This window comes from Brevibacterium samyangense (assembly GCF_039529845.1).
GTDB lineage: Bacteria > Actinomycetota > Actinomycetes > Actinomycetales > Brevibacteriaceae > Brevibacterium > Brevibacterium samyangense.
This window is the reverse complement of the sequence record NZ_BAAANO010000005.1, coordinates 111,625-153,749: the sequence shown is the minus strand read 5'-3', so window position 1 is coordinate 153,749 and position 42,125 is coordinate 111,625. Positions and strand designations below refer to the sequence as shown.

Sequence of the window (42,125 nt, the reverse complement as noted above, 5' to 3'; positions counted from 1 at the left end):
CGCCACGAGATCCTCGTGGCGGGCGCCGTCGAGCGTCCGCACGTCCTCGTACGTGGGGTGACTGAGGAAGGTCGAGAGCAGGTGCACCGCGAGGCGCGGCCGCATGACGAGTTCCCGCGCGTACGGTCCGAAGACGGTCGCGTAGTCGTCGAGGAACGCCCGGACCCCTGCCTGGACCTCCCCGCGCACGGGATCACCCGGATCACTGTTCTCGAGGACCGAAACGGACGTGCCGCCACGGATCTCGAAGCCGGTGCAGGACTCGAGCCCTGCCGGGGTCACGAGGTACTCGAGCAGGCCGCCCGAGGTGAAGAACACCGGGTCCGAGGTGAACTCGTCCACCTGAAGATCGTTGATCCACGCGTGTTCGGTGTTGTGCTCCATCGTCGTGAAGTACATGCCGGCGACGGGACGGCCCGCGGCGAGAGAGATACCGCGCTGGGCGCTCCCGGAATACCCGATGTCGACGATCGCGGGGTGTTCTGCCCCGGAGAGCGCCTGCGTGTAGTACGCGGTGACGGCCTCGTTGTGCCCGCGGGTGCGGGCGATGATGTCGTCGGCTGCTGCGGAGATCGCGTTCTTCACGGCCTCCACGTGACGACCGAGCGGTTCGCCGACAGTCCCGGGCCCGGCGGCGGCGATCGACGGGCCGAGCGCGGTCGCGACCTCGTCCCCGAAGCGCGTGCGCAACAGTCCGTCGACGGTCGTCCGCCGGTTCACCCCGTGGACGAACTCGGTGTACGCGACGTGCCCCGGCTCCTGGTTGAACACCGAGAACATGGCCCGGCGGGAACTCATCGTGTACCGCAGATCGATCCCGTCGAACGGCGCACCGAGCACCTCCTGGAGGCGGCGGGCCACATCGAGCGGGAGGTACCCGTCGCGGGAGAGGAAGTGCACCGCGTCGTGACCGCGCGCGTGCGCCGTCCGCAGGATCCACTGTGCCCACCCGGAGATCGCCGGGCCCACTGCCGCGTAGCCGAGCAACCGCGGGTCGCCGCCGACGACGGACTCGGAGTCGAACACGCGGTACGGATTGTCGAAGAGGTGCGCGGTGACGAGGCCCCGGACGAGCGCCGAGGCGCGTTCCTCGCGGATCCCGGCCCACGCCTCGGACCAGGCGCGGTGCCGACCGGCCGCAGCGGTGGCCGAGGGCAGCCACGCGGCCCTCAGGCCGTGCTCCTGGGCACCGGCGACGTCGTGGTCCTCCCGGTCGCCTATGTGGAGGACGCGTGCGGCCGGGACGCCGAGGTCGGCGACGAGGACGTCGAAGAGGTCACCGGCGGCCTTCGTCGCCTGCTCCTCGTGGGAGCTGAAGAGCGCGTCCGGACCGAAGGGCAGCTTGCCGAGGGCCACGGAGCCGAGTTCGTCGGTGTCGAAATACGTGTCCGTGGTGACGACCCAGCGTTTGCCGTACACCCGGGCCACGTGGGCGAGGGCGATCCCGGCCCGGCGGGGTGCGACGAGCCGGGACTCGAGGGCCACCTCGGCGGCGTGCATGCGGTTCGCGGTCTCCTCCGTGAGCCGGAGGGTCCGCGCGAGATAGTCGTAGACGTCGTGGAGCGAGTATTCGGCCGGGCGGCCGCCCCGGGAGGCGAAGTCGGCGTCAAGCCGTCCCCACACGGTGCGGCGGACGTCGGAGAAGCGCACGTACGGCGGCAGGTCGTCACGGAAGGCCGAGTCGAGCAGAGCGTAGATGTCGGCACCCGAGGAGGCAGGACGCTTGACGAGAGTGTCGAAGAGATCGAAGGAGACGACCGCGGTGTCGTCGGCGGCAACCGCCTTCACGAGATCGACGTACTCCGGCCCGAAATCGACATCGGCGAGCATCCGGTGGCCCTCGTCGTCGACGAGCGGAGGATGCGCCTCCATGCGGGAGGAGAACACGTCACGGGCGCGGTGCACCTCGAGTGCCGGAGGCAGTTCGTCGACGGTCGGGACGCGTGCGGCGAGCGCGACCTCATTGCTCACGAGGCCCCGCCTTTCGACGGGGATTACCCGTGCGACGTCGAACTGCGCGAGTGAGGGGATCCGGAACGACGGGACGTCGAAGTACTGGGGTGCGGTGAAGAGGCTCGTCGAACTGATCGCGACGACCGCGGCAGGGGTGCTCTCGAGGAACCCGACCTCGAGGAGCATCGCGGGATCGCGGTGCTCGGCGAAGCGGGAGAGCTCGTCCGCCGTGAGGAGCGCTCGGATGCGCTCGAGCAGACCCGTGTTCTCCCGCGGGTGTTTCTTGTAGACGACCCGGTACCCCTTGCCGAGGATCGTCCGGATCGCTGTGACGTACTCCGCTGCCGCCTCGTCGATCGTCTGGGCCCCGCCCTTGCGGAAGAGGTACTGCTCGACGACGAGCACGGCGTCGGGGCCGAGCTGCGAGGCGCCTGTGCTCCGAGAGCCCCGCGCGCCACCGGTGCCCCGGTCTGCGAGCTTCTCGAGCAGGGACCGGAACCGTTCGCGATCGATGAGCCCGAACACCTCGGGGTGGTCCGCCGCGTCGATCGGGAGCATCCGGTCGCAGTAGTTGTGGAGGTACACGCCCTGCAGACGGCCGCGTGCCTCGTACGTCGCGAGGAGGCCCGGGTAGTAGGAGGCCATGCCCTCCTCGTAGAGGACGATCGAGGCCTCGGGGAAGGACCGGAACACCCGGTTGTGCAGCCACGTGTTGTGGGTGAAGAACATCCGGATCTCCGCCGGATCCGGGCTCACGGAGCGCATGAACCGGCGGTCGGCGAGCTTCTTCGTGTACTCGGAGGTGTCGGTGAGGAACTCGACCTTCCGGATGCCCGGCAGCAGCGACCGCATGGTGGCCTCGAGGACCTTGTTGTCCTCCTTCGAGTAACAGAACAGGCCGAGAACATCGACCTCGTCCTGCGGTCCGACAGCCCGTGCCGAAAGCGCGGTGAGGAATCCGAAGAGACCGTTGACGACGAACAGACGTTTCACTTCGGGATCCTCCTGCGGACGAACCGGGCGGCTCTCATTGCGGTGGTCTTCGCCATCACCTTCGCCGCGCCCTGACGGTTGCCCGAGGCGAGCAGCGCTTTCGCGAGTACCTGCCGGTTCCGCAGCGAGTCGGGCGTCTGCTTGAGCGCGGCGCGTGCGACCTTGATCGCCGAGTTGTGCTTGCCGAGTGCGAGGAGCCGCTCGGCCTCCCGGTAGCCGCCCTTGCCGGTCCCGAAGGGATCGCGTCCCTTCCCCCGGGCGACCCGGCCGCCGACCGCATCACGCAGTTCGATGATGTACTCGATCTTCTCGTGGTCGCTCAGTTGGGCGAACCACAGATCGTCAAGTGACGACCATTCCGGCTCACCCACGAGGTGCCATGGTTTGGGCCCGACGTAATGGATGATCCGGGCGTGCTGCAGCGTGACGACGTCCGGGTACCGGCCGAGCGCACGACGCAGCGTGTTGTACTCCGGCGGCAGCCACGTGATGTCGGTGAGCACCTCGTTGAGGAACCCCTGGTCTCCCCCGTCGTACGAGGGTGTGCTCGGGATGAGCGCGAGCAGGCGCTGGTAGAGGTCAGCGTCCGGGGAGCAGACGAACACTCCCGAATTGAAGACGTCGTTCTCCAGACGCAGGCCGAAGTCCGGAGCGGCGGCGAATCCCTCGTAGCCGAAGAGCTCGTCCGGGGACCGCAGGACGATCGTGTCCGCGTCGATGAACACCGCCCGGTCGAGGAATCCGAGGCCGAACACCTCGAGCTTCGTGTACGTGTTCGTGAACCGCAGCTGGTGCGACTTCTGGTCGTGCGGATTGCGGATCGAGTTCACCGGGTGCAGGCGCACATTGCCGTGCTCGAAACTCACGTCGGTGATGTCGAAACCGGGCGGGACCATGAGGACGAGAGGCACGTCCGACACCGCCGCGAGGGAGTTCGCGAGTGCCCGGACCCCCCAGAGGTACTCGTGCGAATCGCACATCGTCACATAGGCGCACCGGAGTTCCTCGCCGCCCGGGCCCACGGGCAGGAGCGCGCTGAGGTGATCGTCGCCGAGGGGGTACTTCGCGAGGGGGACGAGGCGATTCGCCGAAGGCACCTCGGGCGCGGGCGTGAGCACGAGACGCATCCGGTTGCCGACGGTGACGTCGTGGAACGCGGTGTCGGGGAACTGGGTGAGTGCCGCAGCGAGGACCCCGAGGTCGTTGTTGATCCGTGACCACGACTCGTAGCGGCGGTCGAGTGCGAGGGTCGAGTCCCCGACGTTCGTCGCCGGGCGGGCTGTGATGTAGGACCGCCGACTCGTGATGGAGCTGAGTTCCTGATCGAGCACGAGCACGGTGCCGTAGCCCATGGCGGCGACGACCGCGACCATCCGGCTGATCGGGTTGGGGCGGCGGTCGCGCATGAACCACACCGCGAGTTCGGGATTCGAGGCGATGAGGTGGGCGTAGTCGAAAACGTTCCGGTGCGCGGCCCGCCGGAGGGCATCGATCCCGAGGCGGGTACGGGAACCGTCGACGAGGATCCGCCCGAGGCGGTACTCGCCACGGAGCTTCACGCGTGTGAAGTCCTCGACGGAGGCGGAGTCGTCGACGAACCACCCGGCGACATCCCGACCGAAGTGCAGGGCGAGTTCCGCGGTGAACGCACCGAATCGATAGACGTCGATATCGGAGGGGATCCGCGTGTAGTCGATATCAGCCTGGTTGATACGCGGATCGACGACGAGGGCCGTGCGGTTGGAGAGTCCCGGGTCGAATTCCAACCGGTCGATGTGCGTCAACACCTGCGCCACGTCACCACGTACCTTCGTTTCGTTCTTCCTATTCCGCACCGGAATACCCTACTCATGCACCACGAGCCTACTTGTTACCGATTCGTAGCCCCGGAGTCCTCCCCATCCAGCAGGATGTCCTGTGTGATCCTCCATTCCATCTCCCGCCGGTTGTTCCTCGGGCTCGGCCTAGGTACCGTCGCAGCACTTTCCGGTTGTGGCCCCGACGAGCGCTCGGTGCGGATCGGGGACGACGACGGCACCGCACGGGACGCAGGCACGGAGGAGACCTGGGTGTCGGGCACACCGCGGGCGACGCCACCACGAAGCGTCTACGAATCCTGGCCTGTCCTCTGCCGCGCGGACGACGGAGCGGCGGTTCTCGCCTACTCGTGCGGTGACCTGCACGGCCGGTCGGCCTCGCGCCTCGTCGTGTTCACCCGGTCCACCGACGGCGGTGTGTCGTGGACGGAGGAGACCGTGCTCGAGGAGCCGGGGTACGACCTCTCGATCTATTCCCTCTCGACGCTGTCCGACGGCAACCTTTTCGCGATCGTCCGGCGTGTCCGCGCGGCGGACAACTCCGACTGGACCCACCTCGTGTACGTCTCCTCCGACGCCGGGCGCACGTGGAACCGTCGAGGCGCCCCGATCCGGGTACCGAACACGCCGGTTCTGCTGGAGCCGGTGTGCGAGACCGTCTCGGGGACTCTTCTCACCTGCTGGCACGCGGAGCCCGGTGAGGGTGGCGGTTCCCTCGCCTGGGGGCTGCTGCGCAGTGAGGACCGCGGTGAAACCTGGAGCCAGGAGGAGTTCGGGACGGCCCCGAGCATCGATGACCTGCCCGTTGAAGGCCGTCTCCTCCGGCTTCCCGACGACCGTCTCCTCATGATGTGGAGGGAACAGACCGAGGGTCGGGCAGTCCGCATGGCCCTCGGGGACGCCGAAGGTCGCGGCTGGGATCCGCTCGTCCGGACGAACATCACGGATGCGTGGGCGACGCCTCTCGCGCCGGTGGTCGACGGCGACCGCATACACCTTTACTGGTTCGACCGCGGCTCGATGACCTTCCGCGTCCGCCGGGCGCCGCTCTCCGTCGACGACGACCTCACCTCCTGGCCGGAGTCCGAGGTGTACGGAGAGGTCCGCGCCCCTTCCCCGTGGGACTCCGGGTACGTCGATGCCTGTCTGCTCGAAGCCGGGGTGCACCTCACGGCGTTCTACGCCGGCGATCGTTCCGGGACCCGCGTATACACGCACACGTGGACCGCAATGCGCCCGGGTGCCGCGACCGACGGCGGAACGGGCGGCGACTTCGTCCTGCCGTCGGAGTCCTGACTCCGGACCCACCCGTGCCCGCTCGGACCGGGTGCGACACAGGGCGCCTTGTTCTCCGACGCGCCGGGACACTGGGAGCAGGGCCCGAAACTCCCTTCCGGTAGCATGTCTGACGGTCCAGCAGCAGCTTCCGAAAGGCGACGATGAGCAGTCCGCTCGTATCCATGGTGATCCCCGGCAAGGACGCCGCTGCCACGGTCGGCAGCACACTGCAGAGCGTGGCGGCACAGGGACTCACCCGCGACGAGCTCGAGGTCATCGTCATCAACGACGGCTCGACCGACGACATGAGTGCGGTCGTCCGTGAGTACACCTCCTCGTTGTCGATCGATCTCGTCGAGCACGCCGAGGCCCGCGGGGTCTCTGCCGCGCGGAACGAAGGAATCCGGCGCGCGAACGGGAGGTACATCACCTTCCTCGATTCCGACGACTGGTACGGAAAGGGCCACCTCCGCAACCTCGTCGACACGATCTCCCGCCTCGAGGTCGACTGGGTCAAGGCGGACTACGTCGTCGCCAACGGCCAGGTGCGCCGCATCGTGCAGGCTCCCTGCGCACTCCGGAACACACCCCTCGACCCCCGCGACTACATCAACCCCATCAACACGTCGTCGATGGTCGACTTCCCCAATGTGTGGTCCGGTATCTACCGGACCGATCTCCGCGACCGGGGACTGCTGTTCTTCGACGAATCGCTGCGCACGAGCGAGGACCGGCTCATGACGTGGGGCCTTCACCTCGGCACCACGTCCTTCGCCGTCGCGACCTCCCACAACATGTTCTATCGCAAGGGTTCCTCGACGTCCCTCACGGGAGTGTTCGACGAACGACAGCTCGACTTCATCCGCGCGTTCCGACTCATGTTCGACCTCGTCGAGCGCGAAGGGGTCTATGAGGAGTTCGGTGTGAAGGTGGCACGCAGCTTCCTCGGAATCCTGCACTACCAGCGCGCGAACCGATTCGACTCGATGGATCACGGCGTCCGGGACCGCTTGAAGCGCGAATCCGTGGCACTCCTCGAGCACATTCCGGCGCGCATCACCGCAGCAGCACTCGTCGGCTTCGGGGACAAACGTATCCGTGTGCTCAAACCGGTTCTGCACCAGGCGGGAGTCTCGCTGTGACCCAACTCGTTTTCGCATCCACGTTCTACCAGGCCGTGTCCCTCGCGGCCATGGTCGATGCCGGCCAGATCGGAACACCCGGCGAACGGCGGATCCTCGTCACCTCGAACAATGCCCCGGCGCCGGAACTCGCGCCCGACATCCCGGAGATGCTCGGCGCGAATTCCGTCCTGTCTCGCTTCGATGCCGTCCACAGCTGGAACGATCTCATCGAGCCACTCCACCCGAAGGACTTCTCCTTCGGCATCACCCACCAGCCGATGTACTCCCGGTACGTCGGCCGGGAACTCGGCCTCACCGCAGACGAACCGATCGAGTTGCTTCTCGAGTCGTTGCCCTATGCACCGGCGGGCACCTTCGCCACGCTGTTCCCGCACGCGCCCATCTCCGTGCACTCGGACGGGCTCATGAGTTATGGCCCCTCACGCCGCGGGATGCCGCAACACGTGAAACAACGGCTCACGACGCTGCACTATACGGATCTCGTCCCGGGACTCGCGCCCCAGCTCCTCATCGAGGAATCGCCCGTACTCAATGCGATCGACCCGTCGCACATGCGGTCGGTGTTCGGCGAGCTCGTGCCACTCATCGAGCCGATCCTGCTCGAGCGGGGAATCCGCCCGCAGGACGGGACCGCGGTCGTCCTCGGTCAGTACATCGCAAGCCTCGGACTCATCGACCACGAGGAGGAGATCGCTCTCCACACCTCGATGGTGGATGCCGCCGCGGAGCGGGGTTGCACCCGGATCATCTTCAAACCACACCCGGCCTCCCACCAGCAGACGGTCACCCGGATGGCCCAGCGGGCCGCGGGTCTAGGCATCGAGTTCTGCACCGCGGATGTGCCGGTCTCGGCCGAAGTGCTGTTCGAGATCCTGCGCCCCGCGCTCGTCGTGAGCTGTTTCTCGACCGCGCTGGCCACCGCTGACGCAATGTACGGGATTCCCGCAATTGCGGTCGGCACAGAAGCGCTCATGAAGGACCTGGCACCCTTCGAGAACAGCAACCGCGTCCCGCTCGTCATCGCCGACTACCTGTACGGTTCACTGCACACGCCCGACACGCAGGAACTGCAGGCACTCACCAATACGGTGGCGTACTGCATGCAGCCGGAGCTCCTCGCCGACCGTCGCGACCTCGCCGAGGACTTCCTGCGAGATGCCTCGATGGCCGAAGTCCAGCGGTACTTCAAGCGGCGTCGCCTCACGAAGCTCGATCTTCCGGGCCGTCTTCCCCCGCGTGAACCGCGAACCGGAATCGTGTACCGAGCGAAGCGGGTTGCCCGCCGGGGTCTGCGCACCGTCTCCGGCCTCGTCCGGAAACCGAACCGAGGCCGGTGACCGTGTCTGCTCCCGACCTCACCGTCATCATTCCCGCGAAGAACGGGGCTCAGTACCTCGGCACCCTGTTCCGGTCCCTCGAGCGTCAGTTCCGGGATGGCGAGCGGGCCCAGATCATCTTCGTCAACGATGGCTCGACCGACCACACGGAGCGTGTGCTCGAGGATCATGCAGGGGTCTTCGACGACTTCACGGTCATCCGCAACGAGAGGTCGGTCGGCCTCGCGAGTGGCCGCAATATGGGTCTACGGGAGGCACGCGGCGAGTACGTCGTGTTCCTCGACGGCGACGACTGGCTCCCCGACGGGCAGATCCGTACGGTCCTCGACGCTGCCCGCCGGCTTGACGTCGACTTCGTCCGCTGCGACCACACCCGGGTCGAAGGGACGAAACGCGAACTGCGCCGCGCACCGATGGCGATCCGGGACCGTGCTCTCCCTCCCCGCGCAGGGATCCTTCCTGCCTACGACTCGACGATGGTCGATTACCCCTTCGCCTGGGCGGGGATCTTCCACCGGCGCCTGCTCGACAATGCGCTCCTCTACTTCCCCGAGGGCTTCATGACCGCCGAGGACCGCTCGTGGATCTGGAACCTCCACCTCCACGCGGAGAGTTTCGCAGTCGTCGACTCACCAGGTGTCTGTTACCGCCGTGGTGTCTCCGGTTCGCTCACCCAGATTCTCGATGTCCGCCAACTCGACTTCATCCGGGCGTTCGAGGGAATCTTCGACCTCGTCGCCGAGGACACCTTCGCCGACCTCTACTGGCCGAAGGCGACCCGCAACTGGCTCGCGATCCTCGAACACCAGGCGAAGCGCTTCGCTTCCTCTCCCGCGGACATTCGGGCGAAGTTCGCCTCCGGCGCACGGCGCGCGAGTGCCCGGGTACCCTTCGACGTCCTGCGGGAGGAATTCCGCAGGAGCCGGCCGGACCGGCAGGCCCTCGTGCACAGATATCTGCCACAGCCGGGGCTCCTCGTGAAGGACATCGTGAAATGAAACAGGTCTTCCTCGCTTCCACGTATTTCCAGGTGGTGTGCCTGTCCGCCGGGATCGACGCCGGCGAATACGACCGTCCCCCACACCTTCGCCTGTACGGCGCCGAACTCGACTTCCCGGAGTGGACCGCGCCGAGTGAACGCATCCTCCTCTTGAGCAACAACGCGCAGGTCCTCGAACTCACCGCACAGCTCGACTCGGCAGCCGGACTCGCACCTGCACTGCGGTCCTTTGACCGGATCGTGCATCTCAACGAGGCGATCGCCCCGACCCATCCGAGTTCGTGGGTCCCCCAGGAAGCCGACCTGCCGATGCTGCGACGCTTCCTCGGCGACCTCTGGGACCTCCGCGAGGAACCGGTCGAACTCGTCCTCGAATCCCCGCAGGTGAACCCCGCGATCGCACTCGGCCGAGTGTTCCGCGATTCCGTGATCAGAGTGCACTCCGATGGCCTCATGAGCTACGGACCCACCCGCAACAAGATCCCCCTCGGCAACGGCCAGAGGGTGAGCACGCTCCACCACCTTCCTCTCGTGGAGGGTGTGACGCCCCGACTCCTCGACGAATTCGACGCAGTCGCCGTCCCGCTGTCGGTCGCGGCATTCCGGGCGAAGGTCGCGGAGGTCGCCGAGGCGATCCGCGACGAGCTCTCTGTCCTCGACGGGATGCGCGGTCCGGGCACCGCATTCGCGGTCGGTCAGTATCTCGCGGCACTCGGCCTGCTCTCCGAACAGGAGGAGGAGGCCCTTCACGTCTCGATGATTCAGGAGGCCGCCGACCGCGGGTTCGACACCCTCGTTTTCAAACCGCATCCCGCAGCCCCTCCCGCCACACTCGTGCCCCTGCACGAGGCGGCGGACCGCCTCGGGATCCGCCTCGTCCCGTTCTCCAGCCCGGCGATCGCCGAGGCCGTGTTCGAGCACCTCGAGCCGGGTCTCGTCCTCGGATGCTTCTCGACCGCGCTCGCGACCGCCCGCCGGTTCTACGGTATTCCGGTACTCGCGCTCGGCACCGAGATCCTCCTCGAGCGCATCACGCCGTTCCAGAACAGCAATCGCATTCCGGTGACTCTCATGCGTGAACTCGCGGACGGGACCGCTCGCGAGCGCACACCGGTCGAATCACGGGAACTCCAGAGCCTTGTCGACGCGGTCGGCTACGCGATGCTCTCGGAGGTCGTACCGCACTTCCGGTCTCGGGCCACCGAGTACCTCTCACGGATCATCGGGACCGAGGCAATGATCTATTTCAAACGTCGGCGCCTGTCGACCCTCGGGCTCCCCGGCGGACGTCCGGAACGCACCACGGTGGCCGCTTCGGTCCGGCGCACGGGCCGGCTCGGGGTAAACACCGCACGATTCAAGCTCCGTGAGGCCCGCGCCGTGAGAAAGGCGAAGCGCGCATGAGCACTCTCTGCTGGGTCGAATCCCCGCTCCAACTGCTCTCCGCTCTCGAGGCGCACACGGCACTCGGCGACACGACGGAACTCGAGATCCTCGCCCGGATCGATGCTCCGGGCATGCGCAGTTTTCTCGACCGGTTCCCGCGCGGCTGGTTGCCGACGGGTGTGACGCTCACGCCGGTGGGGAGCTTCGCTCCCCCGCCGCCGGGTACCTCACGGGTCCTCCTCGGCGATCCGTTCTCCGGGCAGATCCAGAAGGCGCTTCTCTCCTCGCCGCGTTCCCTGCGGGCACAGTACGTCCTGCTCGATGACGGAATCGCCACGCTCGATGCGGTCGACCGACTCACCTCGGACCGTCCCAGGCCGCTCGTGCGGTCCCGGGCTTCCGGTTCTCCTGCCCGCACCGTCCTCGGCACCACCGCATGGACCCTCCTCCACACCGCGCTTACCGCCGGACGTTTCGCCTGGGTGACGGGGATGGATGCGGACCCCGAGACCGTCGCAGCTTTCACCGCCTCCGGAGGAAAGCTCCGCCACCACGACTTCCCGTTCACCCGGGGCGTGCCGGTAAGCGAACCCGAGATCGGTCCCCGTATCGTCATCGGCTCGGCCATGGTCGCAGATCGTCTCATCGCCGCGGCCCCGTATCTCGAGTGGCTGCGAGGCCTCGCTGCCGAGGGGCCGGTGGAATATTTCGTGCATCGCCGGGAGGAACGTTCACTCCTCGACGAGATTCGCACCATCGACGGCGTGCACGTGCGCCGCGCCGGCCTGCCGGTGGAGATCCGCCTCGCGAAGGCACCGGCCGGGGCCGAGGTCTTCAGTCTTCCCACCTCCGCCGTGCGCACACTCCCCGTCACGATGCAGGACCCCCGCATCCACGTGAGCGCCGTGCCTCCGGAATGGTGGACCCGGCAGGCGCCGGACGCGCTCCGCCGGAACCTCAATCGGGAGAGCGGCGCTGCCGAGGACGACCCGACAGCCTCGACCCGCTTCACCGTTGTCTCCGTCTCCGACAGCGAGTCCTACCTCAAATGGGCGTGCCACACGCTCGATTCGCTCGGACCTGACTTCGACATCCATGTCCTCCTCGTCGACAGTCCGATTCTCCCGACGCGCGAGCAGATCACGAACGCGATCGCTGGATCCTCCTGGGACGGACGACGCATTCGCATCGTGAACCGAGCAGATCTCGCTGCCGAGTTCGAACGCCTCCGTCCGGACGTCGTCCTCGCTGCCGCCACCGGTCCCGTGGTCCAACAGGTCTACGCCACCGCCGCTCACCTCGAACGCCGTCCCGGCCTCGTGTCCGGGCTCCCCGGCGTCGGGCTGCCGGCGACCTCGAAGGGGATGCGGTACCGGCGCCTCGGGGATATGTTCATCGCGCACTCGGAACACGAACGCTCCGCGTACGAGGAGGTCGCCGAACGGGTGGGTGTCCCGGTCGAGGTCGTCCTCGGTCGGCTCCCGATGCTCGCCTCCGTCGAACCTCCGGAACCGGCGTTCGCGCCGGGGAGTGTGCCGCGTACCGTGGTGTTCGCTCCGCAGGCGAAGGTCCCCAAGGAACGTGCACAACGCATCGACATCCTTCTCGCCCTCGCCCGGTTCCGCCGGAACTTCTCGGACTCAGAGGTCGTCGTCAAGGTCCGCAGTCGCCCCGGCGAGCAGGAGACCCACCACGAGGAGTTCACGTACGTCTCCCTCATCGAGGAACTCCTCGCCGATGGGGCCCTCACCGAGGGGGAACTGCGGATCGAGGTCGGGCCGATGGCGGACTTCCTCCAGCCCGGCACGGCGCTCGTGACAGTCTCCTCTACGGCAGCCCTCGAATCGCTCGACCGTGGTCTGCAGACGATGGTGATCTCCGATTTCGGGGTGAACGAGGAGATGCTCAACATCGCGTTCGAGGGTGCCGGCGAGACTCTCGGCACGCTCGACGACCTCACAACCGGTCGATTCGGTTTCCCGAGCCGAACGTGGCTGGCAGCGAACTACTTCCAGGAACCGAACACCGAACTCGTCGACGCTTTCACCCGCCTCGCGGTCCGATCGCGCGAGCGGCAATTGTCGGATCTCCGCGGCGCCGCACGCGTCCAAGACCTTCGCCGTTTACGCGCCGAGGTCCGGACACTCTCCCCGGCTCCCGTGGTGAAGGCGTACAAGGCAGCTCGGAAGAAGCTGGGCGAGATCCGAAACCCGCATGGCTGAGCTTGCGAGAGCAATAATGCTCGACTGCAGCATGAAACGGCGCCCCGAGTAAGTCCTCGAGGCGCCGTCCTTCATTCAGCTGGATCAGGTGTTCCGTCCCCAGTGATCAGCTCGCGCGACCGCTGGTGGAGACGTGAACATCGATATCATCGTCGCCACGCTTCTCGTAGGACACTCCCCACTTGTTGTCGTCCCACTCGACCTCGTCGAGGAGGCCGAGCCGACCGTTGTTGTAGCGATTCGCGAAGAACGTGTTCGACGCGTCGATGGCCTTGCCCATGTTGTACTTTCCGGCGCCGTTGTATGCCTGGCGATCGTCGTCGTCGCGCTCATCGTCGCGGTCGTCGAGGCGTGCATACGTCCCCGCGAGGTTCACGTCGTACTCACGGGACTGGCCGGAGGAGTTCACCAACGTGATCTCCCACATGCTCTGGGCCTTGTTGATCGCCTTCTTCGCGTTCTCGACGGTCGGGCCGGTCTTCGGTGCCGTCATGTTCTGTCCGTTGGGCAGTTTGTAGGACGGGCTGCCGTTACGGATCTGCACTTCACCGAACACGAACTGCTGTGTCGTCACACCGTTCTTCGTCGCCGGGTTGCTCTGGGGGAACTGGAGCGTGCCCTTCTCCCAACCGGTGTTCTTCCACGCGCTCGTGGTCGCTTGGTTCATCCACCGCGCACCGGCTTTGCGACCGGTACCGCTCTTGTTCCAGACGACCGTGCCCTTCTGGAAGTTCTGGTAGGTGCCCAGTCCGGTGCTAAGGCGCTGCTGTTCACCGGTGGGGTAACCGAGCGAGCCCTTCTCCCAGCCGGTCTGCGACCACACCGACCGCTGCGAACCCCACGTGGAGTGCGCGCCGGTTGCCGGCGACCAGTGGATCGAACCCTTCTGGAAGTGCTGATAGGCGCCCTTCCCGTCCGGGGTCTTCGTCTCGTTCATGGTCGGGTATCCGAGGTTGCCCTTCTCCCAACTGTTCTTCTTCCAGGTGTCCAGCATGCCCTTCTTCATGACGGCGTTGCCGGTCTTCTTGCTCCACACCACGGCACCGTTCTGGAACGTCTGGTAGGTGCCCGTCTTGGTACCGAGCCACTTGTCGGCGGACGTGGCCCTGCCGAGTCCGTATTGTGCTGCCAGCTTCTCCTTCGGAGTTGCGGCGGCGGCCGGAGCTTCCGTGACCGTCATGCCGACCGAGGTGAATGCGGCGGATGCCAGGAGTGCCGCAGCAACGAGTGCGGCGAGGCGTCCGCGGCGACGGGGGATGCTCATGATGAACTCTCCTCGAGTCGTGACCGGTGCACGTGAAAAGAGATTCTTCGCTGCGTCCCGATCGGGTGTGCTTCCACTGTCGCGACTCGAATATGAGAAAATTATGAAGTTTGGCACATAGGAGAATCGGTCTCAGAAGCCGTCGGACTGCCTTTGTTCCCGGGCGGTCGACCGGTGCGATGTCGACTCCGCGGGCGCACCGCTTTCGGTGATCACGTCAGCGGTACAGCTTCCCTCGGCCGGGAGCACCCCGCCGCCGTCCGGATCGAACTCCGAGCGATACGACACGAGTATCGCTTCCGCGAGTTGTGCATGGCCCTTCGCGTTCGGGTGGATGTGATCGGCGAAGAGATCGTCCCCCGCCCCGACGAGCGGGTCCCTGAGTTCGAGAAAACACGCACCGTGCTCGCCCGCCGAAGTGCTCACGCGCTCGGCGAACTCTTCCATGACCAGCGGATCAGCGCCGCGCCGGTGAAACGGTGCAAGGCTCACAACTGGAGTGTGCGGCAACGCTGTACGCAGCGCGTGGAACGTAGCATCGATCTGAGTACGCTGTTGCGCAGCCGCATAGTTACCCGCCGAAGCGACGAACACGAGGTCGGGCTGCACAGCCACGAGGTGCCGCACGCTCTCTGTGAAGGACTCGCCTCCCGGGACGCGCCCGGCCGTGTCGAAGCTCGATCCGTTGTGCGCGACGTTGAACTCGATCCATCCCTGCGCGCGGGCGACTCGGCTGGACCACCGCGCCGATTCCGGGGATGCTCCCTGTCCTGTAGTGAACGAATCCCCGATGAACGCCACCACCGGCGGACGCTCGCGCTTGCTGTCGGCCGAGAACCGATGTGCGACGACGGACCCCACAACGCCAGCAGTCCCGGCGATGACGACAACACACACCGCGACGGCAAGCGCAGTCACCCCGTGCTTGTTCGGTCGATCAGTTCTGGGCACTGGTCATTCCTCCGAGGACACGGTCGATGGACGCACAGCACCGTCATATCCGTGACGGCTCACAACTCGAGCATCTCCGCGAGAGGCTCGACGAGCGTCCTCGCATACGTCGCCGAGATGTGGTTCTGGTCCCGGTACACGAGCACGTTTCCGATCACGGCCGGGCACTCGGTCTCGGTGCAGAACTCGTCCGTGAGGGACTCGAACCGCACGCCTTCCACTCGCTCGGCAGCAGCCTCCAGAGCCGCATTCGCATCCGTGAACTCGCGACTCTCGGCGCGGGGGATCGCGCACTCGGCAAGGTCATAGAGATTCGCGCTCACGCAGTCGGGAACGTTCTCCTCATCGACCGGGGTCGGAGTGTCGCGAAGTGCCACCACGTCGATCCCCTCGTCCACCATCGGCTCCATGACATCGACGAATCCCTGGGTGCCGCGCGGCTCCTCGTCACTGTCCGGCGCGAGATCATCGACCGCGAGGTTCGTCATGAGTACCTTCTCCGGCTGCATTTCGAGGATCCGGTCGAGAGTCTTCTCATTGGGTTCGACGCACGGGAACTCCGGGTCCTCGTGCAACGCACGCGGTTCCAGCGAGAACGGGCACGAGTCGTGCATGAAAGTGACGAGCTTCCATTCCGTCCCCTCGACCGCGGCCTTGAGCGTCGGCAACCACTGATGTGCGTGCGAGTCACCGACGACCACAAGGGTCTTCTCCCCGTCCGGGTTCGCCTCCACGCACTCGGGCGTCGACTCCGAACGTGCATCGGCAGCCCCCATTCCCTCACAGGAATCCCACTGCGGAACGTCATCGCGTGCTTCTGCCGGCACCGGGACGATTATGTCCTCATAACCCGGAATGAACGTTTCGAACGAATTCCCGTCGATGGACCCGGCACCCATGCCGTCGACGTCCGCTGCAAGCAGCTGCTGCGTGCGTTCTTCCTGCACGGCAAGATGCCGATCGTACACGGCCTGCGGGATGAAACAGAAGGCGCACGCAACCGCCATCGCGGTGAGAGCCGCACCTACAGTCATCCAACGCCGATCCCGCAACGTGACGTTCTTCCGCACCGGATTCTCGACGAGGTAGTAGCTCGCGATCGAGAACACGAGGGAGATCGCGAGGACGCACAGACCGAAAAAAAAGCCGGGGTGGTGACCGACGACGGCGACGTAGTACGTAATGACCGGGAAGTGCCAGAGGTAGAGGGAGTACGACCAGTTGCCCACCATCTGCGTGGGCCGCCAATCGACGATCGGATGGAGCGACCCGAGTCCGCTCGTGCGCCCTGCGACGATGACGGCGACACACCCGAGGACCGGGAGCAGTGCCGCGGTACCCGGGAAGGGTGTGGCACCCGTGTACATGAACGAGGCGGCGAGGATCGCACCGACACCGGCGAGCGCGAGCACCTTTCGGACGACGGGCAGACCCCGCGGGTCACCGAGCACACACGCGAGCATGCCTCCGACGCCGAGTTCCCACACACGGGTGGGCGTGATGAAGTACGCGGTCGGATCCCCCGCATTCACCTCAGCGACGCTGTAGACGAACGAGGCGGCAACGACGACGGCGAAGACGACGAACGAGGTCTCCCGGAACACCGCAGGAGCGTAGGGCGCATCCTGACCGAGACCACCGGCACGTCGGTGCGTACGTTTCGAAACCCACCGGGCGATCACGAGCGCGAGGATCGCCAACAACGGCCAGAACACATAGAACTGTTCCTCGACCGACAACGACCAGAAGTGCTGGAACGGGGTGTCCGCGGCCTCCTGGGTGAGGTAATCGACGGACTTCGCCGCAAGCGCGAAGTTCTGCACGTACAGTGCCGAAGCGATCCCCTGCTGCGCCACCGACTCCCACTGCGTCGACGGCAGGAACCACGTCGCGGAGATACCGACGGCGATGATCGCGACCGTCGCCGCCGGGAGAATGCGCCGTGCTCGGTTCGACCAGAACGTGAGAAGAGAGAGCTTCCCGGTCTTCTCGATCTCTCCGAGCATGTGCGAAGTGATGAGGTACCCCGAAATCACGAAGAACACGTCGACACCGACGAATCCGCCGGGCAACCAGTCCGGGTTGATGTGGTAGATCACCACGGTGAGCACGGCGATCGCCCGCAGCAACTGGATCTCCGGACGGAACTTCCGCGGTGCTTCTCCTGCGGCTGAGCTCGGCATCGAAGGCGTGGCCCCACGTCGATGGCGGGGAGGGGCCGAGGTCAACAGTGTGTCTTTCACAGCCGGAAGGGCACCTTTCTTCGCGATTCGCTCAGGTGGTCGTATGGCCGCACCGAGCGACGGACCCGAACAAGTGTGCTTGCTGAAGCTGATCGATTCGTGGACCCACGCCGGGAGTCTGCGCAGGTTTTGACACCACGGGCCCAACGCCTCAATCGAGGTCGAGAATCGCGGCCACCTCCGGAACCAACGTCCTCACATACGTCGTGGTGAGGTGGGAGTCGTCCCGGACCACGAGAACGGACCCGACGACCGCGGGGCACTCCGTGTCCGTGCAGATCCGGTCGCCGAGGCTCTCCCAGCGGACCCCGTCGACCAGCTCTGCGGCCGTGCGGAAGGTTCTGTTCGCGTCGGTCTCCTCGCGTCCCTCGGAACGTGCCATCGTGCAGGCGGAGAGGTCGTCGTGATGTTGTACCACGCAATCGGGCACCATCTCGCCGCGAGGACGCACCGGGGTACTCCCCAGCGCGATCACGTCGATGCCTGCCTCCGCCATCGGCCTCATGACGTCGAGATACCCGGTAACTCCTCGCGGTTCCTCGGTGCTGAGGGAAGCGAGGTCGGTGTACGACTGATTGCTCATGAGAACTTTCTCGGGCCGCAGTTCGAGGATGCGGGAGAGCGTCCCGCGATTCACCTCGGTGCAGTGCAGCACGCCGTCCGTCTCCCATCCGCGCGGCTCCAGGTTGAACGGACACGAATGGTGGATGAAAGCGATCACTTTCCAGTCCGTACCGCGGACAACCTCCTCGATCGCGGGCATCCACTGTTCGGCGTACGAGTCGCCCACGACAACGAGAGTCCTGCTCCCGGCAGGATTGGCGACGACGCATTCCTCGACGGTCGGAGACCGGGCCTCCGCCGGGGTTCCGGGGCACTCCGGGAATCGCGGGAGGTCTTCGGCGGCTGCTTCCGGAGTCGGCACGATCGCCTCTCCATAACCGGCCACAAAAGCGTCGAAGCTCTCGGGCTGCAGCGATCCGGCACCGAATGCCGGGGGCGGATCGGCGACCAACCGCGCCGCGCCTTCCTCCGCCCGCGCCACCGCACGCGTGTGCAGTCCGTGCGGGACGACGGCGCAGGAGGCGGCGACTGCCATGGCCGTGACGGCCCCGATGGCAACGGTCCACGGCCGACGTCGGAGGTATTCGGACCTCCGCACCGGGTTCTCGACGTACCGGTAACTCAGATCCGCGGCGATGAGGCAGAGGACGAGAAGGCACAGCCCGAAGACGGGTCCCGGGTGATGGCCGCGAACCGCGACGTAGAACACGACGGCCGGGTAATGCCAGAGGTAGAGCGAGTACGAGCGGTCACCGAGGAACTGCAGGGGACGCAATCGGAGCACGCGGTCGAGACCGGTCCGACCCGCTGCGATGACAGCGAGGCACCCGAGTGTCGGCAACAGGGCCGACAGTCCGGGGAACGGTGTTCCGTCGTGGTACACGACCGCCGAGACGAGCACAGCGCCGAATCCCACGATCGCGAGTGCCGTCCGTGCCTTGGGGAATCGCACCGGGTCGCCGAGGACGCACGCGAGCAGGCCACCGATCCCGAGTTCCCACACCCGCACTGCGGTCGAGTAGTACGCGCGAGGATCACCTGCGTCGACCCTGACCGTCCCGTACACGAACGACGCGAGGACGACGAGCGCGAAGAGGGTGAACACTCCGGTGCGGAATCGGCGACGGAACATGAGGAGCGCCAGGAGCACAAGAAGGGGCCAACCGAGGTAGAACTGTTCCTCGATCGAGAGGGACCAGAAGTGCTGGAAGGGCGTGGACGCCGCGTCCTGGCGCAGGTAGTCGACCGACTGGCTGGCGAGAGCCACGTTCTGCACGTAGAACGCCGAGGCGATCCCCTGGACCGCGGTGAGGTCCCACTGCGTGCGCGGCAGGAAGAGCGGGGACGCGAGCGCGGTCGCCGCGAGGGTGACGGTCGCCGCCGGCAGGATCCGGCGCGCCCGGTTCGCCCAGAATCCGGCGAGGGACAACCGGCCGGTGCGGGTCACCTCGGCGAGCATGTGGGCGGTGATGAGGTACCCGGAGATGACGAAGAAGACGTCGACGCCGACGAATCCACCCCGCAACCACTCCGGGTTGATGTGGTAGACGACCACGGTGAGCACAGCGACTGCCCGGAGCGCCTGGATCTCCGGGCGGAAGCGCCTGGGGTGCGGCGGTGCGTCGTTCACGATCGAACGGCGCCCCGGTCCTGCTTCCGCTGCTTCCTCCGGGCACACCACCACAGGAGTGCCCCGGCCGTGACGGCGAGGGCCGGCCAGTACGTGTAGCGGAAGTGGTTCGCGGGGGCGATCGGGAAGTACCCGAGGACGTAGAACATCGCGGAGGTCGAGAGCACGACGACCTCCGCGCGGAATGCCGTCAGGCGCCGCGCACCGACGAGCAGCAGCGCTCCACCGAGGAACCAGAACCACGGCGTGAACAGCATGGGGAAGGTCCCGAGCGCGAAATCGACGACGTAGGGCTTCACCACGTAGTCGGCCGTACGCGAGCCACCTCCGAGACCGACCTTCGATGCCTCGCCGTCCCAACCGCGTTCCCAGTACTCGAGCTGTGAGGTGAAGAAGTAGTGCGAGAACACCGCTGCCCGGTACTCGACGTACCGAACGGGGTGTGTGACCACCTCGGTGACCCACAGGTGGCGGACCTCGTCCTGGTACGCGATCGGGCTGAAGGGTTCGCCCGTTTCACCCCGTCCGTAACAGTTCCAGTACGCGTCCCAGATCTCGCCCTGGTCGATGCACTCGGCACGTGCCGTGTTGATGTGGTCCTTGAGTTCCTTCGGTGCAGCGGAGGCATTCAGCTCCGACTCCGGCACGGAGAACATCACGTCGTCGAGCATGATCTGGGAGATCTGCCCGGTGGCCCGGACGTCCTTGGCCTCCGCGATGGCGCCGTCGGTGGCGAGAGTCGCGCCTCCGAGCACCCCGAGGACGACGAGTGCACTCACCGCGCTCCCCCAGAACCGGATACGGGTCGTCCGGAGCCGCTCGCGCCGCGCAGCGAGCGCCGACCACGCCATCCATCCGAGGTAGACCGCGATCGGGACGAGAGCGAAAACCGCGTTCTTCCGGGCGAGCGTGCCGTAGACGAGGAGGACGGCCGCCGGGACGAGGAGGACCCACAGCGCGCGCGGCCGGAGCCGCACGAGGAAGACGAGGACGACGGCGAGGAGGAAGGCCGTCGCCATCTGGACGTCCTTCCACATGATGTTCAACTGGCTCAGCGACCACGGGAACACCGGGAGGAGGACGGCGAGGAACGATCCGAGGCGACTGGCGAGCCGGTGGTGCACGAGGAGTCCGAGCCCGAACGAGCCGAGGCTCATGAGCACGAGCTGGACGACGAGAAGAGAGCCGATCTCCCCGGTGAGACCGATGAGCCATTCCCACAGGGCCGCGACGACGGGCGGATGCCAGTCGGAGTACGGGATCTCCCCGAGCGCCTGCTGCGCCTGGTTCACGATGTCGTTGTTCGCCCGTCCCGGGTAGAACGCGTGCACGAGGTACGCGCCGATGGCCGCGGTGACGAGTGCGAGAACGGCGTCCCACCAGTGACCGCGGATCCGGGAGAGAACCGGTATCACGAGCGCTGTTCCTCCTCCACCGCGCTCCGGCTCCCGGTGCCGGCGCTGTCGACGACCTCGACCTCGGGCACGGAGACCTCACGGAACACCCACGTGCGGTAGGCGTAGAAGCGGAAGATCATCGCCAGTCCGATGCCGATGACGTTCGTCGAGATGTTGTAACTGATGGGATCCCGCAGCCCGAGGAGGTACCAGCTCACGCCGAGCGGCAACACGGCTATCACCATACCGATGCCGTTCACCACCCAGAACAGGAGGAAGCCGCGTACTCCGCCTCCCCCGGTCCGATCCCCGTAGGTCCAGAACTTGTTGCCGATCCACGCGACGAAGATCGAGGCCACGGTCGAGATGATCTTCGCCTTGAGCGGGCTGTCGGCGAGCAGAGCAGGTACCCCGAGGAACGGGATCCCGTAGACGAGGAGGTTCGACACCCCGACGTCGACGATGTATCCGAGCCCGCCCACCATGAGGAAGCGGAAGACCTCGGTCGCGAGCCGGCGCCACCGCGGCACGGCGGGGGCCGGAGCCGGAGCGGTTCCGGCGGCGGGGTCGGAGACGTGCCCGGTCATTCAGGCGACGCCGTTCCGCGGGACCTCGGTCTCGATCCTGGTCCCGGCCAGGTCGGTGCGCACCGGCACCGAGTGGGCGTTCGTCGTCACCGCCGGTGGCAGCGAGAGGTAGTGGAGCCGCGCCTGTTCCCGCCGCTCGCGGCGCAGACCGTCGAGGACGAGGCCGACGCTCAGCATGAGGAACGCGAGGATCATCGAGCACGCCGCGAGGACCGCGGTCGGCAGACGCGGGACGAGGCCGGTCTGCCAGAACTCGTAGACGACCGGCAGTCCGAACCCGAGGGAGACGAGGGCGAAGAACAGGGTGAGCAGACCGTAGAAGAGGCTCGGTCGTTCGTGGCGCACGAGCGAGGCGATGAGCCCGAGGATCCGGAATCCGTCCTTGAACGTCGAGAGTTTCGACTCGCTGCCCTCGGGGCGATCGCGGAACCCGACCGGGACCTCGACGTTGGGGATCCGCAGCGACATCATGTGGACCGTGAGTTCGGTCTCGATCTCGAAGTGCTTGCTCACCGCGGGGAACGACTTGACGAAGCGCCGGGAGAACACCCGGTAGCCCGAGAGCATGTCGGTGACGGAGTCCTTGAACAGCCATCCGGTGAGGCGGTTGAACATCCGGTTGCCCGCCTCGTGCCCGGGACGGTACGAGGAGGTCGCCTGGGTGTCCTGGCGGACGCCGAGGACGTGGTCGTAGGGCCCGGACAGCAGGAGGTCGATCATCTCCGGAAGGTGGGAGGCCTCGTAGGTGTCGTCCCCGTCGACCATGACGTAGACGTCCGCGTCGATGTCCGCGAAGGCCCGGCGGACGACATTGCCCTTGCCCTTGCGTTCCTCGCGACGGACGATCGCCCCGGCGGCCTCGGCCCGTTCGGCGGTCCGGTCGGTCGAGTTGTTGTCGTACACGTAGACCGTCATCTCGGGGACGGAGGCTCGCAGATCGGTGACGACCTTCTCGACCGTCACCTCCTCGTTGTGGCACGGCACGATCGCGGCGATCCTCAAGTGACCCACCGACGAGGAATCCTGCATGCGTCCATCTCCGCTCGACATGTTCTCCTTCGCGCCCGAACCCTGTCGGAGCGCCCTGCCCATCGTACTGTCGCCATCGGCACCCGTCCGGGATCCGCCTGCCTGCACCGGCGCGTCAGCCGAGGCCGACCGCGTCCTTGACATCGGCGCCGAGCGATTCCATGTACGTCTTCCCCACGTGGTTCTCGTCGCGGTACACGAGCACGTTGCCGATCACCGCCGGGCACAGGTCCGTCGTACAGAACCGATCGGTCATGTCGAGGAGCGTGACGCCCTCGACCTGCTCGGCGGCGAGGGCCATCGCGTGATTCGTGAGCTCGCCCTCGTACGACTCCGTCCGGGGGAACGCGCAGGCCTCGAGATTCTTCATGTTCGAGGCGACACAGTCCGGAACGCTCCCGCCCTCCGGCAGATAGGGGGTGTCCTGCATCGCGTACACCTCGATCCCCGCGTCGACGAGAGGTCGCATGACCTCCGCATAGCCACGGACACCGGGCACGTCCTCGCCCTCGGCCCCGACGACGTCGTCGACTGCGAGGTTCGTCATGAAAACCTTCTCCGGCTTCGTGTCGAGCAGGCGGTCGAGCACCTCGTGGTTGGGGCCGACGCAATTGAGCCCGCGGCCCTCCCATCCGCGTTCGGCGAAGGTGAAGGGACACGAGTTCCGCAGGTACACGACGACCTTCCAGTCGGTGCCCTCGACGGCCTTCCGGAGCGCCGGCACCCACTGACTCGCGTGGGAGTCGCCCACGACCGCGATCGTTCGCGTGCCCTCCGGGTTCGCTGCGACACATTCCTCGGTCGTCGGCTGGTCCGATCCACCGGGAGTCGCGGTGCAGCCGGGATAGAACGGCTGGTCCTCGTCCTGCGCCTTCGCCGGCAGCGGGACGACGAGGTCCTCCTGTCCCGGCACGAAGGTGTCGTACCCGTCGGACCGCAGGGACGCCGCCCCGAACGGCGGGGTCTCCTCGTTCTCGGGTTCCGCGGCGCTCTGCGCCACCGCATCGATCTGTTCCGCGTTCTCCGACTCGTAGATCGCGAACGCTGCCTGCGGCACGACGCAGAACGCCGCAGCGACGGTCATCGAGGTGCCGGCGGCGGTGAGTGCGAGCCACCGATGACGCCTGAGGTCGTGGTTCCGGCGGACGGGGTTCTCGACGAGGAGATAGCTCAGCACCGCGAGGCCGAGGGAGACCGCGAAGAGCACGCTGCCCCACGCGAATCCCGCATGGGCACCCGTGAGGGCGACGAAGTACGTGACGACCGGGAAGTGCCACAGGTAGAGCGAGTACGACCAGTTGCCGATCGCCTGCACGGGGCGCAGGTCGACGATCGGGTGGAGGGAACCGAGGCCGCTCGTCCGCCCGGCCACGATGACGGCGACGCAGCCGAGGGTCGGCAGGAGGGCCGCGACGCCCGGGAAGTGCGCACCCGTGTAGAGGAAGCTCGCCGCGAGGATCGCGGCGACACCGGCGATCGCGAGGAGCTTCCGCAGGACGGGGAACCGTTGCGGATCGCCGAGCACACAGGCGAGCAGACCGCCGATCCCGAGTTCCCACACCCGCGTGGGCGTGACGAAGTACGCGGCGGCGTTGCCGGCGTTCACCTCGATCACGCTGTACACGAACGAGGCCACGACGACGACCGCGAAGAACACGAGGGCGAGCTGCCGGAAGGACCCGGCGACACGCACGGGGTGCCGACCGGTGCCGACTCCCGGCACCACGGAGCCGGTACCCGCGGCCGAGGCGCCCCGGGCTCCCTGCGCCCGGCGCCGCGCGAGAGCCTGGGCCAGCACGAGCGCACCGATCGCGATCAGGGGCCAGAACACGTAGAACTGTTCCTCGACCGACAGCGACCAGAAGTGCTGGAACGGGGTGTCCGCAGAGTTCTGCGTGAGGTAGTCGACGGACTTCGCCGCGAGTGCGAAGTTCTGCACGTAGAACGCGGAGGCGAGACCCTGCCACGCGGTCGCCGTCCACTGGGTGTTCGGCAGGAAGAAGGGAGCGGTGATCGCGATCGCGATGATCGCGACGGTCGCGGCCGGGAGGATGCGACGGGCCCGGTTCGCCCAGAAGGTGGCGAGGGACAGCCGCCCGCTCGTCTCGATCTCCTTGATCATGTGCGAGGTGATGAGGTACCCCGAGATCACGAAGAACACGTCGACACCGACGAATCCACCGGGCAGCCAGTCCGGGTTGATGTGGTAGATCACCACGGTGAGGACGGCGATCGCCCGCAGCAGCTGGATCTCCGGGCGGAACGACCTCACGACGCCCACCCGCGGCGGGTTCTTCGGCCGTGCGGGAAGCGGAGCGGGGTCTTCACGGCTGAGGAGTCGGACCCGGGACGGTGCGTTGACGATCATTCCTCCTCGGACTCGTGGCGACCCGCCGACCGTGCGGCCGTGGGAGCGGACTGGGGTTCCGGTGCCGGGACGGGGCGGGCGCGCAGTGCCCGTTCGGCACCGAGCAGGGCCCAGGCCGCGAGGCAGGCGACGACCGGCCAGTAGATGTACCGGTAGTTGTTCGCCGGAACGAGGGGAATATACCCGAGGATGTAGAACAGACCCGAAGTCGTGAGGACGATCACGCTGCGCGAGAACAGCCGGGTCCGGCGCACCCCGAGGTAGAGCGCGGTGCCGAGCAGGGCGGTCCACAGCCAGGCGTCGAAGGTCCACGGCAGGTCCTCGACGAACCGGTTCGTGTAGTCGGTCATCGCCACGTGGGCCTGCGGATGATCACGGTCGAGTCCGTACTCGTTCTCCTTGTTGACGATCTGGATCTTGTAGTCCGTCGCGAAGAGGAAGCGCACGAAGGTCGTGAACCGGTACTCGACGTACCGCCCGAGGTGCGAGGGCACCCAGTCGAACCACAGTGCACGGATCTCCTCGTCGTACGCGAGTCGGGTGTACCCGCCGTTCTCGCCCATTCCGTAGCACCGCCAGTACGCGTCGGTGAGGTGCCCGTCGCCCTCGGGACCGCCGTCGGGCGGGCACACCGCCTGGGAGGCGTGGAACTTCTGCTTGAGCTCGGCGGGGATGTCGAGGGCATCGATCTCGTCCGCGGTGATGGTGAAGAGCACGTCGTCGAGCATCACCTGCGTGATCTGCCCGGTGCGTTCCGCTCCCCCGACCGAGGCGTCGACGAGTTTCCCCGCGAGCTGCACTCCGAGGACGAGGAGGAGCATGCCGGCGACGAGGGCCACCGCGGCCCGTTTCCACGACCGCAGGAGACCACCGAGGCGCGGCACCCCTGACATCTGCGGCACCGCCACGGTGAGCATGAGCCAGAGGAGGGGCAGCGCGGCGAACACCGCGTTCTTCCGCACGAGGACCCCGTACACGAGAGCGAGCGCCGCGAGCCCGAGCAGCACCCATACGAGGACGGAGCGCATGCGTGCTCGCCCGGTGCCCGCCGCTGCTCCACCGATCCGCGCCGCCCACAGCACGAGGACGACGCACAGGAACAGCGCCGTCATCATGTGGACGTCCTTCCACAGCATGCCGAGGACGTTCGCGACCCACGGCAGGAGCGGAATGACGGTCGTGACGAGGGAGAGGGGCCGGCGCCGGGTGACGTCGTACACGAGGAGCCCGAGGCCGACGGAGGCGAGCCACGTGAGCGCCACCTGGAGGTACATGAGGGAGGCGATCGACCCCGTGGAGTCGATGAGCACCTTCCACAGGACGCTCATGACGATGGGGTGCCAGTCGTTCCACGGCTCCTCGCCGAGCGCCTGTGCGAGCTGGAACAGACCGTCCGAGTGGTATCCGCCGGGCGAGTAGGCGCGCATCGTGAAGGCCGCGCTCAGCACCGCGACGACCCCGAGCACGAGGCCCCACAGGCGGTCGGCCGTGGTCCACGGGGTCCGGGGCATCTCGAGTCCCGTGTCCCGGATCAGTCTTTCCACGTGTGGGTCCGTCTCCTCAGCTGCTCGCCAGGCCCGGCGTGCTGCCGTGGTCCAGCAGTCAAGGATAGTGCGTCACGTGTAGTGGATCTGCGCCTTTCCGTTCACCCACAGCATGTAACCGCCTTGGAAATCCTGCCGGGTCACCCCGTTCTTCTTGTATTCGTTACTCGTCGGATATCCGAGCCGTCCACGTTCCCAGCCGAGCTTTCCCCATGCGGTTCGGAACCCGCCCCATGTCGCATGTCCGCCGGTCGCCGGGGTCCAGTGGATCGACCCGCCCTCGAACTGCTGGGCGAACCCGCCGTTCTTCAGCCCACCCTTCTGACCCTGGACGGGATAACGCAGGGGGCTCTTCTCCCACCCGATGCTCGCCCAGTGCGAGCGGATGCCACCGAAGGTGCGCTGCGCCTGGCCCACCCGCTTGATGTAGTGCAGGGAGTGCGCTGTCGAACCGTTCTTGAACTGCTGGGACCATCCGCCGTCCGCGAGGGGTTGGGACGCCGTCACCGGGCTCCCCATGAACGTCATGGCGTTGTGCGTGATCCAGTAGTCGGCGAAATGCCCCGTGATGGAGTAGCGGAACCCGTACTTCGACTTCGCGTTCGACCGGATCGACCCGAGCTTCGTGTACAGCCCGTTGCCCGGGCATTCGGTCGTCGACACGTCCCGGTGCCCCATGACGCGGCCCAGGGTCACGCGTTCGCCCTCGTCGTACCGGGTGGAGCCGCCGGAGGTGAGCGTCACCCGCGTCGTCGGGTCGTAGGCCCAGCGCTTCGACTGCCACCCGACGATCCGCTCGAGCGCGGGCAGCGCACTCGTCGGCGTCGAGCTCGAGTACGTCCCCATGACGGCGACGCCGAAGGTCCCGGTGTTGAATCCGCCGGCATGGGCGCCGACGGTCATGCGTTCACGCTTGTCCGGCAGGGATCCCTTCCGGCCCTCGTAGATGTTGCCGAACTTGTCGACGAGCATGTTGTAGCCGATGTCGCTCCACCCGCGCCCCTCGGTGTGGTACCGGAGGATGCCGCGGAGGATTCCCGGCACCTGCGAGGCGGTGTAGCTCGTCGAACCCGCGGTGTGGTGGATGATGACCGCCTGGTTCCGATCCGTGTGGTCGACGTCGTCGGAGACGAGCGATTCGTCCGCGCCCCATTCGCTGCGCATCGTCACGGTCCCGAGTACGGGCACCGATCCCATGGGCGTCGCCGCGTACGCGCCGGCGGCCGAGGCGCCGCTCACCGGCGCACTCGCGTTCGCCGCGGTGCCGGACAGGGAGGGCTCCTCCGTCTCCTCCTCCGCCTCCGGAGTCTGTGGCGGCGCCGGTGCCGTGGTCTCCGCCGGTGCCGGGCCCTCGGTCCCCGCCGGCGCCTCGGCGGTGGGGGTTCCCGCGTCCTGCCCGCCGGTGGCCGGTGAATCGGTGGGCGCGTCCGTCTCCGGCAGCTCCTCGACCTCGCCGGCGTCGGAGGGAGCGAGATCCGCGATCTCCTCGTCGCCCTCGGTCGACTCCGAGGAGTAGACCTCGACCTGGAGGTCCTGCGCATCCGCCTCGAGATCCACCGTGCGCACCTCGACCTCCTCGGCACCCGTGACGACGAGCGGTTCCGTGCCCTGCCGGCCGTTCTGTGCCTCGGCGGATCCGGCGTCCGGGCCCGCGCCGTCCTCGACCGGCACCTGCTGCCAGTCGAGCCAGCGGCCGTTCTCCTTCACCCGGTACTCGGAGCCGGGGTTCTCGCCGTCCCAGGTCACCGCGAGAACCGCGAGGTCGGGGACGTCGACCGTGGTCGGTTTCTCCTTCACGAGCGCGTCGACCCGCCGCTCGACCTTCGCCTCGGCGTTGTTCACCGGCTGCGTCCGGACGCCGAGGGACCCGTCACCGCCCGGCAGCGGGACGACTCCCCCGCTCACCGGGCCCGAGGTGCCCCCACCTGTGGCCGGACTCCCGGCCGGGCCGTCGATCGGGACGAGGGGGTTCGCGACGGCCGCGACGCCCGGGACGAGAACCGTCCCGGGGGCGAGGGCCACCGCCGCACACACGGCGACGGAACGGGGACGTTGAACCTTCTGCATGGGAACTCCGGGTGTGAAGAGCGCGCGTGACGAGTTGTGACGGTGCAGTAACTCTTCGACCCTAGCGGCGCACCGCACACACCGGAAGGTCGTATCCCGGATCGGGCACGAGCCGTCCCAGGAGGTGACTCAGACCGAGCGAGAGGCGTCCACGAGGTGGAGCGGCTGCTTCTTCAGTCGGAGGCCGGGCACCGGCTGGTCCGTTCCACGTGCCTCGAAGCCGGCACGGGCGAAGACGGTGTGCGCCTCCTCCTGTTCCCGGACGTACATCGTGCGGACCTCGGTACCGGCGGGCAGGGACCCGAGGAAGCCCGAGAGCGCGGACTCGACGGTGCCGCTGCGGAAGGCCTCGTCGGTCGCGAGGACGAGGACGACCGCGGGGTTCGTCGCCCCCGAGGCGAAGGACTTCAGGTCGAGCGAACGCATGTCCTTCCACGCCCGCAGTGCGAGGTTCCACGTGCCGGGCTTGAGGAGGAACTTCTTGCCGAGGCCCGCGAGGAGGCGCTTCCTCCACGAGGGGTCGGAGCCGACGGAGGCGCGGATCGACTTGAGGGACGCCGGCGTCGCCTGCGAGGTCGTCTCCCCCGGAATACGCGTGACGACGAGCCCGGTGGGCCGGCCACCGGTGCGCAGGAGATGAACGGAAGCGTCCTTGTCGAGATCCGCGACGGCCGCAACGAGGATCCGGGAGAGGGAACCGGCCTTCTCGACCTCGGCGACGACGTCCGCGAGGGTCCCGCCACCCGCCTGTCCGAGGACACCGCCACGGAGCACGGCGGTGAGGGCTGCTGCGGCGTCGGCCGACTGGGAGTTCTCGTACGGACGGGCTTCGGGAGCGAGCATGGTTCTCCTGGGGAAGTCACGAATCGGTGTCGGGACCGACGATATACGAACCCTCCGCGTGTCCTCACTCACATCGAGCGCGTTTCAGGACGTTTCCGCGTCGAAATATGACACGTGACGGCGAGGTAACCCGGCCCGGGCCGGAAACTCGAACCTCGCGTGCATCATGCACCGACCCATTTCCGTCCTCCACCCGCCCGCACTCCGGCGTGTGCCTCCGACCTATAAGGAGTCCGTGTGATCGAACTGCGTGCCCTGCGCAAGGAGTTCTCCGGCGTCGTCGCGCTCGAGAGCATCGACCTCAGCGTGCCCGCCGGCCGGATCCACGGGATCGTCGGTCGTTCCGGCGCCGGCAAGTCGACGCTCATCCGGTGCCTCACCGGGCTCGAGACGCCGACCTCCGGCACGGTCTCGATCGCCGGTGAGGACCTCACCGGGCGGTCGTCGGCCGCACTGCGGAAGGCCAGGCGGAACATCGGGATGGTGTTCCAGCACGCGAATCTCCTCGATTCCCGCACCGCGCTCGAGAACGTCGAGCATCCCCTGCAGATCGCCGGAGTGAGCCGGGCGCAGCGCCGGTCGAAGGCCCTCGAACTCCTCGAGCTCGTGGGCCTGGCCGATCGCGCGCAGAACCACCCCGCCCAGCTCTCCGGCGGTCAGAAGCAGCGCGTCGGCATCGCCCGCGCGCTCGCCGCGGATCCGCAGATCCTCCTGTGCGACGAACCGACCTCCGCACTCGACTCCCGCACCACCCGCCAGATCCTCGAACTCATCCGCGACCTGCGCGACCGCCTCGGCATCACGGTCCTCATCATCACGCACGAGATGTCGGTCGTCCGCGAGATCTGCGATTCCGTCACCCTCCTGCAGAACGGGCGCGTCGCCCGGACCGGTTCCCTCGCCGAGGTCGTCCGCGAGGGAACCTCGGACCTCAGTCGCGAGCTCCTCCCCCTGCCCCCGCACACGGGGACGGACTCCGCCTCCACCCTCGAGGTGTTCCTCGCCGACCGGCCGGTCACCGACCTCCTCGCGGTCCTCACGGACGCCCCCGGCGCCGAGGTGACCGCCGGGTCCATCGAGACCCTCGCCGGGTCCCGGGTCGGCCGGCTGCGCCTGCAGGCACCCGATGCCGCCGGGGCCGAGGCGCTGGCCACCGCCCTGCGCACCGCCGGATTCGGTGTCGAGACCCTCGGAAAGGACGCCTGACATGACCGTTCTCCCCCTCGCACAGTCCGTCGTCCTCGCCTCCGGGACCGCCGTCGGTGGTACCGCTGTCGGTGGCACCGCCGTCGGAGGGACCTCCACGGGAGGCGGGTCCGGTGGCGGGATGTGGCTCGACAACCCGGCGATCTCGGTCGAACTCCTCCCTGCTCTCGGGGAGACCCTCGCGATGACGGGAGTCGCGACCGCGTTCGCGCTCGCCCTCGGCATCCCGCTCGGCATCCTCCTCTACGCGACGGCCCGCGGTTCGCTCATGCCGAACCCGGTCCTCCACCGGGTGCTCAGCACCCTCGTCGACATCGTCCGTTCGCTGCCGTTCATCATCCTCATGGTCGCGATCATCCCGTTCACCCGCTTCGTCGTCGGCAGCTCGCTCGGCTGGCAGGCAGCGGTCGTGTCCCTGTCGATCAGCGCGATCCCCTTCTATGCCCGCCTCGTCGAGACCGCGCTCTTCGACGTCGACCAGGGCAAGATCGAGGCGGTCCAGATGATGGGCGCGACCCGTATGCAGATCGTCCGCCAGGTCCTCGTCCCCGAGGCACTGCCCGGCCTCGTGTCCTCGGCGACCGTCACGTGCATCGCGATCATCGGCTACACCGCGATGGCCGGCACCGTCGGCGGCGGCGGCCTCGGTGACCTCGCGATCGCCTACGGCTTCCGCCGCTGGCAGCCGGACACGATGATCGCGTGCGTCGTCGTCCTCGTGGTCCTCGTCGGCCTCGTCCAGATCGTCGGCGACCGGCTCGCCCGTCGCGTCGACCACCGCTGACGACCGCTCCGTCCCTCTTCTTCCCTCCTATTTCCACCCCGTTCCGGCGCAGCCGGACTTCCTCCCGAGGAGACCCCATGAAGACCCCGTTCATCGCCCTTGCCGCCGGCGCCTCGGCGCTGCTGCTCGCCGGTTGCGGAGCCACCGGCTCCGAAGTCGGCACCACGGAAGGCGACATCACCACCCTCACGGTGGGCGCCTCGGCGGTGCCCCACGGCCAGATCCTCGAGTTCATCGACGAGAACCTCGCGGCGGACGCCGGACTCGACCTCGAGATCGTCACGTACGACGACTACACGATGCCGAACCGTGCGCTGTCCGACGGCGACCTCGACGCGAACTACTTCCAGCACATGCCGTACCTGCAGTCCGAGGCCGAGGCCCAGGGCTACGAGATGTACGCGTTCGAGCCCGGGATCCACATCGAGCCCTTCGCGCTGTACTCGGAGAAGCACGCCTCGATCGACGAGCTGCCCGACGGCGCCCAGATCGGCATCAACAACGATCCCGCGAACCAGGGCCGCGCACTCACCCTGCTCCAGCACGAGGGTCTCATCACCCTCGCCGACGGTGTCGACCCCGTCACCGCCACGATCCACGACGTGGCAGAGAACCCGAAGAACCTGCAGTTCATCGAGGCCGACGCAGGCATGCTCGCGCAGACCCTCGCGGACACGGATGCCTCCGTCATCAACGGCAACAACGCGATGGAGGCCGGACTCTCCGCAACGAAGGACAGCCTCGCGGTGGAGTCCCCCGAGGGCAACCCCTACCAGAACATCCTCGTCGTCCGCTCCGGTGACGAGACGAACGAGGCGATCCTCGCCCTCAACGACCTCACGCACTCCGAGGAGGTCCGCGACTACATCACGCAGACCTGGCCGGACGGCGAGGTCATCCCGGCGTTCTGATCAGCCGAACCGCTCCTCGTAGAGCCGGTCACACGCACTCGGTTCCGGTTCCCACGGTGTGGGGGCCGGGACCGAGTTCTCATTCACGGTGTCGACGAGCCACCGGCCGCCGGCACGGATCCGCACTCTGCCGGCTTCCGGGTCGTAGTCGAAGTGCTCGATCTTCTCCCCGAGCGTGAACACATGGGCGTGGAGATGCGCGGCCACGGACATCGCGGCGGATCCGAGTCCGTGGATGAAGACCGCCCGGCCCTCCTTCCGCAGGAGATCGACCCGGAGGTGGAACCGCCTCCACGCCTCGGGGTCGGAGTCGAGGAGCCGCGTGAGGTCCGGGACGTGGGCGCGCGGGGTGAGCAGCTGGTGCCGGAGCACCTCCTGGTCCGCGAAGTGGACGTAGGGGTAGAGGTTCTCCCCGAGCACCGGATCGTGCGGATCCGCGTCCGGCGCGCTCTCGCGGAGGATCATCTTGCCCATCGCGCACGGGCGTACCGCGCCGAACACGGCCTTCTCCGCCGCCACGTCGTGGGCGTACTGTGCCTGCACCGCGGGGTGCCGCACGCTCGTGACGCCGAGGTCGTTCGTCGAGGTCGATTCATTCGTCACCTTCACGACGCCCAGAGTACGACCGGGGCGGACTAGGCTCGCGAATGGTCCACCCCCGCCCCCGTTCCCACAACGAAAGGTTTCGGATCGTGGAATACCGCTACCTCGGCAACTCCGGACTCAAGATCTCCGAGATCACCTACGGCAACTGGCTCACCCACGGCTCCCAGGTCGAGAACGACATCGCGACGCAGTGCGTGCACGCCGCCCTCGACGCCGGCATCACGACGTTCGACACCGCGGACGTCTACGCGAACACGAAGGCCGAACAGGTCCTCGGTGACGCCCTCAAGGGGCAGCGCCGCTCTTCGCTCGAGATCTTCACGAAGGTGTACTGGCCGACCGGTCCCAAGGGCCCGAACGACTCCGGCCTGTCCCGCAAGCACATCATGGAGTCGATCGACGGTTCGCTCGAGCGCCTCGGCACCGACTACGTCGACCTCTACCAGGCGCACCGCTACGACTACGAGACGCCGCTCGAGGAGACGATGCAGGCGTTCGCCGACGTCGTGAGCGCCGGGAAGGCCCTCTACATCGGCGTGAGCGAGTGGACCGCGGACCAGATCCGCGAGGGCCACGCCCTGTCGAAGGAGATGGGATTCCAACTCATCTCCTCGCAGCCGCAGTACAACATGCTGTGGCGCGTCATCGAGGACCAGGTCATTCCCGCGTGCGAGGAACTCGGCATCTCCCAGGTCGTGTGGTCCCCGATCGCCCAGGGCGTCCTCACCGGCAAGTACAAGCCGGGTCAGCCGTTCCCGGAAGGCTCCCGGGCGACCGACGAGAACGGCGGGGCGAACGCGGTGTCCCGCTTCCTCAATGATGAGGTCCTCACCGCGGTGCAGGGCCTCGAACCGATCGCGAAGGACCACGGACTCACGATGGCGCAGCTCGCGATCGCCTGGGTGCTCGCGAACCCGAACGTCGCGACAGCACTCGTGGGCGCCTCGCGTCCGGAACAGATCGCCTCGAACGTCGGCGCGGCCGGTGTGAAGCTCGAGGCGGACGCCCTCGAGGCGATCGACGCGGTCATCGGTCACCTCGCGGAGCGCGACCCCGCGAAGACGGTCTCCCCGGAGACCCGCCCGTCCTGACGGGCGCCGTCCCGGCAGGCTCCTCGCGACGGAGCGCAGCCCCACGGGTTCGCGTGTGAACGCCCGTCCGAACGGAACCTGAAGAAGGCCAGCGTTCGGTCACGAACACATCACGCCGCGCCGCATGTTTACGACTGCTGCGCGGCGTGACGTGTTTCTGCGTGTAACAAAAAGGCTACAAGGATCGGCCGCGACAGACCGTTCCCTGTAGTTGACTCGTCGTTGACCGTTCAACAGAATGGGCTGGAGTTTTGTTACCGGCGAGTCACTTGAGGAGGTCGACCGTGATCACCGAACCGCACCACGATCGCGACGACGTCCCGCTCGACCTCTACGGCCTGCCCGCGGTTCCGCTCGACGAACGCACACCCGAGCCCGCGCCGTGCCCGGACGATCTCCCCACCCAGGGCTTCTGCTGGTTCCGCCGGAATCTCGCCTGGCTCGTCTCCGGTGGCGTCGTCGTCCTCGGACTCGGGATCGCTGCCGCCATTCATCTCCTCGGCTGAACTCACGGCCTCTTCTGGCGTCTCATGTCCGGTACTACAATGCGGGCATGTCTTCCCTGTCTCGCACTCCACCGTCCGATGCGTACGACTCCTACATGGATTTCCATGCTCCCGGAGCCGCACTTCCGGCAGGTGTCGGGGCAGCCGAGGAGCAGCGCCGGACGGGCCCGGTCTTCGTGGCTCCGACCCCGCAACTCACCGTCGTCCCCGACAGCCCGGCGGGCACCGCCTCCCCCACCGAGGCGCCGGGGGAGGCAGCGAGCACCCTCACCGGAGCATCCGACACGCCCGGAGCCTCCGTGCCCGCTCCCCCGGATCGACCTGCGGGACACCCCCTCGTCATCGACGATCGATTCGTGTGCACCTATGCGCCGTTGTACGAGGTCACCGACCTCGAACGAGAGGTCCTCGAGGAGGACGGGCCGCGCAACCGTAAGCGCGAGTACGTGAAGAAGAAGGCATTCCTGCGGGCCGGCGAGTGGAAGTCGGTGGCAACGCTTCGGGCACTCACGGCCGTGAGCGCCGAGGACATCGAGTTCATGACGGCGATGGCGCTGTGGAAGAAGACGCCGGACCGGTACCGACTACGGATCCTGCGCACGCTCGACGGAGTGACGGTGCCGATGGCGAGCGCACTCCTCGCCGGCGTCCGGCCGCAGCGCTTCCCCATCATGGACGCCCGCGCGGTGGGCGTGCTCTTCGAAGCGGACTTCGTCCTCACCCGCAATCCCGCCGCGATCGACTACATGGAGTACACACGGGTGATGCGGAACCTCGCGGAGTTCTGCAGCTGCTCGCTCCGCGACCTCTACCGCGCGCTGTACGCGTTCGACCGGCTCGCCTGACAGCACCACCGCGGCGAGGCCTCAGGCCGTGAACCACTCCGGGAGTGCCGGGATGACGAAGTCGCGGGTGAGTGGCGCGAACTGCCGCTCGGCGGTGTCGGCGGGCAGGTCCTCCCAGGGGAACCAGCCGGCCTCGGCGATCTCCTCGAGGACCTGGGGTGCGTCGATGTCGAGTCCCGCCGGGACGCCTCGGTGGAGGAAGACGGTCCCGGTGACGGAGCGGCCGGCCTCATTGGCCGCCGCTGTCGTCCACGTCCCGAGTTCCTCGACGTTCCCGTCCTCGAGAACGAGTCCGAGCTCCTCGTGGATCTCCCGGAGGATCGCCTCACGGGCGGTCTCCCCCGGCTCCGGCTTGCCGCCGGGGAGCATGAAGGACGTCGTCCCGCGTTTGCGCACCATGAGGAGCGCACGCGTGTGCGGATGACGGACGACGAGAGCGGAGACGACGATCGCCGGGTGTGCGGACATGAGACCTTTCGGACGAGAACGGAGAGGGGGACGGATCCGCTCAGCGCGGGAAGCGCCCGGAGATCCCCCGGCGGTGCGATCCGAGGAGGTGCGTGTCGACGAGGCCGAGCGCCTCGAACATCGCGTGCATCGTCGTCGGTCCGACGAAGCGGAACCCGCGTTTCTTGAGCGCCTTCGACAGCGCGATCGATTCCGCGCTCGTCGTCGGCAGCTCTCCGAGGGTGAGCGGTTCGGGTGTGGTCTCCGGAGCGAAGGACTCGACGAACGCGAGGATCCCTCCCGGGCGGCTCTCCCGCATCGTGCGGATCGCGCGCGCATTGCCGATCGTCGCCTCGATCTTCCCGCGGTGGCGGATGATCCCCGGGTCCTGCACGAGCCGTTCGACGTCGTCCTCGGTGAACGCCGCAACGGAGTCCACGTCGAACCCGGCGAACACCTCGCGGAAGCGCTCCCGCTTCTTGAGGATCGTGAGCCAGGACAACCCGGCCTGGAACCCCTCGAGGCTCATCCGTTCGAACAGGGCGTTCTCGGCGGCACGCCGTGCGGTGGGGTCCTCGGGATCACCGAGCACGATCGGCACACCCCATTCGGTGTCGTAGTACGCGAGGAGGAGCGGGTGGCCATAGGCCCACGGGGTCCGGGCGAGGCCGTCCTCGCCGACCCTCACACCATCAGTCGGATTCACGCCCGTCACTCTAGTCGGACGCGCGGACACACGTGTCAGGACGGCAACCGGCCCTGTCGGGGTCGGCTCGACGAGCCACCCTCGGCTGGACGGGTGAAAGAATCGTCGTCACCGTCCTCGGCCTCGTTTTCATCCTCGTCGGCATTGCCCTGCTCGCTCTCGGCGTAAGGGCCTCGGCCGTCGCCGAGCAGCGGGAGGCGACGTGGGAGCGGGACGTGGCGACGTCCGAAGCGGTCGACTCCGACGTGAAGAAGGGTGATCGCCGCTTCCGGGAGATCTACGTGTGGGACGACGTGAATGGCGTCGAACACGAGTACCGGACGGGATGGCGGGACACACGGCCGCGGAATTCGCCCGAGCAGATCGAACTCCTCGTCGACCCGGAAGATCACACGCATGCAGTCCGCGTGGGGAACCACCGTGCGACCACGTTCTTCGGCATCGGCGGGATCGCCTCCCTCGCCGGACTCGTCGTCCTCATTGCCGGCATCCGCGGCAACCGAGGCCGGGCCAACGCTCGGACGTTCCCCGTCCGGCACACCTGATCCTCTTCCCCCGCCGGGGGACGGCAACCTACGGTGTGCACATGCGCATCACCCGCATCGGCACCGCGGCCGCCCTCGCACTCGCGACGGCGGCGCTCGCCGCGTGTGCCGCACAGGAGGGAGAACCCGTGGAGATCGACCCCGCCGCACCCACGTCGAGCACAGCCGATCCGAGCAGTTCCGCATCCCCCGCGGTTCCGCCGGACGGGGGTTCGGGTGCCGCCTCGGATCCCGACGCCGTCGTGTCCTCGCCCGCCGTCCACACGGACCCCGATCCCGCCGCGATCACCGATCCGCCGCTCACGGACCCCCGTGACGACCTCGTCCACGAACACTGGACCGAATGGCAGTCTGCCGTTCCCACCGGCGACTCCACGGTGCGCGTCGAGTACTGGAACGGCACCGAGACCTGTTACGGCGCCCGCGCCGTCGTCGAGGAGACGGACTCCGAGGTCCGGATCGCGATCGTCACCGGCACCCTCCCCGAGGCGCCCGACGCCTGCATCGCGATCGCGAAGCAGGACTTCATGGAAGTGACGACCGCGGCGCCGCTCGACGGCCGCGAGATCACCGTCCTGCCCGAAGCCGAGGCGGGCCCGCTCACCCCGTGAGCTCCCGATCCCGAACGCAGCCGTCCGGACACCGAACCCGTTCGGGCGGGTGTGCTCAGCTCCCGGAAACGACCGGCAGCAGCGCCACTCCGAGGACGACGAAGAGCACCCCGAGCGACACGTCGATCCCGAACTCCGCGCGCCGGTAGAGCGCGACGACCGGCCCGAGCGAGGCGATGACGGCGACGCCCACGAACCATGCGAACGCGGTCACCACCATCGCCGTTCCCACGAGCACCGACTCCCCCGCGGAGATCCCCGCGGGCAGGAGCGTCACGAGGAGCGCCCCGAAGAAGACGACGGCCTTCGGATTACCGATCGTGTTCGTGAGGAATCCGAGGCGTACCGCCGTCCACACCGGCGGTACGGGTTCCGCCGGGCCGGGTTCCGCCGAGGCGCCGCTCGCCGCGGCATCCGCGTTCACCGGGCGCTCCCCGTCCTCCGCATCGGCGCCCCGCGCGTCCACAGCACTCACCCCGGGGCCGGCAACGGTTCCGCCCGCCGTCGGGACACCCGCCTTCGCCTTTGCCGCATCCGCCGCCCGCCGTGCGCGCACGAGCCCCACGAGGATCTGCAGCCCGTAGACGATGAGGAACAGCGCACCCGCCCAGCGGATCACGGTGTACACCCCGGCGTGGGCGTGCACGAGGCCGACCACCCCGACGAGCGAGAGCACGAGCCACACCGCGATCCCGCCGGCGATCCCGGCCGCAACGGCGGTGCCGGCGGCCCGCCCACGGGCGAGCGAGGTCTTGAGCACGGCCACGAAGTCGGGGCCCGGCGAGGCGACCGCGACGAGCCACGTGCCGAGGAGGACGAACCACGCACCCGCGGTCACCGGTCGAACTCCGTCACCGTGTGGGGGCGGGAGGTCTCCGCGGTGGAGCCGAGGGCGACGACCGCCTCGGCGCCGTCGGGCCCCGCGAGATAGGAGTGGGCACAGTCGCCCGCGAACTCGACGAGGTCCCCCGCCTCGAGCACCGCGGCCTCGCCGTCGGGGCCGGCGGTGAGGACTCCGGTCGTGACGCGGATGATCTCGACGGTGCCGGGGGCGTGCGGCACCCCGGTGAAGGAATCGCCGGCCGGGAGCCGGAGCGTCCAGAACTCCCAATCCCTGCTCCCGGAGACCCGGGCGAGGAGCTGTGTGTCGGGCGCGGTGGCCGGCTCCTTCCGGCCGCGGACCACCCGGGTGCGCGGCGCCTCGGTGACGAGGATGTCCGCGACGGGGATCGCGAGGGCGAGAGCGAGGCGCTCGACGGTGTCGAGGGTCGGATTGCCGGTGCCGGCCTCGACCCCCGAGAGCGTCGCTTTCGACATGCCCGCCTTCTTCGCGAGAGCCGAGAGGGAGATGCCGCGCTGGGTGCGGATGGCGGTGATGCGGGTGCCCACCGACTGCGACCAGGAACTCATGACCTGGACGCTAACACGAACGATTCGTTCAGTACACCGAACGGAACATGTGCCGCCGAATTCCCGTCACTGTCCCGAGTTCGACGCACAGTGAAGCGACAGTGCACGGAAATCGACATCGTGCAAGGAATTCGCTGCGCCCCGACGAGAAACGGCACGTCCCGCGGCTCCGGAGGGAACCGCGGGACGTGCCGTCATGCGTGCACTCGCACGTGCGAGGAGAACTCAGACGTGCGCCTTGAAGTAGAGCTGCTTGTTGCAGAACTCGTCCATCGCGAGCGGGCCGAGCTCACGGCCGACGCCCGAACGCTTGACGCCACCGAAGGGCAGGTACTCGCGCGAGCCCTCGGGCATGTTGATGAAGACCATGCCGGAGTCGATCTGCGAGGCGATCTTCTCGGCGCGCTCGAGGTCCGTGGAGAACACGGCGGAACCGAGACCGAACGGGGTGTCGTTCGCGAGGGCGAGCGCCTCCTCGTCCGAGGACACCTTGAAGAGCATGAAGGCGGGACCGAAGAGCTCCTCGTGGAAGCCCTTCATGCCCGGCTTCACATCGGTGAGGACGACCGGCTGCACATAGGCGCCCGGACCGTCGTACTTCTGACCACCGGCGAGGAGGGTCGCACCCTCGGCGACGGTCGCGTCGACCTGGCCGAGGAAGCGCTCGGCCGCGGCGACCGAGGAGAGCGGGCTGAGCGAACCCGGATCGGTGTAGGGGTCGGCCGGGGTGAGAGCCTTCGCCTTCTCGGTGATCTTCGCGACGAAGTCGTCGTAGATGTCCTCCATGACGATCATGCGCTTGGGCGAGTTGCAGGCCTGGCCCGTGTTGCCCATGCGGGTCGCGAAGAGGGTGTCGACGGTCTGGTCGAGGTCCGCGGTGTCGAGGACGACGTACGGATCCGAACCACCGAGCTCGAGGACGACCTTCTTGAGGTTCTTGCCCGCCGCAGCGGCGACCGCGGAACCGGCGCGCTCGGAACCGGTGAGGGACACACCCTGGTTGCGGGGGTCCGGGAGGATGATGTCGGAGACCTGCTCGTTGGTCGCGTACACGTTGATGTACGCGTCCGCCGGCAGTCCGGCCTCGACGAAGATCTCCTCCATGATCTTGGCGGAACGGGGGCACTGCGGGGCGTGCTTGAGGATGACGGTGTTGCCGAGCGCGAGGTTCGGCGCCGCGAAGCGGGCGACCTGGTAGTACGGGAAGTTCCACGGCATGATGCCGAGGATCGAACCGACCGGCTTGCGCAGCAGGTACGCCTCACCGTCCTTGGGGCCCTTGAGCTGTTCCTCGGAGATGAAGGTCTGCGCATTGTCCGCGAAGTACTGGTAGATCTTCGAGGAGATGATGGTCTCGCCCACGCCCTCGGGGATCGCCTTGCCCATCTCCAGCTGGATGACCTTCGCGAGCTCCTCGCCGCGCTCCTTGTAGATCGCCGCGACCTTCGCGAGGACGGCGGTGCGCTCCTCGATCGGGGTCGAGCGCCAGGACTGGTAGGCCTTGTGCGAACGCACGAGAGCGTCGTTGATCTCGGCGTCGGTCGCGGTCGGGAATTCCTCGACGACCTCACCGGTCGCGGGGTTCACCACTTTGTACTCGGACATGCAGAGTGTTCCTTCCGGGTAGCGGACGACACCCGTGCGGGCGCCGTCGGGGGATGACATGAATGCGGAATGGATGTCCAGGGCCCAACCTATTCCCGGTGTGGTCCCCCGCACAACCGCCCGAGGCCGCCCCGCGGGACGACCGCCCGTCGCGCCTCGGACGCCCGGACAGTCGGTGGGCCCCGCCGCGTTACGGCGGACGTACCCGGTCGCCCTTCACCCCACCGCACCGCTTTTCATTCCCGCAGGTCACCAGGCGGACCGTCGGGTCTCATCCGGCCCGCGGCGGAGCCCGGGCCTGCATGCGGTGGCAGAATGAAGCCATGAGCAACGTCGATCCCCGCGTCCTGTCCCTTGCCGAGGACGAACTCCTCGCCGCCCAGGAGGCCGCCGATGTCACCGTCCGCGAGTTGCACGACCCGCACGAGTGCGCCGATGCCTCCCTCCTCCTCGACGAGGTGTGGAACGTCGGTCAGGCGGGCACCACGCAGATGGAGGCGAGCCTCCTCGTCGCGCTCGCACACTCCGGCAACTACGTCGGCGGTGCGTACTGCAACAAGACGGGCGACCTCATCGGGGTGACCGTCGGGTTCTTCGGCGAACCGCTCGGCAAGATGATGCACTCGCACATCGCCGGCGTCTCCCACGACCAGGTGGGCCGCGGTACGGGAGCGGCGATGAAGCTGCACCAGCGTCTGTGGTGCCTCAATCGCGGGATCCATCAGATGACGTGGACATTCGATCCGCTCATCGCCCGCAACGCCTACTTCAACTTCCATCGCCTCGGCACCGTGTGCCTCGAGTACATCGAGGACTTCTACGGCCAGATGCGCGACGGTGTGAATGAGGGTCAGGGTTCGGACCGCATGCTCGTGTCGTGGCGCCTCGACCGCCCCGCGCGGGTCGAGCCGATCGAGGCCGAGGAGGACGAGGTCTTCCACGCCCTCGCGGTGAACCCCGACGGAACTCCGGAGATCGCGGACGTCCCGCGCACCGCTCCGCTCGTCGCCGTCCGGATCCCGAGCGACATCGAGACCCTCCGCGGGGAGAACGCCGACCTCGCCGCCCGCTGGCGCGTCGCCCTCCGCGATGCCCTCACCGGCCTCATCGCCGACGGCTGGGAGATCGTGAGCTGTGCCCGCGGCGGCACGTACCTCCTCACCCACCCCGAGGAGGAGGACGTCGACTGACGTCGCACACCCTGCCGTGCACCCGCCGAGGCGCCCCGGATTCC

Annotated in this window: 34 protein-coding genes; 15 read left to right on the top strand and 19 right to left on the bottom strand. The window is 67.6% G+C overall.

From position 1 onward, the window contains the following. Both ABD172_RS02965 and ABD172_RS02960 read right to left on the bottom strand, forming a co-directional pair. The coding region (locus tag ABD172_RS02965; protein WP_344306793.1) for a polysialyltransferase family glycosyltransferase at nt 1-2,946 on the bottom strand (2,946 nt) is incomplete at its 3' end. After that, nucleotides 2,943-4,742 carry a glycosyltransferase family 8 protein gene (locus ABD172_RS02960; RefSeq protein WP_344306791.1) on the bottom strand — a complete coding sequence of 600 codons (1,800 nt, stop codon included), beginning with the start codon at nt 4,740-4,742 and terminating at the stop codon, nt 2,943-2,945. The genes ABD172_RS02960 and ABD172_RS02965, both read right to left, overlap by 4 nt. A 123-nt stretch (nt 4,743-4,865) precedes the next feature. On the opposite strand from ABD172_RS02960, the gene ABD172_RS02955 reads away from it, so the two are divergent. The 6 genes from ABD172_RS02955 (at nt 4,866) to ABD172_RS02930 (ending at nt 13,131) form a co-directional block, all read left to right on the top strand. Continuing rightward, nucleotides 4,866-6,059, top strand: a complete 1,194-nt coding sequence (locus ABD172_RS02955; protein WP_344306789.1) for a sialidase family protein — start codon at nt 4,866-4,868, stop codon at nt 6,057-6,059. Nucleotides 6,060-6,202: 143 nt separating this feature from the next. Then, complete coding sequence (locus ABD172_RS02950; protein ID WP_344306787.1) at nt 6,203-7,183, top strand: glycosyltransferase family 2 protein; 981 nt, start codon at nt 6,203-6,205, stop codon at nt 7,181-7,183. After that, on the top strand, nt 7,180-8,523 hold the full coding sequence (locus ABD172_RS02945; protein ID WP_344306786.1) for a polysialyltransferase family glycosyltransferase: 1,344 nt from the start codon (nt 7,180-7,182) through the stop codon (nt 8,521-8,523). The genes ABD172_RS02950 and ABD172_RS02945 overlap by 4 nt, the downstream gene beginning before the upstream one ends. Before the next feature lie 2 nt (nt 8,524-8,525). After that, complete coding sequence (locus ABD172_RS02940; RefSeq protein WP_344306785.1) at nt 8,526-9,521, top strand: glycosyltransferase family 2 protein; 996 nt, start codon at nt 8,526-8,528, stop codon at nt 9,519-9,521. After that, nucleotides 9,518-10,927, top strand: a complete 1,410-nt coding sequence (locus ABD172_RS02935; protein WP_344306784.1) for a polysialyltransferase family glycosyltransferase — start codon at nt 9,518-9,520, stop codon at nt 10,925-10,927. Before ABD172_RS02940 ends, ABD172_RS02935 begins: the two co-directional genes overlap by 4 nt. Beyond that, nucleotides 10,924-13,131, top strand: coding sequence for a DUF6716 putative glycosyltransferase (locus tag ABD172_RS02930; protein ID WP_344306782.1), 2,208 nt, complete (start codon nt 10,924-10,926; stop codon nt 13,129-13,131). The genes ABD172_RS02935 and ABD172_RS02930 overlap by 4 nt, the downstream gene beginning before the upstream one ends. Nucleotides 13,132-13,237: 106 nt before the next feature. On the opposite strand, the gene ABD172_RS02925 is transcribed toward ABD172_RS02930, so the two are convergent. The 11 genes from ABD172_RS02925 to ABD172_RS02875 all read right to left on the bottom strand — a co-directional run bounded on the left by ABD172_RS02925 (nt 13,238) and on the right by ABD172_RS02875 (nt 29,618). Continuing rightward, nucleotides 13,238-14,395 carry an LGFP repeat-containing protein gene (locus ABD172_RS02925; protein ID WP_344306780.1) on the bottom strand — a complete coding sequence of 386 codons (1,158 nt, stop codon included), beginning with the start codon at nt 14,393-14,395 and terminating at the stop codon, nt 13,238-13,240. 132 nt (nt 14,396-14,527) lie between these two features. Then, nucleotides 14,528-15,313, bottom strand: coding sequence for an SGNH/GDSL hydrolase family protein (locus ABD172_RS02920; protein WP_344306778.1), 786 nt, complete (start codon nt 15,311-15,313; stop codon nt 14,528-14,530). A 92-nt stretch (nt 15,314-15,405) separates the two neighbouring features. Continuing rightward, complete coding sequence (locus tag ABD172_RS02915) at nt 15,406-17,529, bottom strand: acyltransferase family protein (RefSeq protein ID WP_344306776.1); 2,124 nt, start codon at nt 17,527-17,529, stop codon at nt 15,406-15,408. A 211-nt stretch (nt 17,530-17,740) separates the two neighbouring features. Continuing rightward, entirely contained in the window at nt 17,741-19,783 is a 2,043-nt protein-coding gene (locus tag ABD172_RS02910) for an acyltransferase family protein (protein WP_344306774.1), read from the bottom strand. Beyond that, nucleotides 19,780-21,198 carry a hypothetical protein gene (locus tag ABD172_RS02905; protein ID WP_344306772.1) on the bottom strand — a complete coding sequence of 473 codons (1,419 nt, stop codon included), beginning with the start codon at nt 21,196-21,198 and terminating at the stop codon, nt 19,780-19,782. Before ABD172_RS02905 ends, ABD172_RS02910 begins: the two co-directional genes overlap by 4 nt. Continuing rightward, a complete protein-coding gene (locus ABD172_RS02900) occupies nt 21,195-21,767 on the bottom strand; it encodes a GtrA family protein (RefSeq protein WP_344306770.1) in 573 nt (190 codons plus the stop codon). Before ABD172_RS02900 ends, ABD172_RS02905 begins: the two co-directional genes overlap by 4 nt. Further along, nucleotides 21,768-22,817, bottom strand: coding sequence for a glycosyltransferase (locus ABD172_RS02895; RefSeq protein ID WP_344306768.1), 1,050 nt, complete (start codon nt 22,815-22,817; stop codon nt 21,768-21,770). It abuts the gene before it with no gap. A 94-nt stretch (nt 22,818-22,911) separates the two neighbouring features. Then, nucleotides 22,912-25,164: an acyltransferase family protein gene (locus ABD172_RS02890; protein WP_344306766.1), complete on the bottom strand. Its 2,253-nt coding sequence runs from the start codon at nt 25,162-25,164 to the stop codon at nt 22,912-22,914. Further along, the gene (locus ABD172_RS02885) at nt 25,161-26,708 is read right to left on the bottom strand and encodes a hypothetical protein (protein ID WP_344306764.1); all 1,548 of its coding nucleotides are present in this window, start codon (nt 26,706-26,708) and stop codon (nt 25,161-25,163) included. The genes ABD172_RS02890 and ABD172_RS02885 overlap by 4 nt, the downstream gene beginning before the upstream one ends. A 72-nt stretch (nt 26,709-26,780) precedes the next feature. Beyond that, a complete protein-coding gene (locus tag ABD172_RS02880; protein WP_344306763.1) occupies nt 26,781-28,775 on the bottom strand; it encodes an N-acetylmuramoyl-L-alanine amidase in 1,995 nt (664 codons plus the stop codon). Between the two features lie 129 nt (nt 28,776-28,904). Next, on the bottom strand, nt 28,905-29,618 hold the full coding sequence (locus tag ABD172_RS02875; RefSeq protein WP_344306761.1) for a hypothetical protein: 714 nt from the start codon (nt 29,616-29,618) through the stop codon (nt 28,905-28,907). A gap of 237 nt (nt 29,619-29,855) precedes the next feature. On the opposite strand from ABD172_RS02875, the gene ABD172_RS02870 reads away from it, so the two are divergent. The 3 genes from ABD172_RS02870 (at nt 29,856) to ABD172_RS02860 (ending at nt 32,519) form a co-directional block, all read left to right on the top strand. Next, nucleotides 29,856-30,824 (top strand): methionine ABC transporter ATP-binding protein, encoded by a 969-nt coding sequence (locus ABD172_RS02870; RefSeq protein ID WP_344306759.1) that lies wholly within the window; start codon nt 29,856-29,858, stop codon nt 30,822-30,824. A gap of 121 nt (nt 30,825-30,945) precedes the next feature. Further along, nucleotides 30,946-31,608, top strand: a complete 663-nt coding sequence (locus ABD172_RS02865; protein ID WP_344307050.1) for a methionine ABC transporter permease — start codon at nt 30,946-30,948, stop codon at nt 31,606-31,608. Nucleotides 31,609-31,685: 77 nt separating this feature from the next. Next, nucleotides 31,686-32,519 (top strand): MetQ/NlpA family ABC transporter substrate-binding protein, encoded by an 834-nt coding sequence (locus tag ABD172_RS02860; RefSeq protein ID WP_344306757.1) that lies wholly within the window; start codon nt 31,686-31,688, stop codon nt 32,517-32,519. Here the strand turns inward: ABD172_RS02860 and ABD172_RS02855 are convergent, their stop codons facing one another. Next, nucleotides 32,520-33,128: an HIT family protein gene (locus ABD172_RS02855; RefSeq protein WP_344306755.1), complete on the bottom strand. Its 609-nt coding sequence runs from the start codon at nt 33,126-33,128 to the stop codon at nt 32,520-32,522. Between the two features lie 83 nt (nt 33,129-33,211). On the opposite strand from ABD172_RS02855, the gene ABD172_RS02850 reads away from it, so the two are divergent. The 3 genes from ABD172_RS02850 (at nt 33,212) to ABD172_RS02840 (ending at nt 35,567) form a co-directional block, all read left to right on the top strand. Continuing rightward, nucleotides 33,212-34,216 carry an aldo/keto reductase family protein gene (locus tag ABD172_RS02850; protein ID WP_344306753.1) on the top strand — a complete coding sequence of 335 codons (1,005 nt, stop codon included), beginning with the start codon at nt 33,212-33,214 and terminating at the stop codon, nt 34,214-34,216. Nucleotides 34,217-34,500: 284 nt separating this feature from the next. Next, nucleotides 34,501-34,722, top strand: a complete 222-nt coding sequence (locus tag ABD172_RS02845; protein WP_344306751.1) for a hypothetical protein — start codon at nt 34,501-34,503, stop codon at nt 34,720-34,722. Between the two features lie 47 nt (nt 34,723-34,769). Next, nucleotides 34,770-35,567, top strand: a complete 798-nt coding sequence (locus tag ABD172_RS02840; protein WP_344306749.1) for a hypothetical protein — start codon at nt 34,770-34,772, stop codon at nt 35,565-35,567. Nucleotides 35,568-35,588: 21 nt separating this feature from the next. On the opposite strand, the gene ABD172_RS02835 is transcribed toward ABD172_RS02840, so the two are convergent. Both ABD172_RS02835 and ABD172_RS02830 read right to left on the bottom strand, forming a co-directional pair. Continuing rightward, nucleotides 35,589-36,035, bottom strand: coding sequence for an NUDIX hydrolase (locus ABD172_RS02835; RefSeq protein ID WP_344306747.1), 447 nt, complete (start codon nt 36,033-36,035; stop codon nt 35,589-35,591). 40 nt (nt 36,036-36,075) lie between these two features. Next, entirely contained in the window at nt 36,076-36,729 is a 654-nt protein-coding gene (locus ABD172_RS02830) for a DNA-3-methyladenine glycosylase I (RefSeq protein WP_425546645.1), read from the bottom strand. Nucleotides 36,730-36,752: 23 nt separating this feature from the next. On the opposite strand from ABD172_RS02830, the gene ABD172_RS02825 reads away from it, so the two are divergent. Further along, entirely contained in the window at nt 36,753-37,265 is a 513-nt protein-coding gene (locus ABD172_RS02825) for a DUF3592 domain-containing protein (protein WP_344306743.1), read from the top strand. 41 nt (nt 37,266-37,306) lie between these two features. Continuing rightward, on the top strand, nt 37,307-37,876 hold the full coding sequence (locus ABD172_RS02820; protein ID WP_344306741.1) for a hypothetical protein: 570 nt from the start codon (nt 37,307-37,309) through the stop codon (nt 37,874-37,876). 55 nt (nt 37,877-37,931) lie between these two features. On the opposite strand, the gene ABD172_RS02815 is transcribed toward ABD172_RS02820, so the two are convergent. The 3 genes from ABD172_RS02815 to ABD172_RS02805 all read right to left on the bottom strand — a co-directional run bounded on the left by ABD172_RS02815 (nt 37,932) and on the right by ABD172_RS02805 (nt 40,891). Further along, entirely contained in the window at nt 37,932-38,714 is a 783-nt protein-coding gene (locus ABD172_RS02815) for a LysE family translocator (RefSeq protein ID WP_344306740.1), read from the bottom strand. Next, nucleotides 38,711-39,286, bottom strand: coding sequence for a helix-turn-helix domain-containing protein (locus tag ABD172_RS02810; protein ID WP_344306739.1), 576 nt, complete (start codon nt 39,284-39,286; stop codon nt 38,711-38,713). Before ABD172_RS02810 ends, ABD172_RS02815 begins: the two co-directional genes overlap by 4 nt. 225 nt (nt 39,287-39,511) lie before the next feature. Then, a complete protein-coding gene (locus tag ABD172_RS02805) occupies nt 39,512-40,891 on the bottom strand; it encodes an NAD-dependent succinate-semialdehyde dehydrogenase (protein ID WP_344306738.1) in 1,380 nt (459 codons plus the stop codon). Between the two features lie 323 nt (nt 40,892-41,214). On the opposite strand from ABD172_RS02805, the gene ABD172_RS02800 reads away from it, so the two are divergent. Continuing rightward, nucleotides 41,215-42,081, top strand: coding sequence for a hypothetical protein (locus ABD172_RS02800; RefSeq protein ID WP_344306736.1), 867 nt, complete (start codon nt 41,215-41,217; stop codon nt 42,079-42,081). Nucleotides 42,082-42,125 lie beyond the last annotated feature (44 nt).

Bases quoted from the DNA above. Each gene is read 5' to 3' on its own strand.
- ABD172_RS02950 (WP_344306787.1), top strand. From the start codon at position 6,203: ATGAGCAGTCCGCTCGTATCCATGGTGATCCCCGGCAAGGACGCCGCT.
- ABD172_RS02935 (WP_344306784.1), top strand. From the start codon at position 9,518: ATGAAACAGGTCTTCCTCGCTTCCACGTATTTCCAGGTGGTGTGCCTG.
- ABD172_RS02930 (WP_344306782.1), top strand. From the start codon at position 10,924: ATGAGCACTCTCTGCTGGGTCGAATCCCCGCTCCAACTGCTCTCCGCT.
- ABD172_RS02925 (WP_344306780.1), bottom strand. From the start codon at position 14,395: ATGAGCATCCCCCGTCGCCGCGGACGCCTCGCCGCACTCGTTGCTGCG.
- ABD172_RS02915 (WP_344306776.1), bottom strand. From the start codon at position 17,529: ATGCCGAGCTCAGCCGCAGGAGAAGCACCGCGGAAGTTCCGTCCGGAG.
- ABD172_RS02900 (WP_344306770.1), bottom strand. From the start codon at position 21,767: ATGACCGGGCACGTCTCCGACCCCGCCGCCGGAACCGCTCCGGCTCCG.
- ABD172_RS02895 (WP_344306768.1), bottom strand. From the start codon at position 22,817: ATGTCGAGCGGAGATGGACGCATGCAGGATTCCTCGTCGGTGGGTCAC.
- ABD172_RS02890 (WP_344306766.1), bottom strand. From the start codon at position 25,164: ATGATCGTCAACGCACCGTCCCGGGTCCGACTCCTCAGCCGTGAAGAC.
- ABD172_RS02880 (WP_344306763.1), bottom strand. From the start codon at position 28,775: ATGCAGAAGGTTCAACGTCCCCGTTCCGTCGCCGTGTGTGCGGCGGTG.
- ABD172_RS02875 (WP_344306761.1), bottom strand. From the start codon at position 29,618: ATGCTCGCTCCCGAAGCCCGTCCGTACGAGAACTCCCAGTCGGCCGAC.
- ABD172_RS02865 (WP_344307050.1), top strand. From the start codon at position 30,946: ATGTGGCTCGACAACCCGGCGATCTCGGTCGAACTCCTCCCTGCTCTC.
- ABD172_RS02860 (WP_344306757.1), top strand. From the start codon at position 31,686: ATGAAGACCCCGTTCATCGCCCTTGCCGCCGGCGCCTCGGCGCTGCTG.
- ABD172_RS02840 (WP_344306749.1), top strand. From the start codon at position 34,770: ATGTCTTCCCTGTCTCGCACTCCACCGTCCGATGCGTACGACTCCTAC.
- ABD172_RS02835 (WP_344306747.1), bottom strand. From the start codon at position 36,035: ATGTCCGCACACCCGGCGATCGTCGTCTCCGCTCTCGTCGTCCGTCAT.
- ABD172_RS02820 (WP_344306741.1), top strand. From the start codon at position 37,307: ATGCGCATCACCCGCATCGGCACCGCGGCCGCCCTCGCACTCGCGACG.
- ABD172_RS02810 (WP_344306739.1), bottom strand. From the start codon at position 39,286: ATGAGTTCCTGGTCGCAGTCGGTGGGCACCCGCATCACCGCCATCCGC.
- ABD172_RS02805 (WP_344306738.1), bottom strand. From the start codon at position 40,891: ATGTCCGAGTACAAAGTGGTGAACCCCGCGACCGGTGAGGTCGTCGAG.
- ABD172_RS02800 (WP_344306736.1), top strand. From the start codon at position 41,215: ATGAGCAACGTCGATCCCCGCGTCCTGTCCCTTGCCGAGGACGAACTC.